The sequence below is a fragment of the Priestia flexa genome, from assembly GCF_021441905.1.
Lineage (GTDB): Bacteria > Bacillota > Bacilli > Bacillales > Bacillaceae_H > Priestia > Priestia flexa.
Genome location: NZ_CP090431.1, coordinates 1210960 through 1268630, shown reverse-complemented (window position 1 = coordinate 1268630; position 57671 = coordinate 1210960). Strand labels below are relative to the sequence as shown.

At 38.2% G+C, this 57671-nt stretch carries 61 protein-coding genes and 5 pseudogenes (2 of these 66 only partly in view); 17 read left to right on the top strand and 49 right to left on the bottom strand.

The window, feature by feature from the left end; all coding sequences use genetic code 11:
- From LZP85_RS06445 to LZP85_RS06435, 3 genes are all read right to left on the bottom strand, one after another.
- Nucleotides 1–14: the beginning of a glutathione peroxidase gene (locus tag LZP85_RS06445; RefSeq protein ID WP_119543178.1), read on the bottom strand. 463 nt of this gene lie to the left of the window's left edge; only the first 14 of its 477 coding nucleotides appear in the window; the start codon lies at nt 12–14; its stop codon lies off the left edge, out of view.
- A 71-nt stretch (nt 15–85) separates the two neighbouring features.
- Nucleotides 86–622, bottom strand: coding sequence for a hypothetical protein (locus LZP85_RS06440; protein ID WP_119543179.1), 537 nt, complete (start codon nt 620–622; stop codon nt 86–88).
- A gap of 122 nt (nt 623–744) precedes the next feature.
- Entirely contained in the window at nt 745–2433 is a 1689-nt protein-coding gene (locus tag LZP85_RS06435; protein WP_119543180.1) for a formate--tetrahydrofolate ligase, read from the bottom strand.
- Between the two features lie 325 nt (nt 2434–2758).
- On the opposite strand from LZP85_RS06435, the gene metA reads away from it, so the two are divergent.
- On the top strand, nt 2759–3667 hold the full coding sequence (gene metA, locus LZP85_RS06430; protein ID WP_061785042.1) for a homoserine O-acetyltransferase MetA: 909 nt from the start codon (nt 2759–2761) through the stop codon (nt 3665–3667).
- Between the two features lie 51 nt (nt 3668–3718).
- Here the strand turns inward: metA and LZP85_RS06425 are convergent, their stop codons facing one another.
- Nucleotides 3719–4774, bottom strand: a complete 1056-nt coding sequence (locus tag LZP85_RS06425) for an N-acetylmuramoyl-L-alanine amidase (RefSeq protein ID WP_119543181.1) — start codon at nt 4772–4774, stop codon at nt 3719–3721.
- A gap of 258 nt (nt 4775–5032) precedes the next feature.
- On the opposite strand from LZP85_RS06425, the gene LZP85_RS06420 reads away from it, so the two are divergent.
- Nucleotides 5033–5194, top strand: coding sequence for a hypothetical protein (locus LZP85_RS06420; RefSeq protein ID WP_169799841.1), 162 nt, complete (start codon nt 5033–5035; stop codon nt 5192–5194).
- A gap of 93 nt (nt 5195–5287) precedes the next feature.
- Here the strand turns inward: LZP85_RS06420 and LZP85_RS20860 are convergent.
- Nucleotides 5288–5539: pseudogene (locus LZP85_RS20860) on the bottom strand (DUF4183 domain-containing protein); the annotation flags it as partial.
- Between the two features lie 125 nt (nt 5540–5664).
- The gene (locus LZP85_RS06415) at nt 5665–6342 is read right to left on the bottom strand and encodes a class I SAM-dependent methyltransferase (protein ID WP_144593780.1); all 678 of its coding nucleotides are present in this window, start codon (nt 6340–6342) and stop codon (nt 5665–5667) included.
- A 142-nt stretch (nt 6343–6484) separates the two neighbouring features.
- Here LZP85_RS06415 and LZP85_RS06410 point away from each other — a divergent pair, with 142 nt between their 5' ends.
- On the top strand, nt 6485–6706 hold the full coding sequence (locus LZP85_RS06410; RefSeq protein WP_061785045.1) for a DUF3892 domain-containing protein: 222 nt from the start codon (nt 6485–6487) through the stop codon (nt 6704–6706).
- A 16-nt stretch (nt 6707–6722) separates the two neighbouring features.
- Complete coding sequence (locus LZP85_RS06405) at nt 6723–6869, top strand: hypothetical protein (RefSeq protein WP_167556148.1); 147 nt, start codon at nt 6723–6725, stop codon at nt 6867–6869.
- Nucleotides 6870–7013: 144 nt separating this feature from the next.
- Here the strand turns inward: LZP85_RS06405 and LZP85_RS06400 are convergent, their stop codons facing one another.
- From LZP85_RS06400 to LZP85_RS06390, 3 genes and pseudogenes are all read right to left on the bottom strand, one after another.
- Nucleotides 7014–8243, bottom strand: a complete 1230-nt coding sequence (locus LZP85_RS06400; protein ID WP_226639468.1) for an alpha/beta hydrolase — start codon at nt 8241–8243, stop codon at nt 7014–7016.
- Between the two features lie 73 nt (nt 8244–8316).
- Entirely contained in the window at nt 8317–9387 is a 1071-nt protein-coding gene (locus LZP85_RS06395) for an ROK family transcriptional regulator (protein ID WP_234562089.1), read from the bottom strand.
- 79 nt (nt 9388–9466) lie between these two features.
- Nucleotides 9467–9826 (bottom strand): annotated as a pseudogene (locus LZP85_RS06390) (carbohydrate ABC transporter permease); the annotation flags it as partial.
- A 21-nt stretch (nt 9827–9847) separates the two neighbouring features.
- Between LZP85_RS06390 and LZP85_RS06385 the strand changes: the two are divergent.
- Entirely contained in the window at nt 9848–10162 is a 315-nt protein-coding gene (locus LZP85_RS06385; RefSeq protein WP_119544156.1) for a hypothetical protein, read from the top strand.
- A gap of 486 nt (nt 10163–10648) precedes the next feature.
- Here the strand turns inward: LZP85_RS06385 and LZP85_RS06380 are convergent, their stop codons facing one another.
- From LZP85_RS06380 to LZP85_RS06305, 16 genes are all read right to left on the bottom strand, one after another.
- The gene (locus LZP85_RS06380; protein ID WP_119544157.1) at nt 10649–11524 is read right to left on the bottom strand and encodes a helix-turn-helix domain-containing protein; all 876 of its coding nucleotides are present in this window, start codon (nt 11522–11524) and stop codon (nt 10649–10651) included.
- A 262-nt stretch (nt 11525–11786) separates the two neighbouring features.
- The gene (gene ribD, locus LZP85_RS06375) at nt 11787–12878 is read right to left on the bottom strand and encodes a bifunctional diaminohydroxyphosphoribosylaminopyrimidine deaminase/5-amino-6-(5-phosphoribosylamino)uracil reductase RibD (RefSeq protein WP_025907675.1); all 1092 of its coding nucleotides are present in this window, start codon (nt 12876–12878) and stop codon (nt 11787–11789) included.
- Nucleotides 12875–13618: a GTP cyclohydrolase II gene (locus LZP85_RS06370; RefSeq protein WP_061785050.1), complete on the bottom strand. Its 744-nt coding sequence runs from the start codon at nt 13616–13618 to the stop codon at nt 12875–12877. Before LZP85_RS06370 ends, ribD begins: the two co-directional genes overlap by 4 nt.
- A 283-nt stretch (nt 13619–13901) precedes the next feature.
- On the bottom strand, nt 13902–15110 hold the full coding sequence (locus tag LZP85_RS06365) for an MFS transporter (RefSeq protein WP_076513893.1): 1209 nt from the start codon (nt 15108–15110) through the stop codon (nt 13902–13904).
- A gap of 200 nt (nt 15111–15310) precedes the next feature.
- Nucleotides 15311–15676, bottom strand: a complete 366-nt coding sequence (locus LZP85_RS06360; protein WP_025907672.1) for a DUF3221 domain-containing protein — start codon at nt 15674–15676, stop codon at nt 15311–15313.
- A gap of 116 nt (nt 15677–15792) precedes the next feature.
- Nucleotides 15793–16584 carry a SurA N-terminal domain-containing protein gene (locus LZP85_RS06355; RefSeq protein WP_119544159.1) on the bottom strand — a complete coding sequence of 264 codons (792 nt, stop codon included), beginning with the start codon at nt 16582–16584 and terminating at the stop codon, nt 15793–15795.
- Nucleotides 16585–16810: 226 nt separating this feature from the next.
- Complete coding sequence (gene cntE / locus LZP85_RS06350; RefSeq protein ID WP_206782990.1) at nt 16811–17983, bottom strand: staphylopine family metallophore export MFS transporter CntE; 1173 nt, start codon at nt 17981–17983, stop codon at nt 16811–16813.
- A gap of 12 nt (nt 17984–17995) precedes the next feature.
- Nucleotides 17996–18742 carry an ABC transporter ATP-binding protein gene (locus LZP85_RS06345; protein WP_206782989.1) on the bottom strand — a complete coding sequence of 249 codons (747 nt, stop codon included), beginning with the start codon at nt 18740–18742 and terminating at the stop codon, nt 17996–17998.
- Nucleotides 18735–19565 (bottom strand): staphylopine uptake ABC transporter ATP-binding protein CntD, encoded by an 831-nt coding sequence (gene cntD, locus LZP85_RS06340; protein ID WP_318246979.1) that lies wholly within the window; start codon nt 19563–19565, stop codon nt 18735–18737. Before cntD ends, LZP85_RS06345 begins: the two co-directional genes overlap by 8 nt.
- Complete coding sequence (cntC, locus tag LZP85_RS06335) at nt 19555–20451, bottom strand: staphylopine uptake ABC transporter permease subunit CntC (RefSeq protein WP_206782987.1); 897 nt, start codon at nt 20449–20451, stop codon at nt 19555–19557. Before cntC ends, cntD begins: the two co-directional genes overlap by 11 nt.
- Nucleotide 20452: 1 nt before the next feature.
- The gene (gene opp1B / locus LZP85_RS06330; RefSeq protein WP_206782986.1) at nt 20453–21385 is read right to left on the bottom strand and encodes a nickel/cobalt ABC transporter permease; all 933 of its coding nucleotides are present in this window, start codon (nt 21383–21385) and stop codon (nt 20453–20455) included.
- A gap of 56 nt (nt 21386–21441) precedes the next feature.
- The gene (gene cntA / locus LZP85_RS06325) at nt 21442–23052 is read right to left on the bottom strand and encodes a staphylopine-dependent metal ABC transporter substrate-binding lipoprotein (RefSeq protein WP_206833739.1); all 1611 of its coding nucleotides are present in this window, start codon (nt 23050–23052) and stop codon (nt 21442–21444) included.
- A gap of 27 nt (nt 23053–23079) precedes the next feature.
- Nucleotides 23080–24387, bottom strand: a complete 1308-nt coding sequence (locus LZP85_RS06320; RefSeq protein ID WP_206782984.1) for an opine metallophore biosynthesis dehydrogenase — start codon at nt 24385–24387, stop codon at nt 23080–23082.
- On the bottom strand, nt 24374–25189 hold the full coding sequence (locus LZP85_RS06315) for an SAM-dependent methyltransferase (protein ID WP_206782983.1): 816 nt from the start codon (nt 25187–25189) through the stop codon (nt 24374–24376). The genes LZP85_RS06320 and LZP85_RS06315 overlap by 14 nt, the downstream gene beginning before the upstream one ends.
- 23 nt (nt 25190–25212) lie before the next feature.
- The gene (locus tag LZP85_RS06310; RefSeq protein ID WP_226639465.1) at nt 25213–26049 is read right to left on the bottom strand and encodes a histidine racemase CntK family protein; all 837 of its coding nucleotides are present in this window, start codon (nt 26047–26049) and stop codon (nt 25213–25215) included.
- Between the two features lie 527 nt (nt 26050–26576).
- Complete coding sequence (locus LZP85_RS06305) at nt 26577–28025, bottom strand: DHA2 family efflux MFS transporter permease subunit (RefSeq protein WP_226639463.1); 1449 nt, start codon at nt 28023–28025, stop codon at nt 26577–26579.
- Between the two features lie 376 nt (nt 28026–28401).
- On the opposite strand from LZP85_RS06305, the gene LZP85_RS06300 reads away from it, so the two are divergent.
- Both LZP85_RS06300 and LZP85_RS06295 read left to right on the top strand, forming a co-directional pair.
- Complete coding sequence (locus tag LZP85_RS06300) at nt 28402–29571, top strand: macrolide family glycosyltransferase (RefSeq protein WP_226639461.1); 1170 nt, start codon at nt 28402–28404, stop codon at nt 29569–29571.
- Between the two features lie 233 nt (nt 29572–29804).
- Entirely contained in the window at nt 29805–30110 is a 306-nt protein-coding gene (locus tag LZP85_RS06295) for a hypothetical protein (RefSeq protein WP_226639459.1), read from the top strand.
- A gap of 176 nt (nt 30111–30286) precedes the next feature.
- On the opposite strand, the gene LZP85_RS06290 is transcribed toward LZP85_RS06295, so the two are convergent.
- The 7 genes from LZP85_RS06290 to LZP85_RS06260 form a co-directional block, all read right to left on the bottom strand.
- A complete protein-coding gene (locus tag LZP85_RS06290; RefSeq protein ID WP_226639457.1) occupies nt 30287–32461 on the bottom strand; it encodes a DNA topoisomerase III in 2175 nt (724 codons plus the stop codon).
- Nucleotides 32462–32619: 158 nt separating this feature from the next.
- Nucleotides 32620–33624 carry an aldo/keto reductase gene (locus LZP85_RS06285; protein ID WP_234562087.1) on the bottom strand — a complete coding sequence of 335 codons (1005 nt, stop codon included), beginning with the start codon at nt 33622–33624 and terminating at the stop codon, nt 32620–32622.
- Between the two features lie 216 nt (nt 33625–33840).
- A complete protein-coding gene (locus LZP85_RS06280; protein ID WP_025907665.1) occupies nt 33841–34263 on the bottom strand; it encodes a cytidine deaminase in 423 nt (140 codons plus the stop codon).
- The gene (locus tag LZP85_RS06275) at nt 34260–35114 is read right to left on the bottom strand and encodes an MBL fold metallo-hydrolase (RefSeq protein ID WP_062686828.1); all 855 of its coding nucleotides are present in this window, start codon (nt 35112–35114) and stop codon (nt 34260–34262) included. Before LZP85_RS06275 ends, LZP85_RS06280 begins: the two co-directional genes overlap by 4 nt.
- 111 nt (nt 35115–35225) lie before the next feature.
- Entirely contained in the window at nt 35226–35702 is a 477-nt protein-coding gene (locus tag LZP85_RS06270) for a nucleoside deaminase (protein WP_061785755.1), read from the bottom strand.
- Nucleotides 35703–35787: 85 nt separating this feature from the next.
- A complete protein-coding gene (locus tag LZP85_RS06265) occupies nt 35788–37104 on the bottom strand; it encodes an MATE family efflux transporter (RefSeq protein WP_119543900.1) in 1317 nt (438 codons plus the stop codon).
- A 110-nt stretch (nt 37105–37214) separates the two neighbouring features.
- A complete protein-coding gene (locus LZP85_RS06260; protein ID WP_061785753.1) occupies nt 37215–37709 on the bottom strand; it encodes a GNAT family N-acetyltransferase in 495 nt (164 codons plus the stop codon).
- A 196-nt stretch (nt 37710–37905) separates the two neighbouring features.
- Between LZP85_RS06260 and LZP85_RS06255 the strand changes: the two genes are divergently transcribed.
- The 5 genes from LZP85_RS06255 (at nt 37906) to LZP85_RS06235 (ending at nt 43003) form a co-directional block, all read left to right on the top strand.
- Entirely contained in the window at nt 37906–38409 is a 504-nt protein-coding gene (locus tag LZP85_RS06255; RefSeq protein WP_061785752.1) for a peroxiredoxin family protein, read from the top strand.
- Nucleotides 38410–38840: 431 nt separating this feature from the next.
- Entirely contained in the window at nt 38841–39200 is a 360-nt protein-coding gene (locus LZP85_RS06250) for an ArsR/SmtB family transcription factor (RefSeq protein ID WP_025907656.1), read from the top strand.
- Nucleotides 39201–39231: 31 nt separating this feature from the next.
- Nucleotides 39232–41700, top strand: a complete 2469-nt coding sequence (locus tag LZP85_RS06245) for a heavy metal translocating P-type ATPase (RefSeq protein WP_234562085.1) — start codon at nt 39232–39234, stop codon at nt 41698–41700.
- 142 nt (nt 41701–41842) lie between these two features.
- Nucleotides 41843–42820: an SDR family oxidoreductase gene (locus tag LZP85_RS06240; RefSeq protein ID WP_234562083.1), complete on the top strand. Its 978-nt coding sequence runs from the start codon at nt 41843–41845 to the stop codon at nt 42818–42820.
- An 18-nt stretch (nt 42821–42838) separates the two neighbouring features.
- Nucleotides 42839–43003, top strand: coding sequence for a hypothetical protein (locus LZP85_RS06235; RefSeq protein ID WP_175384198.1), 165 nt, complete (start codon nt 42839–42841; stop codon nt 43001–43003).
- 39 nt (nt 43004–43042) lie between these two features.
- Here LZP85_RS06235 and LZP85_RS06230 read toward each other — a convergent pair.
- From LZP85_RS06230 to LZP85_RS06205, 7 genes and pseudogenes are all read right to left on the bottom strand, one after another.
- Nucleotides 43043–43237, bottom strand: a pseudogene (locus LZP85_RS06230) (aspartate:proton symporter); the annotation flags it as partial.
- A 78-nt stretch (nt 43238–43315) separates the two neighbouring features.
- Nucleotides 43316–44197: a Cof-type HAD-IIB family hydrolase gene (locus tag LZP85_RS06225; protein WP_076513914.1), complete on the bottom strand. Its 882-nt coding sequence runs from the start codon at nt 44195–44197 to the stop codon at nt 43316–43318.
- Between the two features lie 135 nt (nt 44198–44332).
- On the bottom strand, nt 44333–44467 hold the full coding sequence (locus tag LZP85_RS20810) for a protein-tyrosine phosphatase family protein (protein WP_318247378.1): 135 nt from the start codon (nt 44465–44467) through the stop codon (nt 44333–44335).
- A gap of 33 nt (nt 44468–44500) precedes the next feature.
- On the bottom strand, nt 44501–44761 hold the full coding sequence (locus LZP85_RS20805) for a hypothetical protein (RefSeq protein ID WP_318247379.1): 261 nt from the start codon (nt 44759–44761) through the stop codon (nt 44501–44503).
- Between the two features lie 124 nt (nt 44762–44885).
- Nucleotides 44886–45305, bottom strand: coding sequence for an arsenate reductase (thioredoxin) (arsC, locus tag LZP85_RS06215; protein WP_100347582.1), 420 nt, complete (start codon nt 45303–45305; stop codon nt 44886–44888).
- Between the two features lie 24 nt (nt 45306–45329).
- On the bottom strand, nt 45330–46628 hold the full coding sequence (locus LZP85_RS06210) for an arsenic transporter (RefSeq protein WP_076513922.1): 1299 nt from the start codon (nt 46626–46628) through the stop codon (nt 45330–45332).
- Nucleotides 46629–46643: 15 nt separating this feature from the next.
- Nucleotides 46644–46994 carry an ArsR/SmtB family transcription factor gene (locus LZP85_RS06205; protein WP_025907647.1) on the bottom strand — a complete coding sequence of 117 codons (351 nt, stop codon included), beginning with the start codon at nt 46992–46994 and terminating at the stop codon, nt 46644–46646.
- A 255-nt stretch (nt 46995–47249) separates the two neighbouring features.
- Here LZP85_RS06205 and LZP85_RS06200 point away from each other — a divergent pair, with 255 nt between their 5' ends.
- The 3 genes from LZP85_RS06200 to LZP85_RS06190 are packed head-to-tail and all read left to right on the top strand — an operon-like array spanning nt 47250 to nt 48243.
- A complete protein-coding gene (locus tag LZP85_RS06200; protein WP_025907646.1) occupies nt 47250–47447 on the top strand; it encodes a hypothetical protein in 198 nt (65 codons plus the stop codon).
- 30 nt (nt 47448–47477) lie between these two features.
- Nucleotides 47478–47780 (top strand): ArsR/SmtB family transcription factor, encoded by a 303-nt coding sequence (locus LZP85_RS06195; RefSeq protein ID WP_062686825.1) that lies wholly within the window; start codon nt 47478–47480, stop codon nt 47778–47780.
- Nucleotides 47781–47829: 49 nt separating this feature from the next.
- Nucleotides 47830–48243 (top strand): ArsI/CadI family heavy metal resistance metalloenzyme, encoded by a 414-nt coding sequence (locus LZP85_RS06190; protein ID WP_234562081.1) that lies wholly within the window; start codon nt 47830–47832, stop codon nt 48241–48243.
- 37 nt (nt 48244–48280) lie between these two features.
- Here the strand turns inward: LZP85_RS06190 and LZP85_RS06185 are convergent, their stop codons facing one another.
- Together LZP85_RS06185 and LZP85_RS06180 are read right to left on the bottom strand one after the other, a co-directional pair.
- Nucleotides 48281–48778 (bottom strand): GNAT family N-acetyltransferase, encoded by a 498-nt coding sequence (locus tag LZP85_RS06185; RefSeq protein WP_119542651.1) that lies wholly within the window; start codon nt 48776–48778, stop codon nt 48281–48283.
- A 191-nt stretch (nt 48779–48969) separates the two neighbouring features.
- A pseudogene (locus LZP85_RS06180) lies at nt 48970–49384 on the bottom strand (Lrp/AsnC family transcriptional regulator).
- Between the two features lie 117 nt (nt 49385–49501).
- On the opposite strand from LZP85_RS06180, the gene LZP85_RS06175 reads away from it, so the two are divergent.
- Complete coding sequence (locus LZP85_RS06175) at nt 49502–50260, top strand: MBL fold metallo-hydrolase (RefSeq protein ID WP_234562079.1); 759 nt, start codon at nt 49502–49504, stop codon at nt 50258–50260.
- 169 nt (nt 50261–50429) lie between these two features.
- Nucleotides 50430–51458 carry a serine hydrolase domain-containing protein gene (locus tag LZP85_RS06170; RefSeq protein ID WP_090752888.1) on the top strand — a complete coding sequence of 343 codons (1029 nt, stop codon included), beginning with the start codon at nt 50430–50432 and terminating at the stop codon, nt 51456–51458.
- 56 nt (nt 51459–51514) lie between these two features.
- Here LZP85_RS06170 and wrbA read toward each other — a convergent pair whose 3' ends face one another.
- The 8 genes and pseudogenes from wrbA to LZP85_RS06130 all read right to left on the bottom strand — a co-directional run.
- Complete coding sequence (gene wrbA, locus LZP85_RS06165; RefSeq protein ID WP_025910328.1) at nt 51515–52126, bottom strand: NAD(P)H:quinone oxidoreductase; 612 nt, start codon at nt 52124–52126, stop codon at nt 51515–51517.
- A gap of 169 nt (nt 52127–52295) precedes the next feature.
- Complete coding sequence (locus tag LZP85_RS06160) at nt 52296–52904, bottom strand: flavin reductase family protein (protein ID WP_025910326.1); 609 nt, start codon at nt 52902–52904, stop codon at nt 52296–52298.
- A gap of 265 nt (nt 52905–53169) precedes the next feature.
- Nucleotides 53170–53415 (bottom strand): hypothetical protein, encoded by a 246-nt coding sequence (locus LZP85_RS06155; RefSeq protein ID WP_078989935.1) that lies wholly within the window; start codon nt 53413–53415, stop codon nt 53170–53172.
- 44 nt (nt 53416–53459) lie between these two features.
- Nucleotides 53460–53907: pseudogene (locus LZP85_RS06150) on the bottom strand (MFS transporter); the annotation flags it as partial.
- A gap of 178 nt (nt 53908–54085) precedes the next feature.
- Nucleotides 54086–54658, bottom strand: a complete 573-nt coding sequence (locus tag LZP85_RS06145) for a YdhK family protein (RefSeq protein ID WP_025910321.1) — start codon at nt 54656–54658, stop codon at nt 54086–54088.
- A gap of 127 nt (nt 54659–54785) precedes the next feature.
- Nucleotides 54786–55463, bottom strand: coding sequence for a response regulator transcription factor (locus tag LZP85_RS06140; protein ID WP_025910320.1), 678 nt, complete (start codon nt 55461–55463; stop codon nt 54786–54788).
- Between the two features lies 1 nt (nt 55464).
- Nucleotides 55465–56838: a sensor histidine kinase gene (locus LZP85_RS06135; protein ID WP_119542707.1), complete on the bottom strand. Its 1374-nt coding sequence runs from the start codon at nt 56836–56838 to the stop codon at nt 55465–55467.
- Between the two features lie 174 nt (nt 56839–57012).
- Nucleotides 57013–57671, bottom strand: partial view of an alpha/beta fold hydrolase gene (locus LZP85_RS06130; RefSeq protein ID WP_226639455.1) — the 3' portion only. Its footprint extends 43 nt past the window's final position; only the last 659 of its 702 coding nucleotides appear in the window; the start codon falls outside the window, past its right edge; it ends in the stop codon at nt 57013–57015.

Genomic DNA, 57671 nt, shown 5'->3' with positions numbered 1-57671 from the left:
TTATAAACTGACATACATTCGACCTCCATTTAGTAAAGTATCGTTCATACCTTTATTGTAATGTATGAGATGTCGTTTCAACAATTTATAAGCGCTTATCATGTGCTTGCTGGTCATAATAATTTTTCAACTGGTCCATTGTTTGGAGCATATAGTCAATCATCTCAATTAAATCGGCCACTTGGTCTTCATAAACAAAGCGGTTAAACATCACTTTTACTTCATTTTCATATTCGTTAGTGTCAATTTCATGAATCACTCGTTGTTCAATTACGCGATTCTCTCCCCAAACTCTTTCACACAGCGTGCGAATTTCATTGCAGTCTTCAATCGTATAAGCAACGGCTTGCTTAATATAAAAAGCAATAAATACCGTACAGCCTGGCTTTTCCTGACGAGACGGAGTTAACTCAGCATGGATGCTATCTAAATCCGTTGAAAGAGCCAAGGTTGTCGTACAGCACGAATGCTGCTGAAACGAAATACGATACGTCCTCGTAAACCGAGCTAAGTCCATTAAGTCTTCACGATTTACAACCGATACTTGCCCCGATAAATCTAAATCGTATATTTCCCCTTCCACAACCACTTTTAAATTATCAAATACAATTGGATCAAACATCGTTCCACTACTTTCTTTACAATAAAATAATTTATCCTTTACTTGTTCTAACCATTTCCTATGATAACATACGCTCTTTGGAAAAAATAAGAAAAAGACGATGCACCCATCGCCTTTTCCTATTAAAAGATTCCTACTGCTTGTCCGTTCTCGTCGACGTCCATATTTAGCGCTGCTGGTTTTTTCGGGAGGCCAGGCATCGTCATAATTGAACCTGTTAAAGCAACTAGAAAACCCGCACCGATCGATGGCTTAAACTCACGAATTGTGATGCGGAAGTTTTCAGGTCTTCCTAATAGTTCTTGATCATCACTTAGTGAATACTGTGTTTTCGCCATACAAATCGGTAAGTACGACCATCCGTATTGTTCAAACTGGGCAATTTGCTTGTGGGCTTTTGGAGAGAAATCTACGCCACTCGCTCCGTACACTACTTTTGCAATCGTTTCTACTTTTTCTTCAACTGTCGCTGATACATCATAAATCGGTGCAAAGTTTGACTCTTCTGTTTTCATGATTTGGAGAAGTTCTTTTGCTAAATCAATACCGCCAGCTCCACCTTTTTCCCACACTTCTGTGAGGGCTACTTTTACGCTGTTTTCTTCACACCAGCTCATAATCGTTTCAATTTCTCCTGTACTATCCGTAATGAAACGATTCACTGCCACGACGCACGGAACTCCAAATGCGCGAATTGTTTCAATATGCTTTTCTAAATTCTTCATGCCTTCTTGTAGCGCTTCAATATTTTCCTTACTTAACTCAGTTTTTGGAACGCCTCCGTGCATTTTCAATGCGCGGACGGTTGCAACAAGCACAACAGCTTCAGGCTTAATATCTGCCATTCGTGCTTTAATATTTAAGAACTTTTCTGCTCCTAAATCAGCTCCAAATCCTGCTTCTGTCACAACATAGTCACCTAATTTAGCCGCCATCTTCGTTGCAATCACGCTGTTGCACCCATGGGCAATATTAGCAAATGGACCGCCATGAATAAGAGCTGGCGTATGCTCTAACGTCTGGACGAGATTAGGCTTAATCGCATCTTTTAACAGAAGGGTCAGTGCTCCTTCCGAGTTTAAATCAGCGACCGTTACTGGCTCATTTTGATATGTATAACCAACTACAATGCGAGCTAATCGTTTTTTCAAATCTTGAACGCTTGTTGCCAAACAAAAAATGGCCATAATTTCTGATGCTACTGTAATATCGAAGCCATCTTCTCTTGGTACACCTTGAACTGGACCACCAAGCCCGACTACTACTTGACGAAGTGCACGATCATTTAAATCAACGACGCGCTTCCATGTTACTTTACGCGTATCAATTCCTAGCTCGTTACCTTGGTGAATATGATTGTCAATAATAGCTGATAGCGCATTGTTTGCTGTTGTAATGGCATGAAGGTCTCCCGTAAAATGAAGGTTGATGTCCTCCATCGGCACAACCTGAGCATAGCCACCTCCAGCTGCTCCTCCTTTAATTCCCATGACTGGACCTAAAGAAGGCTCACGCATGGCGATAATTGCTTTTTCATTCAGCTGTTGAAGGGCTTGTGCCAGTCCTACAGTTACCGTAGACTTCCCTTCACCCGCAGGGGTCGGATTAATGGCCGTCACCAAAATAACCTTGCCATCCTTTTGGTCTTTTAAGCGTTCCATAATGTCCAATGAAAGCTTTCCTTTATAATGGCCGTATGGCTCGAGCTCCTCTTCTAAAACACTTAGCTGAGCTGCAATATCCTTAATCGGTTTCATCTTTGCTTCTTGAGCGATTTGTAAATCACTTTTCACTTGTTTCTTGGTTGTCATGTTATCCTTCTCCTTTTTCATACAAATGAATGCACGCTCTTTTTACCATTAAAAGAACCTTATTTATGTATATTAGTCTTATCTAAGTATTACCTAGCACTTACTGTTGATATTGTATCATTTTTGGCTTAAATTACGAATAAGAAACTCTACTTTTTCGAAAATTCAGTTGATTAATATTCTGTATATTCATATAATAGTGTATTGTATATAGAAATGAAAATCGTCTTTGAAAAAACCATTCAAGAGATAAAAAAATCTGTGTGCTCACTATATATAGTGATTGATTGCACGTTATATTACGAAAAAACAGGAGGAAGTTTTATTGCCTATTAACATCCCGCGTGATCTACCAGCAAAAGAAATTTTAGAAAAAGAACGTATTTTTATCATGGATGATGTACGGGCATTTAATCAAGAAATTCGCCCTTTAAATATTGCGATTTTAAATTTAATGCCTGAAAAAGAAAAAACTGAAACACAGCTGCTTCGTCTGCTGGGTAACTCACCGTTACAAGTACATATTACGCTTCTGCACCCAGCAACCCATGAAGCGAAGACAACGAGTAAAAATCATTTGGAGCAGTTTTACAAAACCTTTAAGCAAATTAAACACCAAAAGTTTGATGGCATGATCATCACCGGTGCACCAATTGAACATATTCCATTTGAAGATGTGAATTACTGGTCGGAGCTCACTGAGATTATGGATTGGTGTAAGACAAACGTTACGTCAACGATGCATATCTGTTGGGGAGCTCAAGCTGGGTTATATCATCATTTTAACATTGATAAAAGACCGCTTGACGAAAAATGTACAGGTGTGTTCACCCATACTTCTCTTCAAGAGCCTATTAAGCTTCTGCGAGGGTTTGATGATCTCTTTTTCTCCCCTCATTCACGCAATACAGATGTGGACTTAAATGAAGTGAAAACTCACCCCGATCTAACGTTGCTATCACACTCAGAAGAAGCAGGTGTCTACTTAGTCATGTCAAAGGATGAAAAGTTCATTTTCGTAACAGGTCATCCTGAATATGATGTTCAGACGCTACAAGATGAGTTTATGCGGGACAAAACAAAAGGAATGGATGCAAAGTTGCCTGAGCACTATTTTCCAAATGATGATCCAACCCGTGCTCCGCTCAAAACGTGGCGCTCGCACGCAAATCTATTATTCATGAACTGGTTAAACTATTATGTTTACCAAGAAACGCCTTATGAGTGGAAATGAAAGAACCTGGTCACAAACAAAGCGGACTCTCTCTAGAGTCCGCTTATTTCTTTAAAATAATGCACGCCACGTATTTATACCAATGATTCCATCTACGGAAAGGCCTTTGCTACGCTGAAATGCTTTTACTGTACTTAACGTGTTGGTGCCAAAAATGCCGTCAATAGTGCCTGGATTATGGCCAGAAATATAAAGAGCGGCTTGTGCAATCCATGTTAAATTTCCACGAGCCCCTTGTACAATATTTACAACGGCATTCCTTGTATTACTCCCATAAATACCATCTACGGCTAAGCGAGCATTAAACTGCGTGTTCAGCTCAGACTGTAGACCTTTAATAAGCGCTGCTTTTGTATTAGGTCCATAAATGCCGTCTACAGCAATGCCTGTTTTATAGCGAGAATTTAACGTTTGTTGAATGGTACGAATAACAGTATCTCCCGAAGTTGAAGGTGGCGGAGCTGAAGGCTTTGGTGGTGTTGGCTGTGGTTTTGCAGGTGCTTTTGGCGGCGTTGGAACTGGTGTTGGTGTTGGCGTAGGTGCAGGTGTAGCCCCTGATTTTGCAGGCAACCTTAAAAAAGTTGCCATTCCTTTTGCATAGGCATAGGCTATATTCTGTAAAAACGATTCGTTTTTAAGCAAAGTCGCATCTGCAGCTCGGTCAATAAAAGCAATTTCAGTTAGAACAGCCGGCATATTTGTACGACGAAGCACGGCATAAGAGGCTGTTTTTTTCCCTCGGTTTGGATGGTTGTAACCGCCTATTACTTTCTTTACTTCATCATGTACTGCATTTCGCAACGAAACAGAGCTAACTCTTCGACCCGTATAAATATAATCTTCGTATCCTGTTCCACCTCCAGCGTTCACGTGAATAGACATAAATGCGTCTGCTCCCCATGCGTTTGCTCGACTTGCTCTTTCGCTTAGTGACAAAAACACATCCGTTGTACGCGTAGTGCGAATGGTAAACCCCGTATATTGATCATTAAAAAATTGAATCATGTATTGCTGAAGTTTTAATACTAAATTTTTTTCAAGCAGCCCACTTGACACGGCCCCTGAATCGTGACCACCATGTCCTGCATCAAGATAAATTTTTTTCATATCGCTTGTCTCCTCCCTATATTTAAATTATGCTGCATTCGCTTATAGCGACACGTACAGAAACCCACTTCAACTATTTTCTAAAAAAAGGAACGTAACCTGAGGTTTAATTTATGTAAATACAGAGTAAATACTATATAAAGAGACTTTTAACAGAATGATGTTAAATGAATCTGTTAATGATAAGCTGTATAGCTGTTTTATCAGCTCCTCATTCTACCTCAGAAGTCTTTACTGAAACGTTAGGGAGTTTTTAAAATGATTACAAAAAAAGAAGCGTTTCTATTTCATCATGAGTTAAATCGGTTGCTGGCAGATTATCGTAATTGTTCAAATTCAAGCATTCGAGATGAGATTTACAAAGATATTCTGTTAATAACGAACGTCATCCACGAGTTTAAAGAAAAAAGCTTGCATTAGATACAGAGATTGATTCTTTCCTTTTATATAGTTGAACACACATCAAAAAGGGAGTAACATTTGTTACTCCTTCTTTGGTGTACTGCATATTCCTTACGTACTAATGGTTGTATCAACATCTAAGTTTGTGGTGGAAGTAGACGTTGAGGTCACGTCTGCGAAATCATCAAGCTCTAATACCACTGGAACACCAACGGGTACAGGTGCACTGATTGTTACCTGGGCAGGAGTAATAACGCTTAATCCTGCTTGTTGGAGTACTCCGTTGATATAAACGTTATATACATTATCTGCTGCGGGTGTAGGTAGTGCTGCAACGGGATCTCCATTATCATCTAAAAAGGAAGCAACGGAAAATGAGGTCGACTTTCTTTCGTGAGTTCATGTCTTTTTTGCTCCACGTTCATCCCTCTTTAATCTGACAGTCTTACTTCATTGGTATGTTGAGCTACATTTGGTTTATGTGTTTTTTACATTTTTTTCAATATAAACAACCATAAAAAGCTTAATGACTGCTTCAACTCAGAAGACAATGTTACAAGTGTTTCTTGGTTTACTCCTTTTTTATATACGCCTTCACCATCTATAATCTCCCAACCATTTTCAGAAGCAAGCTGTTGAAACTCCCACGGCATCATCGTATTACAAATGACGTTCTCTCCGTACAGACGACGATAGCTATTGGTCCTTGGTTGTGCTGTTGGTCCTAATATTCCTACACATGCATGACCTCCAGACTTCACCACTCGTTTGATTTCATTTAATGCTACTAACGGCTGTTCTGTCCATTCGAGGACATTAATGACGACTACAGCATCTGCTAAATCATCATCAAAAGGAAGATCCATAACGTCTGCTGCTTTAAATGTCGCAACGTGCTCATGCAATTCTTTTGCTTTTTCAACCATCTCTGTTGATAAATCGACTCCAAGTGCTTTGTACCCCGCTTGTGCTAACAGCCTCGTTCCGTACCCATCTCCACATCCAATATCTATGACGGTACCATCTTTCTTAACATGCTGTTGAACTAAAGGGATAACTCCTTTTCTACTCCCGTTTTTCCACATATTTTCACTTTTTTGATTCCAGAATGAAACTTTTTGATTCCACTGTGAATGTGCTTCCTGATGCCAGTTAAATGTTGTCATGTATGTACCTCCTACTTTAATTTATTGTTATGTTATTCGTGATAAAAGCTTCTTTACCTTTTAAAAGGAATAAAACTCTACAGTTTAGCCATGATAAAAATGTGTAGGTTTCTTCATAATCATAACTAAGAAGGTGAAAAACATGGATCAATTTGTTGCCGTTCGCAAAGATGATAAAGGAAACTTAACTGAATTTAAAACACAAAGTGGTCAGATACTGAACTACGAGGAAGCCATGAAGCGTGTCGCCTCCGGTGAAATTGAACACGTTACGACGTTTATTGGAAAAGACGGCGATACATATATTCGCAGCGTACCTGACCATGATAAAACAAACAACTTAGATTCGTTACCAACTTTTTAAAAGGAGAATGATTATTATGACAAAGAAAAACAATAAAGGTAGTGCAAATCAAAGCAACCCAAAAACTCAGCATCAAATGGTTGAAATGGGCGAAGAAATTACGAGCGGAGATAATTCAAAAGGAAATAAGCGTAACAAAGATCAAAATAGCAAAACAAATTAATAGGACATAAAAAGCAAGGATCCAAACGGACCCTTGCTTTTTACAACCAACTTTTTACTGTGAACTTTTTATGAAGTGGATGTGTAATCATTATACGATGATGAATCGGAGCACCATAATCGTCAACTTCTCCTTTGCCATCATCTAAGTAAAGACGAAAACCAATCCAGTATCAATAGGTAGTATAAACTGATTATAGAAATGGTGAGAATCCACCTTCTTAAGAGGTAAATCGGCGTAAACCCTTAATGCATCTAACAATGCATCTTTGCTGTTCACTTGAATGGAAACGGGCACTCTATCAGATAGGTAATCTACGATTTCAATTTCTTTTGAGCTTACTATTCCTTCACTCTGAAACTGAACAACGGTTTTGCCCACAGACTTAGGGATAATCGTTCCATCTTTCGCAATTGAAACGATGCGTTCATTCTCAACTTGATATTCTCCTTGAAGGTCAGTTACTTTCACACCATTGCTGAATGTTTTTACTGCATTTAAAGAACATACTTTTTCGTTTAAACCAAAGCTTGAGCGTCCTTTTAATTCCACAGCAGCTAGTTTCATCTCCTTACCAAAAAAGTATAGCAGTGGCATATGAACTCTCGCTTCCCAATCTGCTTCTGTATGGGAAGCGGCATCATCTTGATAGTAAGCTACCTCTTCACCATGCTGATATCCGCATGCTAATAGTTTGTTTGCTATATCTTTTACATGTCCTATACGAATTAAAAGCCCTTCATATTGACCAACATCAATCCAGATTTTCTTATGATTTGCTTTTTGAGCTGGAACATTCACTTGACTAAATTCTTGTAGTGTATGAGGATTAACATAATAAAAGTATGGAGACAAAATGGCAAGCATGCTAAACACATCCGGCCTCTTTAATCCAATATGATACGTGATGGCTCCACCTCTAGAAGATCCCATTAACGCCGTATACTTTGCTTCCTTTTTCGTCCGGAACTGTTCATCGATAAAAGGTTTAACTTCATCAATGATAAATTTCTCGTAAAGCTCTCCTTTCGGTTGAATGCAAGCAAGAGCTGGAGGGACTTGCAAACTATCTTCATTGAGCGTATGAAAGCTATATTCATTCGCTCGCTCTTCTTTCATATTTTCAATTCCAACAATAATAATTTCTTGCATTTTCCCCTGCTCAACAAGTCTATTTACCACATGATGAACGTTCCATGATTGGCCGTTAAAGGCTGGATGAAAAATATTTTGACCATCATGCATATAGAGCACAGGATACGTGGTATTTTGTGCTTGTTCATAGCTAGGTGGTAAATAAACATACAAATTACGTTCGTTCTGCAAATGAATAGATTTAAAATTTGAAATTTCAACAATTGAATGCTCACTCAAACTAATTCACCCTTTATATTAATTCATTAAATTAAATAATATATTTAAAAGAAAAGAGCGCTTTTCACACCCTTTATACTTGTTTTTGATACACGCTATACCATAACGCTAAGCTACCGGCACCAATAATCTCGACATATTCTCCAAGTTCGGATGAAATAACTTCTACTTCCTCCTTACGAGCTAAGAAAGATCGCTCATTCACTTCCTGTTTAATAATTGACGTTAGATCAACGCCAGCAAGGGTTAATGGACCAGACACAACAATTTTTTTAAGGTGAACCATATTCACAAACGAAGCCAGAACGACCGCTATTCGCTCAGCTGCTTTTTCAACAACGCGCCTAGCTTTACCTTCTTGATTGGCTACTCGCTGTAGCACTTCTTGGATATCTTGTGCCTGTAGTTCTTCTACAATGGCTTGCTCTGATGCATATTGATTGAGACAGCCGCTGCTTCCGCACCAACATGGCTTTCCATCTGGCAGGTATGTCATATGGCCGAACTCACCTGCTCCTGTTAACCCACTGCGATATAATTCGCTTTTCAACACTAAGCTTGCTCCGATACGATATCCAAGGTACAAACACATAAAATCAGCAACTTGCTTTCCTTGTCCAAACATCTTTTCTGCTAAAGCTAAGGCACTTACGTTATTATCAAAATAAATAGGAAGCTTTAACTTCTGCTTTAGATATTGCACAATGGGCACATCAGGCCAACCAATTATATCGTTTCCTAAAAGCTTACCTTCTTTCAAATCAACTGCTCCCAATGAGCCGATCCCGATGCTCGCTACGTCTACTTCTTGCGTATTAATATACTCACTAATTCTACGTGCCACAAACTCTAAATACTCTTCCTGGTTAAAATCTGCTGGAACAGGAACCGCTTGAATATTACGCGTCTCTCCTTTTAGGTTTACTAACCCCACTCGGATTGTCTCCATACTAATGTGAACTCCAATTGTCCAATAAGCATCGCCTTGTAAATCCAACGCGATGGATTTTCGCCCTACTCGCTTTGTTCCTTCTTGAACATCTCCGCGCTCAATGATAAAGCCTTCCTGGATCAATTCAGCTGTAATATAAGTAATTGTTGCTGGTGTTAGCTGTGTAATCTCAGCAATTTTCTGTCTCGACATCGGTCCGTTTTGCAGCAAAACTCTGAGTACCAATGACTGATTTAACTGTTTTGTTCGCGCTGTATTTTGACCTTTTAATACCATTAAATAAATAGATGACGTTAAAGTTATTAAAGTTGCTTGTAAACTGCGTAATCATTATCGGAGCAGTTGTAAATAAAATAATCGGAAGCGTAATATGACGAAACTTTTGCCATAAAGATGCTCCATCAATCGTTGCTGCTTCATACAGCTCTTCTGGTATAGATTGAAGAACACCTGTAATCATAACAAATACAAAAGGAAACCCAACCCACCACTGAATGAATATTAGCGCCACTTTCGTCCAAAGCGGTTCAGTAAGCCACGGAATTGGATCGATACCAAGAAACGCTAAAATATCGTTATTAATTGCACCGAACGTTTCATTAAACATCCCGCTAAAAATAAGAGTGGAGATGACCCCTTATGCCGTAAGTGTATGGAATGGGATGAAAACAAACAGGACCTTGAATTATTTCATTTTGTTCAAAAACTTATTTCACTTCGTCAACAAAGCCCAGCTTTCTCCAAGGGAGAATTCTCGTTCCATGCTATAAATGAGTCTCTTGTAAGCTATCGCAAAACGCTTGGTGATGAAGAGCTACTCATTATCATTAATCCAACAAACCGTTCATTAAAGGTTAAATTTCCTACTTCATTTGCTGACAGCATTGATTTATGGACAAATAAGCACGTATCAAACGATTTGATGTTAAACGAAAATGAATTTGTGATTATGCGTAAAATGAAATAACCGAAATGGCCATGATGATAGTCATGGCTTTTCGGTTATTTTTGAATATTTAACTTTTATAGACTTCACCTTAATTAACGAGAACAACAAAAAACAAGCCCAACCAAGAACAGGTTGGGCTTAATTCATACATTTATTTCATAGAGGGGGTCTACTGAAAAAAGCTCTACAGCGGACTTATTATTGTGATATTGAGAAAATCGTTATAATCAATGTTGGTTCGGTAACCCTAAAGTTGTTACTTGACTTTCCTGAGTTACTGCACCAACTGATGCTACACCTGCCACCAATGTAAATGCTAATGTTAATCCTACTAATAATTTTTTCATAGATATTTCCTCCCCTTATTGTGATTAATGTTAGTGTAGCATAAGATTTTTTTCGTGAATTTGATGATATGGGCGAATATACCTGTTTAAACGGGCTTATTCTTCTAATTCGCTTTATTTTCTCAATAATTATAATAATAGGAATATTTTTGTTTTTTTATACGAAAAGTTCATTAATTTCACTTTTCACTAACTCCGTGAACTTTTCATTCCTTTGTAACTGGAAGATATGGACGGATTTCTCTAAGTATTCTTTCCCTTGCTTAACTCTTCCAAGCTTTATTAAGTTTTCACCAGTTTGGTAGTGAAGTTCACCAAATAAATACATGGACTCATTGGTTATGCAAAGATCGATTCCTCTACTGCTGTAGGTAATCGACTCTTCGTACTGTTTCATATCAGCTAATGTTTTCGATAATCCATATAAAATACGAACCTTCAGCATCTCTTGACGAATTTGTGGAAGTGCCGTTATATGCTTTAGCGCTTGTCTATATAGTTCTTCTGCATTTTCATATTCTTTTTCTTCATGATAAATGATAGCTACGCTGTTTAAAATCTCAATTTCTTTTTCTTTATAAAACGTCTTCGACTGTTTGGTATAGTCAATCGCTTCGTATAAAAGACTGAATGCTTTCTCTTTTTGCTTATGCAAGTAATACGTACAAATTCCTTCATGCCACGTTAAAAACTGCTTATTTAGCGTTGTTTGAAACAATGGACTTTCTTTTTCCTTCTTTATAATATGGTCAATCGCCTCATAGTCTCTTTGGCGAATATATTGACGGATAAGTGATTTTACTGCATCCACATAATCTAATCGGGGAGACTCAACTGTATCAAAAAAATAGTTTACATCTACGCCCAATCGCTTTGATAGCTTATACAGCGTAATGCTAGAAGGATACTCTTCACCATTTTCAATTTTGCTAATCTGCGCTTGGGTACAAATATCTTTTGCTAATTCTTGTTGAGTTAGCTCCGCCATTTTTCGAAGTTCTCTCATGACACGCCCAATTCTGTACTCTCTCATCTCATTCCTCACCCTTATATAAAATTTCAACCAATAGTATGTGTTTCTCTTTTTCTTAAGCAAATTCCTTTATCTAAAGACATAAAATCCGCTTTCCAAGACGTTTATAGGTCCTTGTATCAAAATAAACGATAAAACACAATATAAGTTTCGCAAATTTCAAAAAAATAAGCTACTGACTGTCGAAACCATACATAAAAAACCTGCATCTTGCTGTTAAAATACGCCTAACAGCTAAGATGCAGGTTATAAGAGCCAGCTTTTATTCATAGATTGGATACGCGCTAAATTTATAATCTCTGCCCAGTTGTGTTACGGTAACATGCTCAAACTCTAGTGCGTCTGACATTTTCTCAGCACCCTTTCCTTCCACAAAAGTAGGGGCATCTTCACCTCCAGCAATCTTTGGTGCCACGTAAAGCTCGAGCTTATTAATTAGCTGTTGTTCAATAAAGGATGCGTTCACTTGTCCTCCACCTTCAATTAAAAGAGAAGAAACCGAATGCTCACCCACTATTTCAAGCATTTGAGATAAGTTCACATGCTTTTCACCGCTTGTGACAAAGACTTTTACACCTTGTTCTTCAAGAGATTTTCTTTTTCTATCATCATAATTACTCGTTGTAAAAATCCACGTTGGTGCTTGTTTATCCGTCACTACTTTTGCGTCCAGCGGCGTTCTTAGCTTTGAATCCAACACGATGCGAATTGGATTGCGACCACCTTCAAGACGAGTTGTTAATGATGGATTATCTTCAATAACTGTTTGAACACCGACTAGAATTGCACCTGTTTCGTGACGAAGTTGATGAACATCTTTTCTAGCATCTTCTGACGTAATCCATTTGCTGTGAGAAGACGCCGTTGCAATTTTGCCATCTAGCGTAATGGCAGATTTTAAAATAACAAACGGCTTTTTTACCGTAATGAAGTGATTAAACACCTCGTTCATTTGACGAGATGCTTCTTCACATATCCCCACTTCAACTTCAATGCCCGCATTCTTTAAAATACTTACTCCTCGTCCTGCCACAAGTGGGTTTGGGTCAAGCGTAGCAATGACGACTTTTGACACTTCTGCTCGAACAAGCGCTTCTGCGCAAGGACCGGTGCGACCATGGTGGGAACACGGTTCTAACGTAACATATGCCGTGCTTCCCTTTGCTAACTCACCGGCCATATTTAAAGCATGAATTTCAGCATGAGGACCCCCCGCTTTTAAATGCGTACCAATTCCTACAATACGGTTATCATTTACAATCACGCATCCAACAAGTGGATTAGGGTCCGTTTGCCCTTTTGTAGCCTTTGCATTTTGAATTGCAATGTTCATGTAAAATTCGTGACTAATCAAACCAGTACCTCCTCACCTAAGTGACCGGAGCGCTGCACTTTTGTTTGAAGATATTTTTCATTAAACTCTGATACGTCTCCCCAAAGTGGAATACGGCCAGATAATGAAGCACCGTTCTCTTCTAATGCCGTAAGCTTTTTTGGGTTATTTGTAATTAAAATAACCGGCTTTCTACGAATCTGCTTTAGCACGCTGATTGCTTCTTTATATTGACGAGTATCATCAGCGAACCCTAACTCTTCGTTCGCTTCAACCGTATCAAACCCATTTTCTTGAAGCACGTAAGCCATCGCTTTACTAAATAAGCCAATTCCTCTTCCTTCATGATTTGCTAAATAAAATAAGGCACCCGCTCCGTTTTCTGTAATCATCTTCATGGATTGTTTCAACTGGAATCCGCAGTCGCAACGCTTGCTTCCAAAAATATCACCTGTATGACAAATACTGTGCATGCGAATTAATGCTTGATCCGCTTCTTTAAAGTCTCCATATACAAGTACGCTAGACTGCTGTAAATCAGCTAAATTAGCAGAATTCATCTGTTCAACCAGCTCTTCTAAGCTAAGTTCTCCTTGTTCCACATCATCCGAACGTAACCAAGAATACCATTGAAAGATTTTAGTTTCTCCTTCTAAGTTAACCGGTAAACGAATGGGTCCTACAACGTATATATAATGATCTTGATTATTAATGACATTTACTTTATCTTTTAGTGCATCTATCACTTTTTCATTTAACATATTGGTTCCTCCTGACAATCACATTACATTCTTATTTTAAACTAATTAATGTCATCCTTCCAATTTGGATGCTTTACATTCCATTTACTTACTTTTTGTAAGTTGATTTCATTATAAAAGTTACATTTATATTTGTAAATCATTTTATCTCAAAGTAAATAATTTGAACACTATTTATTACGCGTCAATGTGCTATATATAATTTTACAAGGGTAAGGAAACGAAAGAAAAGCACAGCGAACAATTTCTTCACTGTGCTTTTTTAAGCTTTTTCACCAATTTTTTATTTATTTACTATCTGTTTTTCCAACGCTACCCTAGAGGTAACTTTCGAATAGCGACCGTGCAGAGCATAATAAACTACAAGTGCCATCACACCAATAATAGCACACACACCGTACATTCCTTGATAACCAATTGAACCAGAGACAACCGCTAATACAGAGGATCCCACTCCCAATCCTGAATCAAATAAAACAAAGAACGTAGCTGTGGCAACTCCACGACGCTGCGGTGGTGATACTTTTATTGCAATAGATTGTAAGCTTGATGTTAACGTTCCAAACCCAATTCCAATCAAGCCACCAGCTAGCAGGAAAGTCGTCCCTGAAGACGCTTGACTGATAAGAAATACGCCGATTGTAAACAGTAGAATTGCTGGATAAACAACGAAGTTCTCACCATAGCGGTCAAACCATTTTCCTGTAAATGGACGAGACAATAATAAACAAACCGCATACACAACAAAGAAATAGCTTGCTACGCTTGTGAAGTTCATCTCTTTAGCAAAGACAGACACAAACGAAATAATGCTTGCGTACGCAAATGAAAGCACAAAGCCCGCTAATGCAATTGGAAGTGCTTTGAATTCAAATAGGCTTGCTAGGAAAGATGCCTTCACTTCTGTAGAGCTTTTCACCATTTTTAGCGTTGGAACTTTTAGCACCAAGCTACATAATAACCCTAACACTGATGCTACAATTGCTACTGTAAAAACGGCTGAATGCCCAGATGCTTCGATTAGTGTTAATCCCATAAACGGTCCAATTACCATCGCTAGGTTCATAAATGTAGCAAAGTAGCCCATTCCTTCTCCACGACGATCATCAGGAATAACGTTTGCTACAATTCCCCCAGTAGCTGTTGTTGCCATTCCGAACCCAATTCCGTGCAATACGCGAAGCAGCAGCAAACTTGAAAGTGAATTGATTTGACTATATAAAACCGAACCAATTAAAAAAAGCACCGCTCCAATGACTAGAATTCTCTTTTGACCAAAGGTAATCATCCATTTTCCAGAGAGCGGGCGAAAAATAATAGCTGAAATTAAAAACACTGTAACAATAAGTCCTAAACTGCCTTTATCTGCTTGTAAAATGTCTGTAGCATATAAAGGAAGCGTAACTGTCATCATATAAAAAACAACAAAAATAAAAAAGCTCGTCATCGAGACGGCTACAAAATCTTTCGTCCATAGCTTTGACTTACTCATTTCATTCCTTCCTTTCCTTTAAACAATTATCATGTTAATTTCCATAAAAATAATTCGTATACAAATTATATGAACTAAAACTATTATAGTGATAATTTCCTTTTATGTCAATCCACTTTTTGGTATCCTCACTTCTGTTTCCAGCTTCTCACAAAACAGCCAGGCAAAGCGGATCACGTACTTTCCACTTTACCTGGCTGTTAATTACCTTCTTTAATCACTTGAATTTCTTCCGCATTCCCTTTTGCTGGGACTGTGTACTTGACGCTTTCACCTTTCTTTAACCATGCTTTCACTAGTTGACCTTTTTTGTAGGTAACAGATGAATCAGGCACCTTTAAGTAAATAGGCTGAATGGTATCATCACCTAATACTTCGTTTGTCGTATAATTAAGCGCTACGTCCCTAGGAATGACGTTCGCAACTAAAATTTCATCCTCTTTCACTTCCATGATGCGACCTTGGATTACGTACCCTTTGTTATCTTCACTTTGCTGACTTGAGCACCCTATTAAAATCATAATAAAGCTTATTAACCCTATGAATGCAAGAACCTGTTTTTTCATCGTTTTTATCTACTCCTATTTTAAGGCTCTTTTTATTATAACGTGTTTTTTACCCTTTTTTCCAATTAATCAAAAACGACCCGTACACATACGGGTCGTTTTTGCATTAATTTAGGTTAAATTTTCACATCAACTTTTGCTTCTTTTTTCAGCTTTTCAACTTGTTCGCCTACTTTTTCTTGCTTCTTCTGTTGTTCAAGCTGGCCTTTGATTTGATCTTTTATTTCTTCATATTTTGGAAGTTGCTGCTGTTGCTCTGACCCTGCACTTTCTGCTTGCTTCGCATATTGGTCATAGTACTCTTTCACTTCTTTATCTGTTACTTCTTCAGCCTTAATTTCTTTTTCTACATATTTATTGTACTGAATGCTTTCACCCAGCTGTTCTTTTAATTGATCCATATTAAGACCTGCTTGCTTTAATACATTGTTAAATTCTTTTTCAGAATCATACTGCTTTTTAGCATCTTCAATTTGCTTATTAATTTCGTCTTCTGATGCTTTATAACCCTTTTCCGTTGCATCTTGAATGAGCAGCGTTTGTCCCACTAAGCTATCGATTGTTTGATCTTTAACCTGCTTAGCTGCATCTTTTGTTGTTGGGTCTTGCCCCATTTGCTGCATTTGCATTTGAGATGTTTGAAGCACTTGGTTATATTCAGATCCTAAAATCTTTTCGTCATTTACAAGCGCTACGGTTTTCTTTTCATCTACCTGCTGCTTTTCTAATTTCTCCTGCATTTCTTTCATTTGCTTTTCTTGTTCTTTTGTTTGTTTCTGCTGCTCTTCCGTTTGAGCTGTTTTCAAATCTTCTTTTTTATCAGCACTGTCGCTAGCATCGTTTGAGCCACATGCTGCAAGGGCTACGGAAAGTAGTCCAATGATGAAAGGGTATTTCAATTTCTTCATAGCTAATAGAGCTCCTTTCGTCTTTTCAAAGAATTGCTTTCGTTTAGAAAACATCTTGAGGGCATTGTATCGAACATGCTTCTAAAAAGAAAGTAATTCGATCAATTTTACATATCTGTAACAGTATTGAAAAGATTCGTCATTTTATACACCTTTGCTGAAAAAGATGGTAAAAACCTACCAAATCAATATGTATAACATATCACACTCTATGGAATAAGCTTATTTAATTAACAAATTGGTTACGCTTGTCATAAGAAAATAGAATCATTAAAGCACCTAATCCTGCACAAACCGTGTACATGACCGGATAGGATAAAGCATCCGCAACGGGTCCCATAACCACACTGCCCAATGAAACACCTAAATCTGCTGTAGCGATAAATAACCCAAGAAGAACGTTTCGATTAGTAGCTGGCAATACAAAACTTAAATAGGTGGTTAAGGTAGGATAAATAATTGCTTGAGCTATTCCCATTAAAACGGCTGCACCATAAAAGAAAAAAGCTCCTCCAACAATAGCAAAGCTAATTGACTGAGCTGCTAGTGTCAGCGTTAAAAGTGTACCTATCATATAGAGCGAGTGCCACTTGCCGTCTGAAGGGATTTTTTTCATTAGCGTGAAGCGCGCTGCAACAACAGTAGCTGCTTGAATCATTAAATATATTCCGGCGTGACTATTTTCCAACTGCTCTGCATAGAGAGGAATAAAGGTTGTGACTGCTCCAAACACCATGGAGGATACGAGCATGATTACGCTACATTTAAATAAGTAAGGATTTTTAAAAAGCTGACTGAACGACTCTTTCATCCCAAGAGGAGGAGCTGTTTTTTTGACTTCGTTATGCGTGTTCATAGTGGAGCCATACCCTACTAAACCTGTCAAAATCGCAATAGCAATCATCACAACCGTAAAATAACTCGCATCTTCCGCCTGCCAAATACCGATAGCTAACAAAGGACCAATAATCCCCGGAATATACGAGCATAAAGAGTAAAGAGAAATCCCTTGTGAGCGATTTTCTTCGGGTAGTGCATCGATAATGGCAATTTGCAGTGACATTGAGAAGAAAGCAGTACAAACGCCTTGAAGGATACGAGCGGTAAAATAACCGCCTAAACCTGTAAACGTATATAAAATTAGCGCTGCGGCATTAATAAGTAAAATAACGCGCAGCACCTTAACAGGACCGTATTTGTGAATAATATAACCTGCCCACGGTCTGAAAAACATTGTCGTAAATAAGTAGGCACCCATAATGATACCGATTGTTGTATTCGTTGCCCCTAAGCTGTCTCCTTTTAACGGAATAACTACGTTTAGTATAGCATTGGCACTAAAATAGAGAAGCACTAATGCGTATAAACGTAAAAAGGGCCAGGATAGTGCTCCTTTCACTGTTTTTCCCTCCTATAAGCTAATGGTTTTGTTCAACAGCGCCTTAGCATATGATGACTTCACGTTTTTTAAATTGTTGACTGACACTACCTCTTCTACTTGTCCTTCTTTAAAAATCATAAGCCGGTCGCAAAGGTACGTTGCAGCCTGCAAATCATGCGTAATAAAGATATAGCTCATGTCATAAGCGCTTCTTAATTCCTTTAATAAGGTTAAAATTTGAAGCTGGACAGATATGTCTAATGAGCTGACGGCTTCATCGAGTAAGAGATACTTTGGTTTCGTTGCAATGGCTCTTGCAATACAAACTCTTTGTGCTTCTCCACCTGACAATTCGTGTGGATATTTATGTTTATAAAACGCAGGAAGCCCTACTTGATGTAGTAATTTTTCTATTTCTTTCTCTTGATCTGCTTTTTGTATTTTTACGATTCGAAGAGACTCCATAATGGTTTTTTTAACAGTAAAGAAAGGATTTATGGAAGATGCATAGTTTTGAAACACTGCACTCATTTTTCCTACGCGTGCTTGTACGTTTTCGGTACTTACGCCATCGAGTAAAACCTCTCCTTTATCCGGGCGTTCAATACCTAGAATTAAACGTCCCAGCGTTGACTTACCGCTACCGCTTTCACCAATAATACCTAAGCATTCTCCTGCCGCGCATTCAAAGCTAACCCTTTTAATGATTTGTTTTTTCTCTTTGGGCAAGAGTCCTCCAGATGGATATGACTTTTCAACTTCGCATACGTTAAGCATCGACAGCTCCTCCTACCATTTTCTGAAAATGTTCACTAAGCGTACGCTTTGTTGAAATAAGATATTCTGTATATGAATGTTGAGGTTGTAGAAAAACATCTTGTACTGCTCCTCTTTCCACGATATCCCCGTCCTTCATCACAAGTATCTGATCCGCCAATTTCTTAACGATTCCTAGATCGTGTGAAATAAAAATCATGGCTGAACCGATATTTTCTCTTAAATTCATTAATTGTTCGATCACATCAAACTGTGAAATGGTATCTAATGCGGTGGTTGGCTCGTCTGCAATTAAGACATCTGGTTCTAGCAGTAAAGCTAGAGCAATCATCAATCGCTGAAGCATTCCCCCTGAAAGTTCATGTGGATATTTGTTCATGACATCTATTGGATTTTGTAGGCGCACACGCTTCATCCCATCGATAAGCTTACTCTCCAGATGCTGGTAGCTCCAATCCGTATGCTGCTTGAGAGTAGCCACTAAATGTCGTCCGACAGGATTAGACGGATTGAAAGCACTCATGCCATTTTGCATGACCATGCAGAGCTCTTTCCCTCTTTTACTTCTCATTTGTTTTTCAGAAAGCTGAAGTAAATCTTCGCCCTTTAATAACACGCGACCAGACTGGCTAATTCCTTTTTTATGCAAACGCATGATCGACTTACACGTCATTGATTTGCCACTACCGCTCTCTCCCACTAAGGCTAGGCATTCGCCTTCATTGACTTGAAATGAGCTATTATGAATGATGGGCGTATTTGTTTGATTATCAATTACTTGTAGTGTTTCTACTATTAATAGACTCATTGTTCTATTTTGCAACCTCCTTTTCATGTAACAGTGATTTCACGATTTTCGCTTCCCCTTGCATTCTAGCTTTTGAGCTAGTAAGCTTTGGGTTTAACGCAACTTGAAGCGCATCCGCTAAAAAATTAAATGCTAGAACAATTGTAATAATAGCTAGACTCGGTGGCAGTAATAATTCTGGCTTTGTAAAAATATCGTCTCTAGCTTCATTTAGCATCATGCCCCATTCTGGATTAGGAGCTTGAATTCCTAAACCAAGAAACGAAAGGCCTGAAATTTGCAAAATAGTAGAACTAATTGAGCTACTTGAAATGACCGCAATATCAGCAAAGGTGACTGGAAGCATATGGCGATAAATAATGGTGAAATGATTGAGCCCGGACGCTCGCGCAAACTTTACGTATTCCAAATCACTATACTGCATCACGGAAACTCGGATTACGCGTGCAAACCAAGCCCACTTCATTAAAATAAACGCAAGTAAGATATTTTCTAAGCCAACGCCTAAAATACCTACAATGGCAAGCGTGATGACGTACACAGGAAAAGAAAGCATAATATCACAAATTCTCATAATAATAGAGTCGATAACACCTTTAAAATATCCCGCGATGAACCCTAGTAGTCCCCCGAGTACAACCGATAATGATAATGCAATTAACACATAAATAATGCTAGGACGAATACCATAAATAAGCCTGGACAATACGCACCTCCCTAAGTGATCATTACCTAGCCAATATTCAAATGAAGGGGCAGCATATCGTAAAGCCATATTCACTTTAACGGGATCATTTGGCGCAACGACCGGTGCAAAAACCCCCACAATCAACGTTAGGACGATAATCACAAGTGAAGCGAGTCCGAGCTTATCTTTTGCCAAGCCTTTTAATAGTTGCATCCTATTCACCAATCCTTAGCTTCGGGTTTAACGCTGTGTTAACAATGTCTGAGATTGTATTAAACACAACAAAAGCCACCGCGATAATGAGTACGTATGCTTGAATAACAGGAAAGTCCCTGCTTAAAATGGACTTGATGCTTAAACTACCTAGCCCTGGCCATGCAAACACATTTTCAATAACAACCGTCCCACCTAAGATAAGCGGAATGGACATACAAAAAATTGAAATGGATACTTGAAGAGAGTTCTTTAAGACAGTGGCTATGATTTTTTTCTCAGATAACCCCGAAGCTCTAGCGTACAAAACATAATCTTCGTTTAGGTTTGCGAGCATAGCGCTACGCACAGTGCGAAAGTATAATCCGATATGAGTAAAGGCAATTACCGAAACAGGCAAAATATAGCTTTGGTACGATTCAAGTCCGCTCGTTGGAAACAAATCAAGCGTAACGGAAAAATACCAAATCATTACTATCCCGATTAGATATGCTGGAAGTGCTGATAAGAAAAAGAATGTCCCTCTAATAAAACGATCCAGCAACCTGCCTTCTGTTAGCGCACAAACAGTACCCAACATGATGGAAGAAACGATAATGACCATTGATGAAACGAGCGTTAATTTTAAAGTATTAAAGAAAGCCGGTCCTAACAGCATCCAAACGGTTTCATGCTTAACATAAGAATCCCCGAAATCCAATTGAAGACACGAAGCGAGCCAGTTTATGTATTGAACGATAAAAGGATTATTAAGCCCTAGCTCTTGCCTTGTTTGAGCGATAAGCTCATCAGTAATCACTGGAACATCTTGTGCTTGCAAAACCAATTTAGCAGGATCTTCGGGAGATAAATTGATTAGTACAAATGTTAGAAACGAAATAATAAACAGCAGCGGAATTATTAACAGCAGTCTTTTTACAACATATACACCCATGCTTTATCTTCCTTTCTCTATTTTCAACCACTAAAAAAGGGGAAAATCTCCCCTTTTTACTTTTCAAACTTCATCTGTTCAAACGGCAGTTCATACTGAGTTTGTTTAAACGAAATTCCTTTTAAATTTTCTGGAGCTACTACGGTTACGTTTCCGTTTGTAATTGGAATAAACACCGCTTCATCATGCACAATAGTTAAAATATCAGCGTATAGCTTCTTCCGCTCATCTTCAGTATTTGACGTCATTACTTGTTCAATTTTTTTGTATAGCTCATCGGCATGAGCAATTCCCTTTGTCGTATGCAAATACGAAGCATCTGAAGTAAACGCAGCAATAGTACTTTGAGGGTCATAAGCTAATCCCCACGTTTGGTTAAATAGTAAGTCATAGTCTCCTGCTGCTCTTCGGTTTGCTATTGACGTTGACTCTTCTCCCGTCAGCTTAATTTCTACTCCAATTTCTTTAAGTGCATTTTGAATAAACTCAGCCTGCGTTTTTTGAGACGCAGAGTTGCTGTCATAATAAAGCGTCATTGAAAGCGGCTGATTGTCTTTTATTCGAATGCCGGTTTGTTTATCTTCTTTCCAACCTGCTTTATTTAAAAGTGCTTCGGCTTTTTTCACATCGTAGCCACGCTTCTTAAGGTCTACATCAGCATAATTTACGTTTTTAGAAAATAAAGTATTGGCTGGGGTTTCTGTACCCTCAAAAATAGTTTCGCTAATAGTTTTACGGTCAATCGCATACCAAATTGCTTCACGAACCGCTGTTTCACTTACTGGACTAGCTGACTTACTGCTGTTAGCTACAATCATTTTTGTATTCATTTGCTTACTTCTAACAAGCTGATAATCACCTGTATCAACAAGCTGTTTCATTGCTTCTACATCAATGCTGTCTGCCCCTCGATCATCCGTAAAGACAAAGTTCACTTCACCTTTTTGCAATGCTAAAAACGTCGTGTCCCCTTCTGGAAGAACTTTAGCAGTAATCGTCTTAACTTCCGTCTTTCCATTCCAGTAGCTTTCATTTCTTTCAAACGTTGCGTATTTGTCAACCTTATGGTCTTTCAGGACGTAAGGACCCGTTCCATGATAACCACCTACACCATCTTTTGTGCCACCGCTCTTAAAATCATTCGGTGAGATAAAAACATAAGGTCGTGTCATAGACAATTCAACTAACGTTGGATAATATGGTTCTGATAAGACAAGTTCAACCGTATAGTCATTTATCACGTTGCAGCTTACAATTTTAGTAGATAGCTTAATCCATGAGTGCGTTTCTGCGTTTTGCTGCACTGCATCAATATTTTTCTTAACTGCTTCAGCATTAAAGGGCGCTCCATCATGGAACTTCACGTCTTCTCTAAGCTTGAATGTATAGGTTTTCCCGTCTTCTGAAACCTTCCAAGACTCTGCAAGAAGAGGCTTAATTCCTTCTTCCGTATTTTCGACAAGTGATTCATACACCATTCCTTGTGCTGACATTGCCCCTGGATAAAGATGTGGATTCATATCGTTAATATCTTTGGACGTTGCATAGATAATTTCATTTTTATTTATTGCATTTGTACTAGCTTTTTCTTTATCATTGCATGCACTTGTAACAAGTAAAGCTGCACACGCAAGAACCGCTAGTGTAAATGATTTTCTTTTTTTCATGTTTGTTCCCCCATTATTTTAGTATTTCTATTGTTTCACTATTTGTTTATCAAGCTCTTGGTAAATCATTTTTATATCGTTTTCAAATGCTAAGTTCGAAAACGCGCTTGAAAGCTTTATATCTTCATAAGCTTTTGAGAATGCTTTTACTTTCTCTTTATACGCTTTTAAAAACTGATCAATGGTTGGACAATCGCACTCTACGTACCTAGCAATTGCTTGAATCATTTTCAAACGGTAATAATCTTCTTTAGGCATTCGTGGAATATCAAATTTTTGTTCTTTATTCATAAACACCGTGCGAAGTGGAACTGCTGAAAAATCGAAGTAGCGCCCGTGTTCGTCTGGTTCTGAGAATGGATCCACGAGTAAAGACGCATAGCGTACGTACAACAAGTATTCCTGATGAATACTATCTAACTCACTGAATCTTTCAATATTGTCTAAAGACAAACTTTCTCTTCGAACAGGATAATTATCTTCCGTCATAAACTTCAGTAAATTCATTTGCTTAACGTTAAGCTTTGAAATAATGCTCATGATTTCTTTCCATTGATTGAGCATATTCTTAATTAATGAAGGCGTAATGGGGCCTTCTGGATACATTTTATATACGTACTTCTGATGCTTTTCCTTTTTAAAAATATAACTGAGTGAAACTTCATTCATAAATAAAGGAGGATGCACGTATAGAGAAATATTTCGCGTCTCTGCTTCAATAGGTGTTTTCATTACTTCAATTGTTAAATTCAAACGTTTGTACAAATTAACCAGCTTTTCAACCGCCTCAGACGAAGAGTTGGTGGAGCCAAGATAAACTTTCTTTTTTACAGCTGTTGTTAACACTTGATTTGAAGGATAAGAGCTTACCCAACGCGTGTCTCCAAAGTATGTAGATAAACTAATGACCTCAACCTGAGCGTTAAACTGTTTCATATAGTGATGTACAAGGTAATTTGAGCCGAGAGTCGGTGATATTAATATAACGGTCTTCACATCTTTTAACGTATTTTTATGAAGAGCTGTTAACACGTCTAGGTATGCATCAGTTGTGACTGCTAAAATAAGCGTATCCCATGTTCCAACCACTTCTTCATACTGAAAAAATACATCATCAACTATAAATTGCCCCTGCATCTTTTCATGCTTTCGATTTTGAACAGCTACCTGAACAAGATGACCGTGTTCAGCTAAGGAAGCAAAAAATTTTTCTGAGCGCACAGAAGTCCTTCCTGCAAACCCAACCCTACTGCTTAAAGCTTTCTTAAAGTTTAATCCTAGCTGTAAAGCGGTTGGTCCCGTTCCTAACAATAAAACATTCTTAAACGACTTCAACTGCTTCACCCTTCCTTTGTTTTTGATAAAGCGCGATATCAAAAACCTGATTCGGACGCAGCACCTGTTCAACAAGCATCCATTTTTCGTTATTAACTTCCTTAAGCGGATAGTTAAACAATGATTTTAGATCGTTACCGTATCTCATAGCAATCGTTATTTCATCTCTCGTTAGATCATGTAGCTGATCTAATAAATCGTACTTTTCTTTCACAGTAGAGCTGAAAATAACGTGGGTAATGTCTTTTAAGCACTCTAGCTGGTCTAGCTGACTATTTTGAACTCGCACATTCAGCCCATCCCCTAGTATGCGTAATACTTTTCCACCTAGCTCGATGGCTTCGTCGTCAATATCAATACCAATAACCTCTGCACCTGTTTTTTTAGCAATTAATAGTGGCGTCATCGGAAAAGCCCCAGAACCAACTAAAAGAACTTTGGAAGTGGGTTTTACTTGGAAATTACCAAACTCTTCTTCAATACAAGACTCGATATTTTTAAAATAATCAGTAATACTCGATTGTCCACCAAGCAATTGAAGAGCGCGATACTTTTCCATAATCGCTACGCAACGAGTCGAAATTTGCTGTAATTCTACAAGTAGTTCTGCATTCATGTCTTCTATCTGAAGTAAGGACCACTTCTCTCTGTTGGATTCATCAATAATAAATGCTGTATATTCGTTAATTAATTTCTCTAGCTCTTCACAATGCTGAGCGGTACCGTTGTATTGTGAAGCCCAATAATTAAACTTCCCTGAAAAGTCCAGCAGCTGATGTTTAAACTTCAATAGTTCCTTCACACAATCATCTCCAATCTTACGTTTTATACAGTAACGAATGCCTTTCCTTGAGCAACAATGCGAACCGTTCCTTCAATTTGCAAATGCCTCACAAATCCATTTTCATACTCTCCGAATACACGAATACCACCGCCAGGCTGCTTAATCTCTGCACTAATCTTTTGTTTTGATAAAAATGCAAGATACGCGCCTATTGAAGCTGTTCCAGAGCCACACCCCCTTTCCCATACCATGCTGTTTAGCTTAGGAATATAGATAAGCGGGGCTAGGTAGGATCGGACTTTTTCGTATAGCAACACCCCAATTAGCGTGGTTTCAGGGAAGCTTCTTTCTAGAGAGCGAGCAAGCGCCTCTGCTGCTGTTTTCACCTCCTCATTAACTTGGTCTACTTCAAGCACAATGTGTAGAAAATCCTCGTACTCAACTGAGTAAGCATGAACATATGTATTCTCATACTCTATAACTCTAGGTTCAATCCGCTTGGGTAGCGGCATCGCAATGCGACATTTATAGTCACCTTCTACTTTTCGCACCTGACAGGCAATCAACTCCTCAGCTCCTGAAGCTTCAATTGATAAATGTGATATCCCATTTTCCTCAATGCCTTTTTGATGGGCAATAAATGCGGCTAAAGACATACAAGCATTTCCACAAAATTCATTTCCAGCCATTTGAAGATGCCCATCTGCATTTACATCTTTGGGTTCTTTAATAAACCCTACTTGCTCAGCATACACATGATCGTACGCCATCATTCTTAGAGCTATTTGTTGATAGTCTCCGTTGAAATGGTGACTCTTAACTAAGATTGTCATGTTTTGTGTAGGACTTAATTTAATAAACTCTACCTCTTGGTTCATCACGTCTACCTCTGTATTATTTTTATACTTACAAGAAAATAGGAATGATTACTATTTTCAATAACAAGGATTATAACTCGGTTTCTAAATAGTGTCAACAGTGTATAAAACTTCATTTTCTTTTCACAAATAAAGGAAGCTAGGCCATTAAACCCAGCTTCCTTTTCATTTCTTATCTAAATTCTCTTGTTCTTGCCTCTTTCAAACCTTCTTGTAAATAATAAAAAGATCTTAATTTCATTTTGTTTTCTATTTTTAAACCTTTAACTCTTTCTTGACTTTTTCTTCTTTCGAAACAATTGTAGTGACTTTTATCTCTTCTTCAGCTTTACCTGTTTCGTTCACTGGACTTTCTTTTGGAGAATTAGATGTAGTAGTGAGTAAGCTGATATGGAAAACAGCAGTATTATATTGATTATTTTTTGGACATGTAACCGCTCCTTTACATATACTTGAATTTTATTTATTTTTTACTTTTATACAAATAAAAAAGAGCAGTTCGATTTTGAACTACTCTTTTCATCATGTTAATGTGCTTGCTCTTGATTATCTACAATAATTCGCTTAATAAAGAACGAAATAATCAAGCCAACAACAGCGACGATCGCACCAAAGATAAAGGCGTTTTGAACACCATTGGTAAACGCAAGCACTGCATTTAATGGATCTGTTGGGTCTGATACAGATTCCATAAAACTTCTAGAACCTGACGATAAAATTGAAATTGCAACCGCTGTTCCTACTGCACCTGCTACTTGCTGCAGCGTATTCATAATTGCTGTACCGTGTGGATAAAGCTCTGGTGGCAGCTCGTTTAAACCATTTGTTTGAGCCGGCATCATAATCATGGAAACGCCAATCATAAGGGCAATATGCAAAGCAACAATAAGCGCTGTTGACGTTTCAAGTGAAATCGTTGAAAAGCCAAACATTGTCGCTACTACAATAATAAGACCAGGAATAACTAACCACTTAGGGCCAAAACGGTCGAATAGCCCACCCATTACAGGTGAAAGAAGTCCGTTCACAATTCCTCCTGGAAGAAGCATTAATCCGGCTGCAAATGTTGATAGAGCTAGTGATGTTTGTAAGTATAACGGTAAAATCATCATGGATGACAAAATAACCATCATCGAAACTAAAATTAAGAGAAGCCCAACAACAAACATTGGGTACTTAAATGCTGTTAAATCAAGCATTGGTTCTTTCATTTTCACTTGACGAATTGAAAAGACTATCAAACCTAAAATCCCAACTACAAGAGCAATAATTACTTCGGTACTTCCCCAGCCACCACCTTCTCCAGCGCTGCTAAAGCCGTACACAATGCCACCAAAGCCAATTGTTGAAAGAATAATGGACAAGATATCAATTTTTGGCTTTGTTGGTGTTGTAATGTTTTGCATAAAAAATGATCCAAACACCAAAGCCACAAGTAGTAATGGCAGCGAAATCCAGAAAATCCAGTGCCACGTAAGTGTTTTTAAAATCAGACCTGATACTGTTGGACCAACCGCTGGTGCAAACATAATCACAAGACCGATAATCCCCATCGCTCTTCCGCGTTTATGAGGCGGAATAATGACCAAAATGGTATTAAACATTAGGGGTAAAAGAAGAGCTGTTCCAATGGCTTGCACCACGCGAGCAATCATTAATACACTAAATGTTGGTGCGATTGCCGCGATAAACGTTCCAATAATGGAAAAGATAAGCGACGCAATAAATAGCTGTCTTGTTGTAAACCATTGAAGAATGAAGCCTGAAATTGGTACTAAAATACCAAGCGTTAATAAGTATCCTGTTGTAAGCCACTGTGCTGTTGTCTCATGAATACCAAAGCCAATAATTAAGTCACGAAGAGCCATATTTAAAGCTGTTTCACTGAATAGTCCGATGAACCCAGCGATTAGAAACGAAGCAATAATCGGCAAAGCTTTTACGTTAGGAGTTTGTGCAGCCTGCTGGTTACTCATAGTTAATTCCTCCCTCTTACTATCTTTTTATAAGTACATAACAGTATATAAGTAATGTCCTCAGCCTAAAGAAATATACCATTTATAGGATTATCATACAAGTTTAATGTTTGTAATTTCTTAAACTTTACTTTTTCTTTATTATACCCACTTCTTTCACTTAAACTATTACTATTGACTCGTTTTTCCTATGCCAAACAAATCATTTATACTGGATACCGTTACCATAACAACCATATTTATTGCACCCTTTCAAAAAGTATGATAAAAATGTTTCCATTGCCTACCATTTATTTATGAATGGGGAGCTTATTACATTTGCTTAAAATCATCATCTAATAGATTTTAAGTATATAGATAAGGAGCCGTGGTTTAAGTGGCAAACATTTTAATGGTTAATTTCCCTGCAGAAGGACATGTCAATCCTACTATTGGTATTGTAAAAGCTTTTACAGAAAGAGGTGATAGCGTCCACTATATTACAGCTGAAAAATTCAAGGAACGCTTAGAAGGTGCAGGAGCAACCGTCCACCTTCAGCCTGATTTATTAAGCAAACTGCAAATTGATACGTATTCAACACAAGGGTTACATACCTTTTTAAACATGAATATTCAAAACTCCATGGATACGTTAGAAGTGACAAAGAAGTTATCTGAGACATTTACATTTGATCTTGTATTTTACGAAAAATTTGGTGCTGGCCAGCTTGTCAGAGACTACTTACAAATTCCTGGCGTGTGCTCATCAGCCTCCTTTTTATTTCCAGAGGAATTTCACAAAAACATGCCTCTATCTCACCTCAAACCGAATGAAGAAGCGCTACACCTTCTTGAAAAAATGAAGAAACAGTACGGCGTTGAACCAGAAAATATCCAGCAGTTTATGAACAATTCTGCTGATTTAACATTTGTGTTTACGAGCTCATATTTCCAGCCTAACAATGAGCAATTTGATGAATCGAAGGTCTTCATCGGTCCGACTTTTCCTAAACGTGCCGATAAAGATAACTTCCCTATTGACATGTTAAAGAACGAACAAGTTCTGTTTATCTCAATGGGAACCGTACTTGATCAAACTGAAGCTTTTTTTAACATGTGCATTGATGCCTTTGCAAACTTCGATGGTAAAGTTGTCATCGCTGCAGGTGAACGAGCTGACATGAATCAAATTAAAGAAGCACCTGAAAACTTTATCATTTCCGCTTACGTGCCTCAGCTCAAGGTCCTTGAGCACGCAGATGTGTTTATTACGCACGGAGGCATGAACAGCGTAAACGAAGCCATTCATTTTAACGTTCCAATGGTGGTTATCCCCCATGATAAAGACCAGCCGATGGTTGCCCAGCGCTTAACCGAACTTGATGCTGGATACAGATTGCAAAAAGAGCACGTTAATTCAGATACTCTTAGAAAATCGGTCACCGAAGTGCTTGCTAATGAGCAGTATAAAAAAGGTATTCAAACCATTAACCAAAGTTTTCAAGAGTGTGGCGGTGCTAAAGAAGCAGTCCATATTATTGATCAATTTGTGGCACGTCAATTGTAATGAAAGCCTGTATCCTTAGTGTGGATGCAGGCTTTTTTGAGTAATTCATTCATCTTTCCATACATGTTTTATCTGTTGAGAATCATGTTTTGCTAAGCTAACTACTTAAGTAGATTCGTAGTACTGCTTCCAATGAAGCAATCTATAAATAAATAATTTATTGCTGTACACCAATATACCTTTTTTATACAATTAAGTAAATAACAACAAACTATATTAAAGGTGATTAAAGAATGAAGAAATTAATCAGCTCGGTAGTTGTAGTAGGTTTATCTATTTTAGGGATTATTCTTACCTTAGGTGCAATTGGTACTACTCTGCTCGTTATTAGTGCTGCTGTTGGCTTAGGAAGAGATGATGTCGTAGGTTTTGCTGATAATAAATACATAATTGGAAGGCCTCCAACCTCTTATAATCTTTATGAAAAGAACAGCGGTACAACCATTTTAGATAATATAATAGGTTACAAGACAGAAAACGGTAAAACGTATGTGTTTAGTAAAGGCTCGAGCTATATTGTAATGGAAAGATTAGAATAAACGTCATAAAAAGGAGAACTTAAAATGGAGCTAGAAACTAGCAGGTTAAAACTCATACATGTACTTCAGAAACAGTTAAGGTTGCAGTTGAGCAAGGCTATGAGAATGGATCTCAAATCTTATATTAATTAAAGTAGCTACACAACAAGTCTAGTGACTGATTGTGTAGCTACTCTTTATTTTTCAAACAAAAACTGAGTCTTATCTCCTTTTAACTCAAGCTTCGCGTCAAAGATCTTGTCTCCTTTTTTAAAGCCTTTTATGAGGTTCGTTTGCCCGTCTTTTAACAGCTTTTTCGCATTGGCTTGCGAGATCGTTTTCCCAAGAATTTTTTTTGAAAATGTAAAATTGCACTGATTACTTTGGTAATTAGAACAGCCATAAAACGTTCCTTTGTCAACGATGTCACCATCACATTTTTTGCAGCTTCCTACTTTTGTTCCAGTCGTCTTACCTTTTCCACCTTTTTTACCTCTTGTTTGCTTGAACTCACTGAGATCAAATCCGTCAAATGACCAATGGTTGCTTTGTTCCTTTGCATCTTCAATTAACTTAAGAGAAAGCTTCTTCGCTTGTTCCATAAACTCTTGAGAAGATGCTTTTCCTTGACCAATTTCATGAAGACGCTGCTCCCACTTGGCCGTCATTTCAGGTGATGCAAGAATACTTGGTCCAATTGATTGAATTAGTACTTTTCCTTTATTCGTGGCAAACACCTGATTCTTCTTCACTTCGATATACTTGCGATCGCGAAGAACGCTAATAATTCCTGCACGTGTGGCTTCTGTTCCTAGACCCTGCGTTTTTGTTAACACCTTCACAAGCTCATTGTCATCTAAATGCTTTCCAGCTGTTTTCATTAGCGTAATAAGCTGACCTTCCGTGTAGCGCTTCGGAGGTTGTGTTTTTCCGTTTTTCACCTTTACATCCTGAACAATTCCTTCTTCTTTTTCTTCTAGTGAAGGCAGGTCTTGTTCATCCTCATCCGCGTCTTTTTCTTTTTGCTTCCCATAAATCACTTTGCGCCAGCCTTCTTGGATTTGCTCTTTTCCTTTTGAAATAAACGTTGCCCGTCCTTCGACGAGCGTGTGAATGGTCGTATAGTCGAAAATGGCTTGCTTATAGTGTGCTGCAATTAATCTTTTGACAATGAGCGTATAAATGTTGGATTCTTCCCCTGACATTTTAGCTGGATCTGTCACCTGCTCTGTCGGAATAATGGCATAGTGATCCGTTACTTTCTTTTCGTTTACATACCGTTTATTATTCATAATGGACTCAATAGGAAGAGGGAAAAATTCCTTAAATGCACCAAGCTCACTAATCTTTGCAAGCGTATCTGGAAACATTCCCGCTTCTTCTTTTGTCACATAGCTCGAATCAGATCTTGGATAAGAGATAATCCCTTTCACATAAAGCTTTTGCGCAATTTCAAGCGTTTTTTGCGGTGAGTATTTGAACATTTTATTAGCTGTTGCTTGTAATGAGGAAAGGTTGAATAAAAACGGTGCTTGAAACTCTTTGCGCTCCTTTTCAATGGAATCAATAACCGCATTTTTCCCTTTACAAAACTGCATAATTTTATGGGCCATCTGCTCATCAGTTAAGCGAGAATCACCGTCTTTATGCCACTTACCCTGATAAATTTTGTTGTCCATGTTAAACGTAGCCAGCACTTCCCAAAACGGTTCAGACTTAAAATTTTCAATTTCGTGCTCACGCTTAACGATCAAAGCAAGCGTTGGCGTTTGCACTCGTCCAGTTGAAAAAACGTCTGAGATTCCTTTTTTCTGAAGAAGCAGCGTGTATGCTCTAGAAGCATTCATTCCGATTAGCCAATCCGCACATGCTCGGCTTAATGCTTCGTAATAAATATCTCTTGTTTCTTGTTCTTCTAACAGATTTTCAAAACCGTTTACCACTGCTTTTGGCGTTAGCGAAGAAATCCACAGGCGTTTCATCGGCTTCCTATTTTTACAAAGCGTTAAAATGATTCGAATGATTGCCTCCCCTTCACGCTCAGCATCTCCTGCAATAATAACTTCATTGACTTCTTGTCTATGTAGCAAATCTTTAATGATTGAAAACTGCTTCCACTTCGACTTTGTTACGCGATGCTGAAACTGCGTGGGCACAATCGGAAGCGTATCAAGCGACCATTTTTTCCACTTTTGATCGTACTCTTCAGGTGGTACAAGCTCACATAAATGCCCAATTGCCCACGTTAAATAAGCTCCTTCTGGAAACAAATGGTTCCGAGCAATCTCGACATAGCCTTCTCGCTTTTTAAACGAAAAGGGCGACGCTAGCTTTAGCCCTTGATCTGGTTTTTCTGCAATAATTACCTTCATTTAGTTAATCACCTTATATCTTTAATTCATTAAAATGGCGTTGCTCAATTGTATTATTTTATCATATAAATGCTTTTGGGAGTATGTTAGAGTGATTAGCACCTTAACAAATAAAAAAACCTCATCTCTACACAATAGAAAGATGAGGTTTTTTTCAATTAGTTAGTCGGTAGTGGTACATGTGGTGCCACAAGATTTTCTTTACGCATTTCTTCCCAGAAAGCCCCTGGAATCACTGTATTTAGTGCTTCTTTATCTTCGATGATACGTTCAGGGCGGCTAGCTCCTGGAATAACAGCGGACACCGCAGGGTTTGCAAGTGCAAACTGTAAAGCAGCAGACTTAATGGTAATATGATGACGCTCAGCAATTGCTTTCATCTTTTCAACTTTGGCTATAATCTCCGGTGATGCTGGTTGGTATTCAAAATGTGTGCCACCTGCAAGAACTCCGGAACTATATGGCCCCCCTACTACAATAGCCATGTTGTGTTTTACTGCTGATGGCATTACCCGTTCTAGTGCACGTTCGTGGTTTAAAAGCGTGTAGCGCCCAGCTAAAAGCGATACGTCTGGTTTTGCTTCTTCTAATTCAAGCATTATTTCAATCGGCTCGACACGGTTGACACCAAGCCCCCAACCTTTAATAACCCCTTCTTCACGAAGCTGAGTCAGCACTCGAAAAGCCCCTGTTCTTGCTGATTCAAATTGAGCTAGCCATTCGTCTCCGTAAAAATCTTGCGCTACGTCGTGAATATAAACAAAGTCGATACGATCAGTCTTTAAACGTTCTAGACTTTGTTCAATGGAACGGAGCGTTGCATCTGCACTATAGTCGTTAATAATTTTATTTTTCCTTCCAAATTCAAACAGGCCACCCTTTTCACCAAAATCACGAGCTGAAGGATCTTCTAACTCGTCTAAGATGACTCGTCCAACTTTTGTACTTAAGACATACTCATCTCGATTTCGATGTGATAGTGCTTTTCCCAGTAGAATTTCTGCTAATCCTGCTCCGTAAAAAGGTGCTGAATCAAAATAGCGAATTCCATTTTCCCATGCAGCATCTACTGTAGCTATGGCTTCTTCTTCTGGAATGTTTCTGTACATGTTCCCAAGTGGAGCTGTACCGAATCCAAGCTTACCTTTTAGTATTTCTTTCATTGTTTGCATCTCCTTTTACGATTATATTCTGTAAATTAACCATTTATAAGCTTTTATAAACAATCACATTCATTAGATATGTATTCATTATGACGCGTATAAAGAGATAAAAAAAGTACGTACTTCCAAGTAATATAGTCACTAAAAAGTAACCTCTTCATTAAAAAAAGCCTACTTTTCCTTAGCAGACTTTCCGAGCATTAATCATTACTTCTTTTATCTTCTTGTATACTTAAGAGGAAGTAACTCTCCAATTGTCGTTTTCACTAATTTACCGTCTACTTCCAATATCACGTAGCAGTTTGGTGCATAGTCTGAAATAAGCTCGCGACACATTCCACATGGGCTCACCACTCGAATGGTTCGATCTTCTTCATCACTATAAGGGTGCCTTACAGCTACAATCGTATCAAAGCTTTTATACCCATTTGAAACGGCACTTCCAATAGCGATGGCCTCTGCACAAACGGTCACTCTGCCAATGTACGCTTCAATATGAACAGTAGAGATAATCTCACCTGTTGCTAAGCGAATAGCTGCTCCTACATGATGCTTATCATCTTCATACAGTGCCGTAATCTTTTGCTTAGCCGCTTCAATTAATTCCAAATCATGTTGATTAAGTTCTAATACTTTCATTGCTTTTCCTTCTTTCGGTTACCTTGTAGAAAATAGTCCAGTAGCTCTTTTTCTTCTTCATTAGGACTTCTATGTACCTCTTCCTTAAACTTAGTAAGCATTTCTTGTTCAGACAGATAATCTTCAGCAATTTTGGATAGCTGCTGTAGCTGGTCGAGATATTTAAAGAGCTCAGCTTTTGTTTCTACATGATCATGAGATGTTGCATACCAGTTTGCATTGTAAGAGCGTACTTGTTCGATAACCTTTTCTAACTTACTAGAATCATAGCTCCAGCTTCCGCTATAAAAGTCAGGGCTTAAACAATCGCCTAAAAACACCATTTTTTCTTCTGGAATGTAGATGACTGAGGAGTCTTCTGCATGGTCGCCTCCAATATGCTCGATTCGGCAGCTTATGCCCCCTAAATCAACTTCTAAGCTTTTATCAAATGTAATAACAGGTGTTTGAATATGTAAATTAGAGCGGTCAGGCAGCTCTTTTTTTATCATCTCCTGACAAAATTCAATTTCAATTCCATCTCTCACTCGTTGATCTAGCGCCTCGTTATCCCATGCAAACGACTGATATTCTTTTAATCTAGCTTTTGTTAAATCATGTGCAACGCTTACAGCATCAATAGCTTGTAGTCCAAACGTATGGTCCCAGTGCCAATGAGTAAGCGCGACAATATCAATCTTTTTTTCCGTAACGTTTTGAAGCTCCACTTGGAACAGTTCAGCATGAGCAGGTGAATTACCGCTATCAATCATTAGACAGTGCTTCTCCCCAACAACAGCTGCTAGCAAAGGTCGGTCCGTATCAGGCTGATGATCTAAATAATAAATGTGTTTACCAATAGGTTTTAACATAACCTTCTCCTTTTTTATCTTACTATTTTTTATTGTACGAAAATTTAAGATTAATTGAAACAGCATATACAATAAAAAACCTGCTGATCATCTTCAGCAGGTTTACTCTCATTATTTCTTATGAAGCCTCACATGCAACTTCCGAACTTCCTCAGCTAATTCAGGGACAGGTCCTTCTACTTCAATACCCTTCACCACTTCTTCAATCGATAGGTTACGCACAGGTGACGGAGCAACGTTTAGCTCGTGCAGCCACTGGGCTAGCTGGTTCGATGAACTTGCATAGATAATTTTCCCTAACCCAACCCAACCGTGCGCAGCTGAGCACATGGGACAGTGTTCACCTGATGTATAAACAATTGCACGCGCTCGCTCTTCTTTTGATAAGTGCTCGGCTGCATAGCGCGCGATTGAGAATTCAGGGTGCTGCGTATCGTCACCGCTTGAAATACGGTTATAGTCTTCAAAAAGCACATTGCCATCTTCTGAAACTAGAATAGAACCAAATGGCTGGTTTCCTTCTTCAAGCGCGCTTTCAGCCAATTCCACACAGCGCTTAAGGTGCTTTATATCCTGTTCTGTAATCATCTATATTGCCTCCTATCAGTTATTCTATTTACAGAATAACTGATGCACGTATTTCTTTCCAATTTTCTACCCTTTGAAACATTTATTAAGCTGCGTTCTGTTGACTTAAAAATCGTCTATTTAAGCTAGGAAGATACATAACTAAAAATACCGACCTTCCAACCGTATATAAAATAAATGCTAGCCAAAGCCCGTGATTATGCCATATCGGCGTCGCTACTACCTGTGCAACGATGTATAAAAGCATCGCATAAAGCATTGAGTTTCGAATCGGTGCAATATAGGTTGCTCCGGTGAATGCGCCGTACATGACAAGCCCTAAACAAGCTACAAACGGATATAAAATGAGCCACACTCCATACTCAGTAGCAAGCGTAATAACGCTAGGTAACGTTGTAAAAAGCTTAATGATTGGTTCTAAGAAAGCTGCGTATACCCCGGCTATTACAAAAGCTACAATGACGGCCCACTTCCTCGATAGAGATAAAGTTTGGATATACAAACTTCGATCCTGAGACCCCACTGCTTTTCCAACAAGAATACTTGAAGCATTCGCAAAGCCATCAAAGAAGTAAGCCATAATATAGTGAATTTGAAATAGCACCGCGTTAGCTGCTAAAAATTCTGTGCCGAACGAAGCTCCTTTAGCTGTAAATAGGTTAATAACAACTAACAAGCAAATCGTACGTATGAATAAATCTTTATTCACGTTAAACATTTTTTTAACGGATGCTGTATCGAATAGAACACCTATTGAAGGTGTTTTCCACTTAAACGGAGATGCTTTAGAAACAATGAATAATCCTAAAATAAATGCTGTGACTTCCGCTATTAATGTAGAAGCTGCGACGCCTTTTACTCCAAAAGAAAAGACCTCTACGAATAGAATGGCAAGCGTCATGTTTAATACGTTCGTTATAATTTGCAATGAGAGAGATTGCTTAATCTTAGCCATTCCCATCAGCCAGCCTAAAATCACATAATTCATTAATGTAAAGGGTGCTCCCCATATGCGAATTGTAAAATATTCAACAGCGAATCGACTTACGGCTGCATCTGGAGACACAATTGCCAAAGCTGCACGCTGAATCGGTACCTGTAGCAGAATAAAAATAAGTCCAACCGCTAGAGCGATTAAAAATGGACGGGACAACGCAAGGATTCCTTGCTCAGAACTGTTGGCTCCATTAGCTTGTGCTGCAAAAGCAGATGTGCTAACGCGCAAAAAACCAAACAGCCAATATAATGTATTAAAAATAAGTGCTCCAACTGCTACACCACCAATATACGCAGGGTCTGAAAGTCGCCCAACCACAGCCGTATCGACAGCTCCTAATAAAGGCGTCGTCATCGTTGAAATCGTTAGTGGAATTGCGAGAGCAAGATATGTACGATAATTCAATAGGTCACGCTCCTTTTTCAAAGATAATAGCCTTGATTATAAAAACCAAGGCTATCTACGTTTGAACTACTTGTTTAGAAAACGACCTGAACTTCCAACCAGCTCTATTTTCATAACAATTCTTTTACGAGATTAAACCAAACCTCACCTGCATGTGTTGAGTTTGATTTCCCTTCATTACGATAACCGTTTTCTTCATAAAAAGGAACGAGTGCTTCTAAACAAGTAAGCGTAACCCCTTCTCTTTTTTTCTTTACGCACACAGCTTCTAACTCTTTTAATAGTTTACGAGCTATCCCTTTCCCCCGATAATCAGGATGAACAACTAAGCTAAGTACGCTTTGGAAGCCTCCCTCCTTTGGATTTAGATTCGTTTTTTCAAACAAATCATCCGTTAAATAACGTGTAGGAATGACTGGGCCTACGACGTATCCAGTAATTTTCCCTTCTTTATCTTTCGCAATGATAAACGAATCAGCTATAACTTGGATTCTTTCTTTCATTGCGCTTTCAGTTGCCGCTTCTTCAGGAGTGAAGCCCAGTCTTTCAATGACCATTAACTCGCTTAAATCTTGTTCTTCTGGTGTATGATACGTTATGTACATCGTGGGTTCTCCTTTCACTATTAGTTTGAATTCTATGTATTCCTCCGTTTATATCCTAACTCAACCTTACTAAAGTTTCATCTCTTTCTATAAAAAGGAATATCTATTTTTTAAGATTACAATCTTAGGATTCCGGGTACTATACATATAGCTTACAAAGCAGTTACTCAAATTTGTATTAAAGGAGAGATTCATAATGGCAAAGTTTCAATTAGGAGATACAATTCCTACCTTCACACTACCAACAATTACAGGTGAAACATTTTCGTTTGATCAGCATCAACAGGAACATAAAAGCTGGCATTTAATCGTATTTTTCCGCGGAGCATGGTGTCCAGTTTGTGAAAGTGAATTAAAAGATTTTCAAGAGCATAAAGGTTTCTTTGATGAACAAAACGTGCATTTATTAGCAATTTCAACCGACCAACAAGAAAGCTTGCAAGAACTAGCAGAAAAAAATGATTTGGCGTTCCCAATATTACAAGACAAGGATTTAACAGCATTAAAAGCGTTCGACGTATACTATCATAGTGAGGATTCTCCATACGAAGATCACGGAACGCACGGTGAACCTGCTTATTTCCTTGTTGACGAAAATGGCAAGCTTTTATACCAACAGCAGCAAACCAGCCCATTTGGCCGCCCGGCAGTAACAGAGCTTCGCAAGATTGTAAAGTACATTAAAAAGAACCTAAAATGATAAGAGTGAAAGAGACTGAGACATAAGTAGTTCAGTCCTTACTATACCTGAACGATTGAGAGTTCATAACTTTTAATCATTCAGGTTTTTTGTTGATTGTGAAAACAATGTTGGAAACAGGGTGGAATGGAGCGTAGGACACTCGACTCCTGCGGGAAAAAGAGGGAAAACTGAGATCCCGCAGCGCAGCGAGGAAGCTCAGCTTCCTCCCCGCGGAAAGCGAGTGGCCGTAGCGCAATGGAACGAACGGGTTGAGACAAACTAAAGAGATGGGAACAGCTAGTGTTCGTCTTTTAGAAGCAATCATTTTGTTATGTCCCAAACTCTTTTTTGTGTACTTATCTTATTTACATTCAAATATTTGTTTGAACGTTTTATTATCTTTGTAATATACTATATTCAAACGATTATTTGAATGAAGGGAGATTTCTATGGCAAAGGATCGCTGTGATATTTATTGTTTTAACGAAGAAAAAGTCAATCGAATTAAGCCATCGATTCATACTGAAAGCATTCAAGCAGTCACAAAAACACTCAAGGCATTAGCTGATGAAACACGATTAAAAATTGTACTTGCTCTTTGTCAAAGTGATGAACTATGCGTATGTGACGTGGCAAATATTGTGGAATGTACGGTTGCTACTGCTTCTCATCACCTAAGACTATTACGCAATTTAGATATTGCGAGCTATCGAAAAGATGGCAAGCTTGCTTTTTATTCGTTAACTGATGAGCACATTAAGCAATTGGTTGTAACAATGTTTAAGAACGATTCATCCGTAACGAGCTAAGCTTTTTGTATACTATGAGGAGTTGAAAGAAATGGCACATTCCGATCGAGAAAGTTATAAAGGAGAAAAAAGCTGTTGCCAAGAACAGCATGAAACACAAACAGCATCCTGCTGCGGTTCAAGCAGCGCCAGTTTACAAAAGCATCATACGCATTCATCTTGTTGTACTAGTGAGCCCTCTGAGTCTATTAATCTAGAAAACCCTGGACAAATTGAAACGTATCGCGTCTATGGAATGGACTGTCCATCGTGTGCTGCTACCATTGAAAAGAGCTTGCGAAATCTACATGACATTCATGAAATAAACCTAAATTACAGCACGGGAAAATTACAGGTTTCCGCTGCTCATTCATCTGCATTCTCTCCAATTATACGTCAGGTAGAAAAGCTTGGTTTTGACATTGAACCTCTTCATCACCAAAACTCAAAGACATACCTAATTGAAGGAATGGACTGTGCAGCATGCGCAAATACCATTGTGAATCACTTAAAAAATATATCTGGCGTTCAAGATGTTCGCGTCAACTTTTCAACTGGAAAAGCGCAGGTAGAGCACGACACCCCTACAGAAGAGATTATTCGTGAAATATCAAAAGCCGGCTATACGGCTACCTTGATTACGAGTAGCAGAACAGTTTCTTCTTCTCAAAAAACAAATACGCTTCCGGTAATTACTTCTGGTGTACTTATTGCATTGGGATTCACCAGCTCTTTCTTTGGAATTCCATTATTAATAAGTAACGTTTTATATGCCATCGCGATGATTATTAGCGGCTACAAGCCCGCAAAAAGTTCATACTACGGGATTAAAAGCCGTTCACTCGATATGAATGTCTTAATGACCGTTGCTGCACTCGGAGCAGCAATTATTGGAGAATGGCTAGAAGGTGCTACTGTTGTTTGGCTCTTTGCTTTAGGCGTCATGCTTCAAACAAGATCAATTGAACAAACAAGAAACTCCATTCGTAACTTGATGAATTTAGCCCCTCCTGATGCTTGGGTAAAAACCGGCAATACCTTAATCAAAAAAGCGGTTGAAGACGTCGCCCTTGGTGATGTTCTAGTCGTAAAACCAGGAGACCGTATTCCTTTAGATGGAGAGATTATCCAAGGTGATTCTAGCATTAATCAAGCTCCTATTACAGGAGAGTCTATTCCCGTTGATAAAACGGTTGGTGATACCGTATATGCTGGCACAATTAATGAAAACGGCTCTCTTGAAATTAAAGTAACAAAGCTAGTGAAAGATACAACGATTTCAAAAATCATTCATCTAGTTGAGGAAGCCCAGGAAAAAAAGGCACCTACTCAGGCGTTTATTGATAAGTTTGCCGCTATTTATACACCTATTGTCTTTATTTTAGCGCTATTCGTTATGGTTCTCCCTCCCGTTTTTGACGGACTATGGAGTGAGTGGTTTTATAAAGGACTTGAGCTTTTAGTCGTAGCGTGCCCTTGTGCTTTAGTTATTTCCACACCAGTCGCGATTGTATCAGCTATTGGCAACGCCGCAAAAAATGGTGTGTTAATTAAAGGCGGAACCTTTCTAGAAAAAGCTGGCGCTATAAACGCTATTGCGTTTGATAAAACCGGCACACTAACAGAAGGAAAACCAGCTGTTTCAGATGTAATTGCATTGAAATCTGAACAAGACTTACTTGCTGTTATAAAAACCCTTGAAGCTTATTCTAATCACCCCATTGCAAAAGCGATTGTGGCATACGCGGATGAAAGAAACGTTGATACGTTAGACGGAGCTAACTTTAGAAGCATTACCGGAAAAGGTGTTCAGGCAACCATCAACGGAACTAATTATTACGCTGGAAATAAAAAGCTGTTCATTGAACTAGGAACTACTTTTGAGAATTTGCAGACTCACGTTGAGCGTTTTGAAGAAAGCGGGAAAACGATTATTATTGTAGGAACAGAAAAAGAGCTTTTAGGTGTGATTAGCGTAGCAGATACCATTCATAGCACAACTGTATCCGCTTTACAAAACTTAAAAAACACAAGTATTAAACAAACTGTCATGCTAACAGGTGATCATGAAGGAGCTGCTAAAACTATTGCTAAAGAAGCTGGCGTAGAGAGATATTTTGCTAACCTCTTGCCAGAAGACAAAGTCAAAGCAATTCAAAAGCTGCAGGCTGAAGGTTATAAAACCGCAATGGTGGGTGATGGAATTAATGATGCTCCTGCTCTTGCTACCGCTGACCTCGGCATCGCAATGGGTGGAGCTGGCACCGATACAGCAATGGAAACAGCAGATATCGTTCTCATGGCTGATAATCTAGAGAAGCTTCCGCACACCATAAAACTTAGCCGCAAAGCTTTAAAGATTATCAAGCAAAACATTTGGTTTTCTATTATCATTAAAGCTATTGCGTTAATCTTTATCTTCCCTGGTTGGCTGACGCTTTGGATTGCCGTATTAAGTGATACAGGCGCAGCCTTACTCGTTATTTTAAATAGTTTACGGTTATTAAAAATGAAAGAATAACTTTATCACGTAGGAACATAACACGCGTTATGTTCCTACTTTTTTTATGAATACTCCCCTTTTACAAAATATTCTCTTCATTTGTTTATCAAAGTGAACATAGAGATGCTATAGAAGTAAATTTGTTCTATAGGAGGTTTATATGAACGAGAGAGATCAAGAACAGCTGCGTCAAATTAAAGAATTGCAAGAAAAATTCAAGAGCGAAATGCAAAATGACCCTTATCCCCTTTACCCAAACTATGGGAACATTACCCAGTTTAAAGAAATTCCCACCAATGTTCCCGAACAGCGTCAGCTTAGTCAACCAGGTGTAGAAAAATTAATGGTTCCCCTTCCTATTATTGAAAACCCAAACTATCAAGGAAGCGGGAAACTTAAAGGAAAAGTTGCGCTAATTACGGGAGGCGATAGCGGAATTGGTGCAGCCGCTGCCATTGCATTTGCAAAGGAAGGCGCTGATGTCGCCATTGCCTATCTAAACGAACACGAAGATGCAAATCGAACGAAATCTCGAGTTGAAGAACTCGGTCAGCGCTGTTTGTTGTTGCCTGGTGATTTGAGAGAAAAAAAGCAGTGCGTTGCCATTGTTGACCAAACAATTGAAACGTTTGGTGAGCTTGATATCCTTTGCAATCATGTGGGCATTCAATTTCAGCAGCTAGACCTTGTAGATATTACGGATGAACAGTTTGATGAAACGTTTAAAGTCAACATCTATTCTCATTTCTATACGACGCGAGCAGCTCTTCCACATCTAAAAGAAGGAAGCTCAATTATTAATACAGCTTCGGTTGTTGCTTATGTAGGTGAAAAACAGCTTATTGACTACACTGCAACGAAAGCTGCAAACGTTGGCTTTACGCGCGCTTTAGCTAAAAGCGTAGCAAAAAAAGGAATTCGCGTGAACGCCGTAGCTCCTGGTCGAACGTGGACACCTCTTATTCCAGCTAGCTTTTCTTCAGACCAAGTGGCTGTATTTGGTTCTTTTAATCCACTCGAACGTGCAGCCCAACCGTTTGAACTTGCTCCAACATATGTATATTTAGCATCTGATGATTCGAGATTCGTTACAGGGCAAGTTTTGCACGTAGACGGAGGGGAATCAACAAGTTCTTAGTACGAGGAGATGAACAGAGTGAAATATGAGTTTAATAAAGAAGTACAGCTGCTTTTAGTAAATCAATCAGATGATAAAGTAAAAATGGTGTACATTAATAATTCGTGGTCCATGCCAAAAATTGGTCCTAGACCGCCTTATTACTGCTATCCAACTTATAAAATGAACAAACCAATTATTTAAATAAGCACCCTGATACGTAACGTATCAGGGTGCTTATTGTTAATCATCTTCATCAATAATGGCTTTTGGCAAGCCAGAATGTTTTGCCCAGTAGTAAATTATTAAGGAAATGACAGCAATTAAAAATAGATTTAAAGGGTTTCCTAACACTCCAAGCTCTCCGCCAAATGAACCTAAATAAGAAATAATAATCATAACTACATAGTAAACGACTAGCCACCACGTTGACTTTATTAATATTAGGTTTCGATTTTACAACTTTTTTCATACATAAAAAAGCTAACGAGCAAAGAATCTCGTTAACTTCTTAGATTATGCGTTTGGCATAATCGGATTGGTTTTTTCCACTTTAAATCTAGAAAGATAATGATAAACGCCGTTTTCATCACAGCTATACTCTGTCACGTCATCTACAATATCTTTAATATGGTCACCGGCATTTTTCATGGCTACTGCATATCCAACGTACTTAAACATTGGCAGGTCATTATTACTGTCTCCGATACCTAAAATATCTTCATGCGGTAAGTTAAAGTGTTTGAGCATCTGTTGAATTCCAGTTGCTTTATTAACATTCGCAACCATCACCTCTACGTTATGAGGCGATGAAATGGACATTGTAAAATCCATCTCTTGCTTTAACTCTTCAAGCTCCGCTTTCCATTTATTAATATGCTCATAGGTTCTAGCAAAGAAATAAAACTTGGAGAATTCACTGCCTTCAATTTTCTCTTGCCACTGAATTTCTTCTCCGATAGCTTTTTTTCTTGAAAGCCATTCATTAATTTCAACGCTTTCTGGCTTTGGCTCACGAACTTCATGTTCAACATATTCTCTGTCTTGTTGAAGCGTCATTCGCGGTGCTCCATATGGGAATAATTCGTAATAAACTTGGTTTTCCCGTGCTTTTTCAATGACTCTTTCAACCAATTCGCGTGACAGTGAATGCTTAAAGACCATTTCGCCTCCTACATGTCCTGCCATACCATTGGATGTAATGAATCCATCTACTTCAAAGCCTTCAGGCACTAGCTCTGCTATTTCATCAAAAGCTCTTCCTGTTGCAATAAAGACGAAGATTCCTTGTGCACGTAGGTCATCAATAATTTCTTTTGTCTCAATTGTTACTCGATTCGAGCGGTTTAAAATCGTACCGTCCATATCTAAAAAAATAGCTTTAGGCATAAAACTCATAACAATGATTCCCCCTGACTTAAAAATCTTCACTTCGTCAAGTATATCGTTTTCTGCTATTAAACTCAAAGAATGTAGCTTTTAACACTTTATACACGGAGAAACGACGTCTGACCTAACATTTTATCAACGCCTTTAAGCATTAGGAAATAAGCGTTGAAGAGAAGCTTTCATTTCAGGTTTTATATTAACTTTTGATCTAGTAGCTTTCGCTTTTTTCTCTGCTTCTTCTATGCTACCTGCTTCTCCAAGGGCCAGTAATACACCCATCGCTACTGTACCTGTACGATTACTCCCACCTGATCAGTGGAAATAGGTTTTCTTACCTTCTTTATATGATGAAACAACTGCACGGATAGCTCTTTCAATTGATTCGTCTTGTCGCTCTTTATCATCTACTATAGGCATGTGTACACGCAGTGTTGGTTCATCATGTTCGAGAGCCTCTGCTCCCAAATCATAGATTATATCTACTGGATTTGCCAGCATCATTTCTTTTACATCTAACGCACCACCAATTAAAATGCGATTATAAATAAGGGATTGATAGTTTTCACTGTTCATCCTCTACACCTTAAAAATATATGATTTGTATCACTATTTATATGAATCTTGGACCAAAAACTTAGTTTCCTCCTGTCCAATAAATATAAAAAGTCGAGAGGCTAGCTCTCGACTTATCTATTTTTCACTCACCAGTTTCAGCAAAACGTTGGATGCGAGCTCCAATTTCATCACGTACTCGTTGGAAAAACGCCCATTTTTCGTCTTCTGTTCCTTCTGCTTTTGCTGGATCATCAAAGCCCCAGTGCACGCGCTTTACGTGTGGTGGCGTCACTGGACAGTGATCAGCTGCGTGACCACATAACGTCACTACTAAATCTGCAGAATTTAAAATCTCAGGGTCAATTACATCAGATGTTTGGTTTGTAATATCAATACCTGCCTCTTTCATTGCTTTTACAGCATTTGGATTTAACCCATGTGCTTCAAGACCTGCACTGTATACATTCCATTCATCACTTAAATACTTTTTTGCCCAACCTTCTGCCATTTGGCTACGGCAAGAGTTACCTGTGCATAGGAAGTAAATTATTTTTTTTGTCATGTGTAGCATCTCCTTTTTTGTCTGTTATGAAAGTATGAGTAACCAAATATATAAACCAACAAGCGTAATAAACAATGTTGGGATGGTTAAGATAATACCTGTTTTAAAATACGTGCCCCACGAAATTTTCACACCTTTTGTTGAAAGAACATGAAGCCATAATAAAGTAGCTAAAGAACCAATTGGGGTAATCTTTGGACCTAAATCAGATCCAATAACATTGGCATAAATAAGTGCTTCTCGAATGGTTCCAGATGTCGCAGTGGCATCAATAGCTAATGCGTCAATCATGACAGTCGGCATATTATTCATAATAGATGATAGAATCGCTGCAATAAAGCCCATACCGATTGTTGCCGCGAACAATCCTTGGTCGGCAACTGCTTGAATAACGTTTGCTAACACTTCAGTAAGCCCTGCATTACGAAGACCGTACACAACTACGTACATACCAATTGAGAAAAAGACAATTGCCCAAGGTGCACCTTTTAATACAGTTTTTGTTTGAACTGCAGGACTTGTTCTTGCCATAAGCAAGAAGAATACGGCAATGATACCTGCAATAATAGAAACAGGCACGCCTATAAACTCTCCTACAAAGTAACCGACTAGAAGCAGAGCTAAGACAAACCAAGATAAACGAAACATTTTTTGGTCTTTAATCGCTGCTACTGGCTCCTGTAAATGGGTTACATCATAGCGCTTTGGAATGCTTTTTCGGAAATATAAATACAGTACTAAAATACTCGCAAACAGGGCAAAGAAATTTGGAATAATCATGCGAGACGCATATTCTGAGAACGTAATACCAAAAAAGTCAGCAGACACGATGTTTACTAAGTTACTTACCACAAGCGGTAACGATGTTGTGTCAGCTATAAATCCACTTGCAATAATAAACGGAAATACCATCTTTTCATCGAGCTTCAATGCTCGAACCATTGCAAGTACAATCGGCGTTAAAATAAGGGCCGCACCGTCATTTGCAAAAAATGCAGCAACTAACGCTCCAAGTAAGGAAACGTACACAAACATACGAATACCATTTCCACCAGCAGCACGCGCCATGTGAAGCGCTGCCCATTCAAAAAAGCCAATTTCATCTAAAATTAATGAGATAATAATAATAGCAATAAACGTTAACGTAGCGTTCCAAACAATTTGCGTTACGTCCCAAACGTCACCGAAGTTAACAACGCCAACCAAAAGGGCAATAACTGCTCCCCCCATCGCCGACCAGCCAATCGATAAATTCTTTGGCTGCCAGATAACAAACACTAAAGTCACCAAAAAGATCAGTGATGCTAAAACAACTGATGTCAAATTTTAACCCTCCAATTACTCACAACAATTAATACGAAGCCCTTTTTCTTCTAACTCTTTTAAGCGTTGATCTTGGCTTGGTATCGACGCGAGTATACTAAGTATAAAATGATAATTCTCGCTTTCTTTATTAAGCGAATAGAAAATCCATTGTCCTTTTCGTCTTTCTCTTACTAGCCCTACATCTCTTAGCTTGCGGAGATGCTGGCTGATTGCAGGCTGACTTGCACCATAAATATCAACGAATTCACATACACAGCACTCACTATGTTCCATCAGCTTCATCATAGATAATCTCGTTTTATCACCGAGCAGCTTTAAAATTTGAGCCGCTTTTTCGATTTCAACGACCGTTTTAGTTTCCATCGTGACACCTCCCATACAAAAACGAATTAATATATAATAATTTGCTTATATGTTTATGTAAACTATAATATTGTTTGAAATAATTTTCAAGACTTTTTAGTATCAGCGGTAAATAAAAAAATATGAACGTCTTTAGGCATAAGCCAATTTTAATAAATCAAAAAAATTTGATTAAATAACTTGATTTATCTGAAATTTCCATCTACACTTAATTCATCAAGAAAATTTGATGAAGAAAGTAAAGGTGATGAACAAGTGAGAGTAAACAATTCTGGAAACCTTTCAGTAGAGTACTTTATTTCTTATTTTCAACTAGTTATGAACACTCAAACGATGAAAGCACATGAAGCTAAAGAGCTTATATTTAAACGATTCTTCAACTATGATCCACTTCTTAGAGGCAAAACAACTTATTCTAACTTTGAAAAAGCCTACCTTGCATTTACACAATAAATCAAAAAAATTTGATTAAGGAGCGTTATTATGACATATTCATTCAAACAATATGAACAAAAATTTAAGGCACTTGCTGATGAACGACGATTAGAAATTATGCATGAGCTGTGTCAGCGCGGTCAAACCTGCGTATGTGATTTAACGGATTTTTTTGGTATACCTCAGTCTAAGCTGTCTTATCACTTAAAGATTCTTCTAGACGCTAATCTAATTACGAAAGAAACAAAAGGCACATGGAGCTATTACGCATTAAACAATGAAGAAGTAAATCACCTTTTATCGGATGAGCTCTGCTGTTTATTTCGTAAAGAAAGCTCTTGCTCATCTTAACCTATTAGTTCTGCTAAAAACTCAAAAAAATTCTTAGGGGGAATATTTTATGAAATATGTTCACGTAGGCGTAAACGTCACAAATCTAGAAAAATCAGTCATTTTTTATGAAAAGCTTTTTGGAGTTAAGCCTGTGAAAGTAAAAGTAGATTATGCGAAGTTTTTATTAAATCAACCTGGGCTAAATTTCACGCTAAACGTACGGGATGAAGTAAAAGGAAACCAAATAAATCACTTTGGATTTCAAGTAGAAGCTGCTAGCGAAATCTATGAACATAAAGTCCGCTTAGAAAAAGAAGGTTTTTTTGCTCGTGAGGAAATGGACATAAACTGCTGCTACGCCCTGCAGGATAAATTTTGGGTAACAGACCCTGATGGAAACGAATGGGAGTTTTTCTATCCAAAAGGTAATCCATCCGCTTTGCCTTCTGCAGACTCTAATGGCTGCGCTTGTAGCTCTTAAACAGCTAAGCAGCAAGGAGCTACACACTCTTTGCTGCTTACTTATTTATCTTCCCCTCACTCTCATGAAAAAACAACTCCATTTCACTACCCTTAGACTGGAAGCCTATGCTTTTATACAGCGGCTCTCCCGCTTGTGAAGCATGTAGCCACACTCTTTTCACTTCGCTTTTTTGACACTCCTTCATGCATTCTTGAAGAATTTTTCGCGCTAACCCTCGCTTACGATGAGAAGGAAGCGTGTACATGTTTAAAAGATAGGCTTCCTTGCCTTTCAAGTTTTCTAGGTAGGGTGGTCTCGTAAAAAAAGATAAACCACTTACGCTGACAATCTCTTCTCCATCCTTGGCAACAAACGAAACAAACTCCCTTTTTTCCATCGCTTCGGTTAAATAACTTTCCGTTGCTTCTATAACTTTGTTCTCTTCTTCAAATGTTTTAATCTCGTTCACTTCTTTTAACAACTCAACTCTCAGTGAAATAATTCCCTGTAAATCACTCAACGTCGCTTTTTCAATTCGATATGTATATGCCATGTCTATTCCCCCTTGTAAATAGATTTGCTAGTGTTAATTTTACTTTAGAGTACCATTCATGTCCATATATTGGATAATATATATAGTTGCGCATAGTCTTATTATGTAAAGTAAAAAAAGGCAAAGAGAAGCTCTTTACCTTTAGGTCATAAAATCACACTTGAAGATTTTTATTATGAATTTCTTTTAAATCAACTTTTGTTAATAATTATAGACAGCTTATAGTTAGCATGACCGTTTAAAGATTCTAAAAATTGGTCCAGCTCTTGATTGGAAGGAAAATTACATTCTAATAGATAACAGCCGTCTCCCGCTAATTTTATAGTTGTGAACGACGTAGTCACGCTGCGTGTTAATAAACGATAAATAAGGCTCATGATAAGGACTCGTTGTATAAATAGTGATCATTGCATGAACATGATAGCCAAGCTTTTCCTGATTTACTTTAATCGTATACTGCTCAATAATACCAGCGTCCTCTAACTTTAAGACTCTCGATGCAGCTGCTTGTCCAGTTAAATGTACCTTTTCACCCAGCTCTTTCATCGTAATCCGACTGTTTTTGGATAGCTCTTTTAGTATGGACAAGTCGGTTTGGTCTAACATAATTTCAAATCCTTTCATTAATCAAGTAAAACGGTGAAAACACTTGATTTTCACTATGTAATATTGGGTTACTTTTACTATAAACTATACGTAAATTAAAGAAAAGGAACTAAAAACATGAAGATCCAACAAATTCGAAATGCAACTCTTGTTCTTACCTATGCGAATAAAACCTTTTTAATTGATCCTATGCTAGCGGATCAAGGTACGTACCCTCCGTTTCCAAACTCTGTACGACAAGATCAGCGTAATCCACTTGTGCCGCTACCAGTACCTGTAACACAATTATTAAATGTAGATGCAGTGATTCTCCCTCACCTGCACTTAGATCATTTTGATGAGACTGCTAAAGAACTGTTAGACAAAGATATAAAGTTATTCGTACAAAATGAAGCGGATAAAGCTGAAGTAAAAAAAGCTGGTTTTACAAACATTGAAGTGTTAACTGAACAGACAAAATTTGCAGGCATACAGCTAATTAAAACAAAAGGTGAACATGGCCGCGGTGAGATTCTTAAGCTAACTGGGGAAGTGTGTGGAATTGTCTTTAAGCATGAAGATGAAAAAACGCTGTACGTTGCAGGTGATACAGTTTGGTATGAAGGAGTAAAAGAGAATCTCTCAGCCCACCAGCCAGACGTTATTGTTGTAAATGGTGGAGATAATCAATTCCTTGAAGGCGGCTCACTTGTGATGGGGAAAGAAGATATCTTACAAGTTCAACATGCTGCCCCTAACGCAACTATTATTTCCGTTCATATGGAAGCCGTAAATCATTGGACGCTATCAAGAGCTGAATTAAAGCAGTTTGCCATTAAGCATGAAATAACGGATAAGCTCCTCATTCCAGAAGATGGTGAAACTTACTCCTTTTAAATACTTTCAAGAGCCAGGTCCATCAACAGGACCTGTTTTTTTTATACTTCACTTATCTTTAATCTTCTTCTTACTCTACCTAGCAGGAAATCCCAATCACAATATGTAACTACATAAAGAAAGAATTACATGATGTCAAAAGATGTGAACGATGGCGGAGGGAACTACATTGAATACGAATATTTTAAGCGTTATTAGCGATACCCAAAAGAAAGTTAACTTTTCTGGAAGTATTCTTATTAAAGATGAACACCATATACTAGCTGAAAGTAGCTACGGCTATGCCAATCGAGCTGATCAAATAAAAAATAGCCTTGCTACGCGATATGGTATTGCATCTGGCTGTAAGCTCTTTACAGCTATTGCGATTTGTCAGCTTGTAGAAGCAGGCGTCCTTTCGTTTGAAACAAGATTAAAAGAGTGCCTTGATATTGATTTTCCTCATTTTGATGAAACCATTACTGTTCATCACCTTTTAACGCATACAGCTGGAATACCTGACTATTTTGATGAAGAAGTGATGGATGATTTTGAAGAGTTGTGGACAAAAACCCCAATGTACAAAATAAGAAACTTAGAAGAATTTCTCCCTTTTTTCCAGTATGAACCGATGAAGTATAAAGTTGAAGAGCAGTTTCATTATAATAATGCCGGTTATATCCTACTCGGCTTAATTATAGAGCAAACAACTCAGCTTTCATTTCATACATACGTAGAAAAAGAGATCCTACATAAAGCACATATGACAAGCTCTGGCTATTTTGAACTCGACGCTTTGCCAAATCATACAGCACTTGGCTACATTGACTTTCCAGACGACAAGTGGAAAACAAATATTTACTCCCTTCCTGCTAAGGGAGGTGCAGATGGCGGTGCGTTCGTAACGGTTTGTGACATGAACCGCTTGTGGAACTCTCTTTTGAATCATCAGCTACTCAGTAAGAAATATACTACGCGTTTGCTTACCCCTCATACTGAAACCAATAATGAAAATAGTTTTTATGGCTATGGGGTGTGGATAGAGAAAAGAGAAAGAGCTATTTTCAAATATCATATTATGGGTTATGACCCAGGGGTTAGCTTTCACTCTGCTTTTTATCCAAAGTCAGCTGTCACTGCCGTTATCTGTTCAAACAAATCACGCGGAGCCTTTCATATTATGAACGCTGTTGAAGAGGAAATGTTCAGCTCTTATTAAATGCTTATATAGACAAAAAAAGCTCAACGTTTGGTTAACGTTGAGCTTTTACTTTATTATTGATTGCCTTGCTTTACCCATCCAGCTACTGTTACTGTACGCTTTGCTTGATGCTTCACTGTTGCTTCCACATCTTCAACCATTTTCCCATTTTGATCAACCGTTACGCTTGTTCCGTAAGGGTTCCCACCTGAACTGAAAATGACTGGATCTGTGTATCCTGGTGATGCAACAAGCGCGCCCCAGTGATGCATTGTTGTGTATAGAGATAAAAGAGTTTGTTCTTGACCACCGTGTGCGTTTTGTGCAGATGTCATCGCACTAACAACTTTGTTTGCTAATTTACCGTTAAACCACAGTCCACCCGTTGTATCTAAGAACTGCTTAACTTGTCCTGGTACGTTTCCGAAACGAGTTGGAATGCTAAAGATAATTGCATCAGCCCACTCTAAATCAGCAAGCGTTACTTCTGGTACAGCAGCTGTTTCTTCTACGTGTGCTTTCCAAGCTGGATTTGAATCAATTGCTGCTTGTGGAGCTGTTTCAGGTACTTTTAATACTTTTACATCTGCACCTGCTTCTTTTGCACCGTCTGCTGCCCACTGCGCCATTTGGTAGTTTGTACCTGTTGAACTATAGTAGATAACCGCTAATTTTACATTTTCCATTTTTTCTTCCTCCTTAGTCGATGTTCCAAATAATTTATCTAAAAATCCCATTTTTCTTCACCTCTATATGCGTATTCATACCGCTGTTTCATCTGGATGAGTAAAATCACCCCCTTAAGTCGGTATTCTGTTTTATTTCTAAGATGTATTGTTTCTCATTGAACTGTTATTATTCTGGTCGTGCAATTGTAAAAGTCTTACCAAGCTTAGCGTAGTCATTGCCGGCTAAGCGGCTAACAGCTTTAAGACCGTGTGGATCAATTCGCCCTTTATCATATAGCTGATCTTCAATGTGATACTGAACAACTTTTCCAATAAGCAAGTCGGTACTTGTTTCTTCACCTTCTCCTAATGAAATTGCCTGTTCAAGTATGCATTCAAAGCGAATTTTTGCTTCTTTTACCCCAGGTACCGAAATTTTTTCACTTTCGGTCAACATTAATTTAGCTACTTCAATCTCACTTTCGTCAGCCGGCAGGTTAGCTGCCGTCATATTCACCTGCTCGACATTGTCTTCATCGACGATGTGAATCACAAACTCTTTTTTCTCCATAATGTTTCTTGCCGTATCTTTCATTTCGCCGCTTTTACGCTGAACTGAAATCGAAATCATCGGCGGATTTGCAGAGACGATATTAAAATAACTAAAAGGCGCTGCGTTGACGATTCCGTTTGATGACTGAGTTGTCACAAAAGCAATCGGTCTTGGAATAATACTTCCGGTTAGAAACTTATAGTTTTCTCTTTCCGTTTGTGCAGATGGATCAATTGATAGCAATGAACTCACTCCTACTTCGTTTTACTATTTAATTCCACAGTAATAAAATGCATAAACGCCAATCTCTATATCATAATTCTTGAATTCGAGATATTTGTCGAAAAAAATATGCATTTAACTTTTGTAAGCTGTAAAAAGAAGTTGTTATTATCTTGAATTCGAGATAATTATAAAACGAATGGTTATCTTCTGTCAACATTAATTTAGCAGATATTTCTTAAAAAAGCGATAAATAAGTAGCAAACACTTATGTTTACTACTTATTTTATCGAACTACTATCACTCTTTCTTTCCAAAAGAAAAAGTACTCACTTCGTAAAAGTAGCCTCTTCATTGCTTTTGGTAACAAGATACTTCCTAAAATTCCTGTTAATTCATATATCAGTTGTTGATCATATTTTCCAATGAAATAACCAATTGTCCCAATACAACAATCATACAATAAGACATTTGTAATCTGCTTTTTAGAAACAGAAGTAATCAGTATTTTAGAAGGTGTCACAATACGCATTGGTGTCCCTCACTTCTTGTTGTTATGATGACTTCTTATCAGCAATAGTACCACCAGAAGAAAATTGTAAATAATACGTTAATAATACCGATTGCTAAAAACGCTGCGCGCCAATCAAAATGCGTAATTAACACCGCAACCAGCGGTGCACCGAGTACATTCGAAAACTTGGCAGCAGAATCAAATAATGAATTTGGTAAGCCTCTTTCATTTGGTGGAAACCATATAGGATGTTGCTTTAGAAGCTGCTGGAAATGCTGAGGCGCTCGTAATTCCAATTAGAAATCTTACAAGATATAAAAGCAGCTTTCCTTGTAAAAAAGCCATCGAAATAGTAAGGAGACTCCAAATAATCATCCCGATTTTGGTTACCCATGCTACCCCGTACCTGTCTAGCAAGCTACCTACAGGGATTTGCATAATTGTATATGAATATGTATAAATAGAAAAAACAATTCCTAGTTCGGTTGCCGTTAAGTGAAACGATTCCTTCTATTAGTAATAGGCCCGTGATGATTTTCTTTTTGTGCTTCATATTGTCTTCCTCCTTGCTTACTCCTTAATTAGTATAAGCAGGTGCCAACACTTTTTCCAAAGTCATAGGTTTGAAATTATACTCAGACCTAAGACGTAGAAAAAAGCATAGGCTTCAACCTATGCTTTGTTATTTTTATTCTTTTGTAAGCTCGCTTTCTGTGACCCACTTATGATTTTTCACTTCTTGACTATCAGTGGTAGACGTGTAATCTACCATGTATACCGTTGTTTTCTCAGCAGAATCAATCGTTGCTTCTGCACCTTCCATGCCTTCCATATGATTTGCTTCAAGAACCACTTTTGTTCCTGCTGGTATCTCTTCTTCACCCGCGTCTTTTATTTCTTCCTGAATGACCCACTTATGACCAGTTACTTTCTCTCCGCCGTTTGTAGGCGTGTAAGATACCACATATGCTGTTGTATCATATGCACCGACAATGGTTGCTTCTGCACCTTTCATCCCTGGCATATGATCAGTTGTCAGCGTTGCTTTACTTCCCAATTCATACGTTGGGCTTTTAGCTTCTTGTAAACCTTCTGGTACTTCACCTGAGCTAGAATGATTCATATGTGCATGATCTTCTTCTTTTTGCTCTTGTTTTTGATTATCTTCTGAGTTCATCTCTTTGCTCTCATCGTTGTTTCCTGCACATCCGGCTAAACCAAGCATTGTCGCTAGCCCAATCAGAAATAGTGATTTTTTCATCTTCATCCCTCTTTTACAAATTTCTCATTCGCTATCTAGATTTTTACGAATGGTTTAACGATATACGTTTAGTGTAAAAAAGAAGTGTGCAGATTTTATGAAGAAACACAATTTATTGTGTGATTATTTATGAAGCGCCCCATTTATATCCTACTCCCCACACAGTTTGAAGATGTTGCTCGATTGGGAAACCAGCGCTTCTGAGCTTTTCTCTGACGTTACGCATATGGGAATCAACTGTTCGCCCTTCAATTTCCGTATCATAGCCCCAAATGAGCATAACTAAATCTTCGCGAGGAAAAACGCGATTGGGATGCTTTAAAAATAAGCAGAGTAGCTCAAATTCTGTTTTTGTCATTGAAATGCTTTCACCAACATAAATAACTTCCCTGCTTTCTTCATTTACGTAAAGCTCCTTATAGGAAATACCTTTCTTTTCTACACCTGTTCTTCTCAATACAGCCTGTATTCGAGCCAGTAGCTCTTCTTCGCTAAAAGGCTTTGTAATATAATCATCCGCTCCACTATTTAAACCTTTTACAACATCCTCAGTTTGGTCTCTAGCAGTCAGCATGATGATAGGGACTTTAAACTTGGCTCTGATTTCTTGACAAACTGTCCATCCGTCTTTTTTGGGCATCATCAAGTCGAGCAGCACTAGCTGAATCATTGGGTTCTTTTCTAGGTACTTTTCTACTTCTGTAGAATCTTCACACTTCATGCATGAAAAACCATGTGGAGCTAGATACAGCTCTAATAAATCCAGCATTCTCACTTCATCGTCTACTAATAAAATCGTAGGCATATTAACGCTCCTTTGGCAACGAAATGCTCACGGTTGTTCCTTTTTCTGCTATGCTTGTCATCTCCACTTTTCCACCGTGCGCTTCCACAATATCTTTTACAATCGATAACCCTAAACCGTAGCCTCCATTCTTCCGAGACCTTGATTTATCTACGCGATACAATTTATCAAACACATATGGTACATCTTCACTCGGAATTCCCACTCCGTAGTCTTGAATGGACAGCTTGACGCGCCAATTATCCTCTTCAACGCTTATTAAAATCTTTTTTGTTTCAGAATATCTTAAGGCATTATCTATAACGTTTATAATGACTTGCATAAAGCGCTCTTCATCAATTAGTACATTTACATACTTTGGACAGTTCACCTCAATATGAACATTCTTTTCGCTTAGAGCTAATTGAAATGCTTCACAAATTTTAGATAAATAGGACTGAAGCTCAACTTCTTGCTTTTCAATGAGAAACGTATTTTTATCTAAACGAGCAAGCTGAAATAAATCTTTTACAAGCTTTGAAATTCTCTCAGCCTCTTCCTCAATGACCCCTAAATATTTTGTGCGGTTTTCTTCACTTGTTTCATGGCGCTTTGCAATGTCTGCATAGCCTTTTACATACATCAGCGGCGTTTGCAATTCGTGCGAAATACTGCTCAAAAACTCGTTTCTCTCTTTTTTCAAGCGCTGCAGTTCATTCGCAAGCGCTTGAATGGATGTTCCTAACTGTCCAACCTCATCACGAGAATGAGCGCCAAGTTTTACCGTCAAATGCCCTTGGCTAATCTTTTCTGTCGCTTGCTTCATTTGTACTAAAGGTGCCGTGATTAGTTTTGATAAAGCAAAAGTTGTAACAACTGCAAATACAATTGAAATAATACCAGCTATGTAAAAGTGATGCTGGAGACGATCAATCATTCCTTTGATATCTTTTGTATCTTTAAACATATACACTGTGCCAACTTGATTATCATTTACTTCAATTGGAGAAGCTGTTGAAATATAGGGGGAAATTTCCCAATCTCTTTGCAAAATTTTTCCCTCATAAGGGAGCTTCTTATCTCTCCACTCATTCACAGCCGCTTTTGCTCCTGTAATAAGAGGTGTTGAAGCACTCAAAACTTCCCCGTTTATGTTGGTAATGACAACATCCGTATCGGTTTCTGACTCCATTAACGCGACGTGACTAAGCGTTATGGAATCACGGTGCTGCTCTAATACTTCTCGGTGGCTATTCCCTCTTACTCTTAAACTCTCTAACTCTTCTGAGATGCGAGTGTTCGCTAACCCCGTATATAAATAGAAAAATAAACCTGCTTCAATAATTAAGATAAAAACTAAAAACAATAGTCCTAATTTAATGGATACTTTATTCACTTCTTTCACTTCCCCTGTAAATGTACATCTATTATAAAGGATAGATATGGAGAAAGTGTGCAGACTTAAGTTGAATTAAATACGAAATTAAGATTCACACCTATACTTGATGTACCCTATTAATTTGTCTAAAAAGTAAATACTGCTCTGAATTTTAATTTGGTGTCGTTCCCTTTAAAAAAGCTTTAGCTCGTCAACTATTTCACGAGAACGTGTCCAATGAAGGTAGTGATGTCCGTTCAACATCACCACTTTATTATGATGCTGCTTTGCAATTTCCTGCTCATAAAATGATAGTGTTGATTTACCGTTTGTTTCTTTCTGAAAGTTCTTAGCAAAAATTAAGACTGGTACTTTATTTGGAATCGTTAAGGATTCTGTTTTATTCACGTTTCTTTCTATCTCATTCATTTCCATAATGATGTTTTTGTTGTATCCTTTTATGCTGGTCTTTGCCTTTATCATTTTTAACTCTCGGCTGGAATACATCCCTGGTTCAGCGATAGGTAAATAAGACTCATCATCAAGCTCAACTGCTAGACGAGCAATCCCTGTTGGAGCGACAAATCGAAAAATACTTGGCATCGTTGAGGGAGCTTCACCAAAACACCTCAGCATCTTTGGTAACGTTGGATCAATGCCAACAATGGCTTCCACTTCATCAGGATAGTGATTGGCATAATACATTGCATAAATGCCTGACACCGAATGAGGCATAAGAATATATGGACCTTGTATGTCTGCTTTTTTCAATGGATTTCTTACTTCTTCAACAATATTTTCAACCGATCGTTCACTCTCTGTAAAATCACTCCAACCATAACCAAAAGGCT

Bases quoted from the DNA above. Each gene is read 5' to 3' on its own strand.
- LZP85_RS06310 (WP_226639465.1), bottom strand. From the start codon at position 26,049: ATGAACCAAGAGGTAGAGTTTATTAAATTAAGTCCTACACAAAACATG.
- LZP85_RS06425 (WP_119543181.1), bottom strand. From the start codon at position 4,774: ATGAAAAAAATTTATCTTGATGCAGGACATGGTGGTCACGATTCAGGG.
- LZP85_RS06360 (WP_025907672.1), bottom strand. From the start codon at position 15,676: ATGAAAAAACAGGTTCTTGCATTCATAGGGTTAATAAGCTTTATTATG.
- LZP85_RS06290 (WP_226639457.1), bottom strand. From the start codon at position 32,461: ATGAAGGTAATTATTGCAGAAAAACCAGATCAAGGGCTAAAGCTAGCG.
- LZP85_RS06410 (WP_061785045.1), top strand. From the start codon at position 6,485: ATGGATCAATTTGTTGCCGTTCGCAAAGATGATAAAGGAAACTTAACT.
- LZP85_RS20805 (WP_318247379.1), bottom strand. From the start codon at position 44,761: ATGAACAGTGAAAACTATCAATCCCTTATTTATAATCGCATTTTAATT.
- LZP85_RS06205 (WP_025907647.1), bottom strand. From the start codon at position 46,994: ATGGAAACTAAAACGGTCGTTGAAATCGAAAAAGCGGCTCAAATTTTA.
- LZP85_RS06250 (WP_025907656.1), top strand. From the start codon at position 38,841: ATGGCAAAGGATCGCTGTGATATTTATTGTTTTAACGAAGAAAAAGTC.
- LZP85_RS06270 (WP_061785755.1), bottom strand. From the start codon at position 35,702: ATGATTACAGAACAGGATATAAAGCACCTTAAGCGCTGTGTGGAATTG.
- LZP85_RS06140 (WP_025910320.1), bottom strand. From the start codon at position 55,463: ATGCCTACGATTTTATTAGTAGACGATGAAGTGAGAATGCTGGATTTA.
- LZP85_RS06190 (WP_234562081.1), top strand. From the start codon at position 47,830: ATGAAATATGTTCACGTAGGCGTAAACGTCACAAATCTAGAAAAATCA.
- LZP85_RS06440 (WP_119543179.1), bottom strand. From the start codon at position 622: ATGTTTGATCCAATTGTATTTGATAATTTAAAAGTGGTTGTGGAAGGG.
- LZP85_RS06435 (WP_119543180.1), bottom strand. From the start codon at position 2,433: ATGACAACCAAGAAACAAGTGAAAAGTGATTTACAAATCGCTCAAGAA.
- LZP85_RS06145 (WP_025910321.1), bottom strand. From the start codon at position 54,658: ATGAAAAAATCACTATTTCTGATTGGGCTAGCGACAATGCTTGGTTTA.
- LZP85_RS06285 (WP_234562087.1), bottom strand. From the start codon at position 33,624: ATGAAAGAAATACTAAAAGGTAAGCTTGGATTCGGTACAGCTCCACTT.
- LZP85_RS06415 (WP_144593780.1), bottom strand. From the start codon at position 6,342: ATGACAACATTTAACTGGCATCAGGAAGCACATTCACAGTGGAATCAA.
- LZP85_RS06175 (WP_234562079.1), top strand. From the start codon at position 49,502: ATGAAGATCCAACAAATTCGAAATGCAACTCTTGTTCTTACCTATGCG.
- LZP85_RS06280 (WP_025907665.1), bottom strand. From the start codon at position 34,263: ATGAAAGTATTAGAACTTAATCAACATGATTTGGAATTAATTGAAGCG.
- opp1B (WP_206782986.1), bottom strand. From the start codon at position 21,385: ATGGGTGTATATGTTGTAAAAAGACTGCTGTTAATAATTCCGCTGCTG.
- LZP85_RS06405 (WP_167556148.1), top strand. From the start codon at position 6,723: ATGACAAAGAAAAACAATAAAGGTAGTGCAAATCAAAGCAACCCAAAA.
- LZP85_RS06385 (WP_119544156.1), top strand. From the start codon at position 9,848: ATGGAATGGGATGAAAACAAACAGGACCTTGAATTATTTCATTTTGTT.
- wrbA (WP_025910328.1), bottom strand. From the start codon at position 52,126: ATGGAAAATGTAAAATTAGCGGTTATCTACTATAGTTCAACAGGTACA.
- LZP85_RS06275 (WP_062686828.1), bottom strand. From the start codon at position 35,114: ATGTTAAAACCTATTGGTAAACACATTTATTATTTAGATCATCAGCCT.
- LZP85_RS06295 (WP_226639459.1), top strand. From the start codon at position 29,805: ATGAAGAAATTAATCAGCTCGGTAGTTGTAGTAGGTTTATCTATTTTA.
- LZP85_RS06305 (WP_226639463.1), bottom strand. From the start codon at position 28,025: ATGAGTAACCAGCAGGCTGCACAAACTCCTAACGTAAAAGCTTTGCCG.
- LZP85_RS06355 (WP_119544159.1), bottom strand. From the start codon at position 16,584: ATGAAGAAATTGAAATACCCTTTCATCATTGGACTACTTTCCGTAGCC.
- LZP85_RS06195 (WP_062686825.1), top strand. From the start codon at position 47,478: ATGACATATTCATTCAAACAATATGAACAAAAATTTAAGGCACTTGCT.
- LZP85_RS06395 (WP_234562089.1), bottom strand. From the start codon at position 9,387: ATGTCGAGACAGAAAATTGCTGAGATTACACAGCTAACACCAGCAACA.
- LZP85_RS06245 (WP_234562085.1), top strand. From the start codon at position 39,232: ATGGCACATTCCGATCGAGAAAGTTATAAAGGAGAAAAAAGCTGTTGC.
- LZP85_RS06240 (WP_234562083.1), top strand. From the start codon at position 41,843: ATGAACGAGAGAGATCAAGAACAGCTGCGTCAAATTAAAGAATTGCAA.
- cntA (WP_206833739.1), bottom strand. From the start codon at position 23,052: ATGAAAAAAAGAAAATCATTTACACTAGCGGTTCTTGCGTGTGCAGCT.
- LZP85_RS06380 (WP_119544157.1), bottom strand. From the start codon at position 11,524: ATGAGAGAGTACAGAATTGGGCGTGTCATGAGAGAACTTCGAAAAATG.
- LZP85_RS06420 (WP_169799841.1), top strand. From the start codon at position 5,033: ATGATTACAAAAAAAGAAGCGTTTCTATTTCATCATGAGTTAAATCGG.
- LZP85_RS06260 (WP_061785753.1), bottom strand. From the start codon at position 37,709: ATGTACATAACGTATCATACACCAGAAGAACAAGATTTAAGCGAGTTA.
- LZP85_RS20810 (WP_318247378.1), bottom strand. From the start codon at position 44,467: ATGGGTGTATTACTGGCCCTTGGAGAAGCAGGTAGCATAGAAGAAGCA.
- cntC (WP_206782987.1), bottom strand. From the start codon at position 20,451: ATGCAACTATTAAAAGGCTTGGCAAAAGATAAGCTCGGACTCGCTTCA.
- LZP85_RS06370 (WP_061785050.1), bottom strand. From the start codon at position 13,618: ATGTTAAATGAAAAAGTGATAGATGCACTAAAAGATAAAGTAAATGTC.
- LZP85_RS06185 (WP_119542651.1), bottom strand. From the start codon at position 48,778: ATGGCATATACATATCGAATTGAAAAAGCGACGTTGAGTGATTTACAG.
- arsC (WP_100347582.1), bottom strand. From the start codon at position 45,305: ATGACAAAAAAAATAATTTACTTCCTATGCACAGGTAACTCTTGCCGT.
- LZP85_RS06345 (WP_206782989.1), bottom strand. From the start codon at position 18,742: ATGCTTAACGTATGCGAAGTTGAAAAGTCATATCCATCTGGAGGACTC.
- LZP85_RS06155 (WP_078989935.1), bottom strand. From the start codon at position 53,415: ATGCGTATTGTGACACCTTCTAAAATACTGATTACTTCTGTTTCTAAA.
- LZP85_RS06255 (WP_061785752.1), top strand. From the start codon at position 37,906: ATGGCAAAGTTTCAATTAGGAGATACAATTCCTACCTTCACACTACCA.
- LZP85_RS06225 (WP_076513914.1), bottom strand. From the start codon at position 44,197: ATGAGTTTTATGCCTAAAGCTATTTTTTTAGATATGGACGGTACGATT.
- LZP85_RS06365 (WP_076513893.1), bottom strand. From the start codon at position 15,110: ATGAGTAAGTCAAAGCTATGGACGAAAGATTTTGTAGCCGTCTCGATG.